Origin of the sequence: Streptomyces sp. NPDC005266, from assembly GCF_040607655.1 — a bacterium.
Taxonomy (GTDB): Bacteria; Actinomycetota; Actinomycetes; order Streptomycetales; family Streptomycetaceae; genus Streptomyces.
Window position 1 is genome coordinate 394,402 of sequence record NZ_JBEXHC010000005.1, and the last position, 47,225, is coordinate 441,626.

Sequence of the window (47,225 nt, forward strand, 5' to 3'; positions counted from 1 at the left end):
GCCGAGAAGGGCCCGCACAAGGTCAACCCGGGCGGGGCCAGCCGGGCGCCGAGAAGGGCCCGCACAAGGTCAACCCGGGCGGGGCCAGCCGGGCGCCGAGAAGGGCCCGCACAAGGTCAACCCGGGCGGGGCCAGCCGGGCGGCCAGAAGGGCCCGCACAAGGTCAGCCGGGCTGGGGTCAGCCGGTCCGCCGGGCGGTTTCGGTCGCGCGGGCGCGGGAGGCGGATATCTCGGCGTACGCCCGGTCGCGGCCCTCCCAGTGGGAGCCCTCGACGGACTTGCCCGGTTCGAGATCCTTGTATACCTCGAAGAAGTGCGTGATCTCCATGCGGTCGAATTCGGGGACGTCCTGGATGTCCTGGACGCCGGCGTAGCGCGGGTCATGGGCCGGGACGCAGAGGATCTTCTCGTCCGGGCCCTTCTCGTCCCTCATCACGAACATGCCGATCGCCCGGCAGAGGATGACACAACCGGGGAAGGTGGGTTCGCCGACGGTGACGAGGGCATCGAGCGGATCGCCGTCGCCACCGAGGGTGTGGTCGATGTATCCGTAGTCGGCCGGGTACTTCGTGGCGGTGAACAGCATCCGGTCCAGCCGGATCCGCCCGGACTCTTGATCCATCTCGTACTTGTTGCGGGACCCCTCCGGGATCTCCACGACGACGTCGAACTCGGCCTGCTCCATCGTGACCTCCGGTCACCCGTGCCCTCCGGTGTGCTTCCAGTGTGCGCCGTGCACGCCGGGCGGGCAGCTCGGGTCGCGGGTGCGAAGCCCATGCTCAGGCGCCCCGCATCAGGGCCTCGACCTCGGCCTCGAAGAGCACCGACGGATCGAAGCCCATCCCCGTGAACTGGCCTTGCACATCGAGGCTGATCACGCCGTGGAGCCGGGTCCAGGTACGCAGGGCGCGGCCCTTCAGCTCTCCGTCTGACGCGGGGCCCTGGGCCCAGGGGCCGGCGCCCTCCAGATGGCGCGAAAGCTGCGCCTCCAGCTCCGTGACGGGCTCCCCCGGCTCCCCCGGCTCGCCGGGCCCCTTGAGCTGCTCGGGCTGCTCGGCCCGCGCGGCACGGGCGCCGTTCAGGGTGGCGCAGGCGTCGAGGATGGTTCGCATCAGCCGGGCGGCGATCTCGGTGGTCTCGGGCGGGGCCTGGTAACCGGGCACCGGGGTGCCGTAGATGAGCAGATAGCGGTCGGGCTGCTCCTTCGCCCAGTCGCGGATGGCGTGGGCCAGCGCACGGAAGCGGTCGGCGGGGGCGGCGTCGGCGACGGCCTGGGCGGTGACCTCGGCCAGATCACGGTAGGCGTCGGTGATCAGCTCGGTGAGCAACTCGTCCCGGCCCGCGAAATAACGGTAGAGCGCGGGGCCGGTCATGCCCATCGCCTTCGCGATCGCATTCACCGAGATGCCCGCGGTGCCCGCCTCGGCCAGCTGGGTCAGGGCTACGGCCTTCGCCTCCTCCCGGGTCTGTTTGCGGTAGCGCTCGCGCCGTGCTGTCGCCATGGACACGCCTCTCATACGGGCCTTGGAAGGTGGGCCTTGACACCGCCAGGGTAACAGGTTCATTGTTTTGTTAGAAGTTCTCACCGCCGAGAGAAGACCTTACGAGAAGCGGGGTTCGCCATGCTCACCGAAGTCGTCCTGCCTGGTCCGGTGGAGCCGGAGGGGCTCCGGTTGCGCACCCGTCCGCTGCCCGAGCCCGGCCCCGGGCAGGCGCTGGTGGCCGTCGAGGCGTCGGGGGTGTCCTTCGCCGAGCAGCAGATGCGGCGCGGCAAGTACTACGACCAGCCGCCGTTCCCCTTTGTGCCGGGATACGACCTGGTGGGGATGGTCGCCGCGACCGGGGCCGGAGTCGACCCGGCGCTGCGGGGCCGCCGGTTCGCGGTGCTGACGAAGACGGGCGGCTGGGCCAGCCATGCCCTGGTCGACGCCGGCGATCTGGTGGAGGTGCCGGATGGGGTCGACGCGGGCGAGGCCGAGACGGTGGTGGTCAACGGGATCACGGCATGGCAGATGCTGCACCGGGTGGCCAGGGCCCGGCCCGGTATGACCGTGCTGGTCCACGGCGCCAACGGCGGGGTGGGATCCACCCTCGTCCAGCTCGCCCGGCACACGGGCATCAAGGTCATCGGCACCGCCTCCCCACGCCATCACGAGGCGGTGCGCGCGCTGGGCGCCACCCCTGTCGACTATCGCGATCCGGATCTGCCCGCGCGGGTGCGCACGCTCGCCCCGGGCGGGGTGGACGCGGTCTTCGACCACGTCGGCGGCGAGGGCATCGTCGACTCCTTCCGGCTGCTCGCCCGGGGCGGCACGCTCGTCTCGTACGGCACGGCGGCCACCCGGGACGTGCCCGGATCGTCGCGGGCGCCGGTGCTGAAGCTGCTGGCCCGGCTGATGCTGTGGAATGGGCTGCCCAACGGGCGGCGGGCGCATTTCTTCAATCTATGGGCCGGACGACGGCGGCTGACCGCCTATCAGGCGCGCGTCCGCGAGGACCTGGGGCAGGTTCTGGCGCTGCTCGCGAGCGGTGATCTCACGGCCCACGTGGCGGCGCGGCTGCCGCTGGCCGAGGCCGCGGAGGGGATGCGGCTGGCGGAGTCCAGCACCGTCACCGGCAAGGTTGTCCTGGTGACGGGGCACGGCACCGGTCCGGCCGGCAACCGCGCCACCGAAGGGGCCGCCCGATGACCAGCCCCGGACGGCGCACCGGCCCTGACGACGGACCAGGCCGGGCGGCGAACCAGGCCCGGGCGGCGAACCGGCCCGGCGGCGGTCGGCCACCGTCTGGAGGCCCCACGATGCGGGCCCGGCGCGTCAGCCCCTTGTCACGTCACACTCCGGGCCTGCCGGCGGCACCGGCCCTGACGACGCACCAGCCCCGGGCGGCGCGGCGCACCGGCCCTGACGACGGACCAGCCCCGAGCGGCGCACCGGGCCCGGGCGGCGAACCAGCCCCGGGCGGCGAACCGGCCCTGACGACGGTCCGGGCCTGCCGGCGGCACCGGCCCTGACGACGGACCAGCCCCGGGCGGCGAACCGGCCCGGCGGCGGTCGGCCACCGTCTGGAGACCCCACGCGGCGGGCCCGGCGCGTCAGCCCCTTGTCACGTCACACTCCGGGCCTGCCGGATGCGGCATTCTCATACGCGCGTGCCCAGCCTGCGGTTGGCCAGGACGGACACCTTGCGGCGTACGGCGGTGACCTCGTCGGTGTCGACGTCTCCCACCAGCAGCCCGGGGCCCGCGTCCAGCCGCTCGCGCACGGTCCCGTCTGGCCCGATGAGGGCGCTGTGGCCGATGCCGGTGGGGGCGGAGGTCGCGGGGGTGCCCCCGGCCGCCGCCGGGTCGGCCTGGCCCACGGCCGCCAGCCATACGGTGGCGTCCAGCGCCCGCGCCCGGGTCAGCAGCTCCCACTGCTCGCGCTTGCCCGGTCCGGCGCCCCAGGAGGCGGGCAGCAGGGAGAGCACGGCGCCCTCATCGGCATGGGCCCGGAAGAGCTCTGGAAACCGTACGTCGTAGCAGGTGGCGAGGCCGATACGGACGCCGTCGAGGTCGAAGGTCACCACCCGTGAGCCGGGGGCCACGGTGTCGGACTCGGCGAAGCCGAAGGCGTCGTAGAGGTGGATCTTGTCGTAGGCGGCCTCGACGCCGGGGCCGGTGGCCAGCAGCGTGTTGGTCACCCGGCCGTCGGGCGCCGGGGTGAACATGCCCGCCACGACCACGAGTCCGGCGTCCTTGGCGATCTGCCGGAGCCCGGTGGCCCAGGGGCCGTCCAGGGGTTCGGCCAGGGGGGCGAGGGAGGTGCCGAAGCAGGCCATCGCGGCCTCGGGGAACACGACGAGGCGAGCGCCGGCCTCCGCCGCGCGGTCCGCCTGCTCGCGCAGGAGGGCGAGGTTCTGCTCGGGGTCCGGGCCGGTGGTGATCTGGCTCAGGGCGATGCGCATGGGGCGGACGGCCTCACTCTCTGGTCGGTGGGTCACGCGGTGTCCGGGCGGTGTTCTCCCCCACCTTGCCCCCTCCCATGGCATCGGCGTGCGACGGGGCGGCAGGGCACCGGACCTCAGGGCACGGGGCCGCAGGGCACAGGGTCGCAGGGCACGGGGTGCGGAGGGGCGCCGGGAGGAGGGGACAGGCCGCGACCGCACCCGTGGGGGTGCGGCCGACGGCCTTTCTCGTCACCAGGGGTCAGGCTTCCCGACCCTTACGCATCACCATCCCCGCGGCCACCAGCCCGAACAGGCAGGTGAAAGCGCCGACAATGACGTTGTTCCAGATCACTCCGGCATCGGCGCCTCTGCCGACCACCCAGGGGGAGATGATCATCCATACACCGATCGCGGACATGGCCCAGCACAGGCTGTACATCCTCCTCGGCGCCGTGGTGAGGCCGATGCCCAGCAGTGCCACGGCGATCCCGAGGATGAGGTTGTTGGCCATGAGGTCCGGGTGGGCGCCCGAGAAGTGCACCACCCAAGGGGAGATGGCGAAGTACAGACCGGCGAGAAGCACCGGTCCGTCGAGGAAGACAACATCCCGCGCGTCCATCATGCGGGCGTAACGCTCCCGCATCTCGGTCACATCGGGGTGACCAGTAAGATCGCCTCTGGTACGTGAGACGTCGGCCATACGACTCGCCTCCTTCGATCCATGCAAGTCCGACCGCGCAGTGCGGTAAAACACCGCACCACCATTGTGCGCCTCGCCTTGGTTTAAAGGTAGATGTCGGATTGGCACCGTTAGTTCACTGTTCGCTACCAGTTGGCGCGGCCGACCCCTTTTCCGCGCCGGTTTTCCGCGCCGGCTACGCGGGATGGGTCTCCTCGTTCTTCTGGTAGCAGTCCCGGTCCAGATCGCGGATATCGACGGTCGTCTGCACGGTCAGCCCCGGGACGGGCGCCACATGGGCGCGGGCGACGTCCAGGACGGCGCGGGACAGCTCACGCTTGGTCGCGGCGTCCCGGCCGGAGAGGATCGACACCTCGACGTGGAGCATGGCGAGACCCGGGGCGCCGTCGCCGATGTACGCCTCCTCGACGCGCCGGAAGCGGGTCTTGCAGGCCCCCACCCCACCGTCGATGGTCTTGGCGATCACCGGGTGCAGCGCGGTGCCGAAGGCCCGGCGGTCGAAGGCGTCGGTCAGGGTGTCGGAGTAGTCGACGACGATGTGCGGCATGGTGCAGGCGCTCGTCGCGGGGCTCGGCGGGGCTCACATGGGCCGGTTACGTCGGCATCCTCGCACCTCGTCCTCGTACGGGAGCGAGCGCCCCCGCCCGGTTGTCTGCTTCAATAGGGGCATGGCCAGCCTTCACGACACCGCGACGGGTCGACTCGACCTTGAGCCGTTCTGGCCGTCCCGGCAGGCGCACCACTTCGACCGCGAGTGTTGCCGCGCATCCGATGCGCGGGCCCGCTCGCTCGGCCACTGACACCACCAGCAGGTCGCCCAGCCCGCGCGCACGACGTCCACCGACGCCCTTCTGCGCGAAAGAGCTGACTCCCATGACGCACGTCCGTAGCCTGTCGTCCGCCGTCACCACCCCTGTTGCCGCTCCCGGCTCCGCCAACCGCCAGCGGCTGCGAGCCGTCGCACCCGACGAGGTGCCACCGGTCGCCGAGTTGCTGCACCCCGGCGCCACCTGGCTGCCCGCTCCCCCGCACACCCTCCCCACGCTCCCCGGCCATCCGCCGATGGTCGGCTATCTGGTGCTGGTCCCGGCCGACCAGCCCGAGGCCGCCGCGGCGCCCCTCGGCGGCACGGCACCCGTCGGCGGAGCCGCACCGCTCGCCGGGGCGGTGCCCACCGGCCGGGCGGGCAGGGGAGACGAGCTCGTACGCATCGACCCCGACCAGCGGACCGCGCATGTCGCGGGGCGCCCGCTGGATCTCACGTATCTGGAATTCGAGCTGCTGGCCCATCTCGTCGCGCATCCGCACCGGGTGCACACCCGCGATCAGCTGGTGACGACGGTGTGGGGGTACGGCCATGTCGGCGACGGCCGGACCGTCGATGTGCATGTCGCCCGGCTGCGCCGCAAGATGGGCGCCGAGCACCGGGGGACGATCATGACGGTGCGGCGGGTGGGCTACAAGTACGTGCCGACCGCGTAGCGCGGTACGCCAGGGAGCCGGGCGGGCCGGAAGGCCGGCCCGCCCGGCTCCGCCGTTCGCGCACCTAAGCGGATGCGGTGAAGTCAAGTGCCGATCCTTCTCGGCGTCCAAGCCCTCGGCCAGGCCGAACGGCGAGGGATCAGCGGCGAACTTCACCTCCTCCGCTTAGCGCCCCGCCCCCACCAGCGGGCGGCGCGGCCCCTCCGCCGGCCCCTCGCCATGGCCGAGGGTCGGCAGCCACCGCAGTGCGCGCGGCAGATACCAGTTGCGCTCGCCGAGCAGCGCCATCACCGAGGGCAGCAGCACCATGCGTACCAGCGTGGCGTCCACCAGCACCGCGACCGCGAGCCCGACCCCCATCTGCTGCATGTCCTGCATCCGCAGCAGGGCGAAGACCGCGAACACGGCGATCATGATGGCGGCCGCCCCGGTGACCGAACCCGCCGTGGTGCGGATGCCCTCCCGAATCGCCTCCCGTGTCGGCAGGCCCCGGTCGTGCGCCTCACGGATCCGCGACACCACGAAGACGTGATAGTCCATCGACAGCCCGAAGAGGATGACGAGGACGAACAGCGGCATCCACGCCTCGATCGCCCCGGCGGGTTCCATGCCCAGCGTCTCCGCTCCCCAGCCGTGCTGGAAGACGGCGGTCATCGTGCCGTACGCGGCGCCCACGGACAGCAGATTGAGCAGGATGGAGGCGATCGCGATGGGCAGCGAGCGGAAGCAGACCAGCATCAGCACGAAGGTCACGGCGGCGATGAAGAGGAAGACGGGCGCGATATCGGTCTTCAGCCGGTCGATGAAGTCGAGGTTCCCGGCGAGCTCGCCGCCCACGTACGCCTTCCGGGAGACCGGGCCGAGGATCCGCGGGACAAGGTCGTCCTGGAGCGTGTGCAGGGCGCGCCGGGACGCGGCGTTCTGTCCGTTCCCGGCGAGCGGCACCTCGATGCGGGCGACGCCCTCCTTCCGATGCAGCTCCACTTCGACCGTCCTGCCGAACCGGCCCGAGGCGGCGAGCTCCTTCCTGAAGTCGGCGACGGCCGCGCCGAAGCGGGGCGAGGCGATGTCGTCGGCCCGCACCACCACCTCGGCCGGGGCGGGCCCGCCGGGGAAGGCGCCGGTGATCTCCTTGTAGGCGACGGTCAGCGCGGCGTCGGAACCGAACTGCTTCTCCATACCGAGCTGTTCGGTCTTCATGCCCAGCGCGGGCGCGCACAGGAGCAGCAGCAGCGCTCCCGAGACTGCGGCGAACAGCTTCGGCCGGGCCAGCACCGGCCGCATCAGCCGGTCCGAGACGCCGCCGGCGGCGTGCACACCCTTCCTCCGGCGGCGGTTCAGCAGCGGCACCCGCCCGGCGTCGATCCGGTCGCCGAGCCAGGACAGCATCGCGGGCAGCACCGTCACCGAGCCCAGCATCGCCATCAGGACGACCAGGATGGTGGCGGCCGCGAAGCCCTTGAAGAGCAGCAGCCCGGACAGGAACATCCCGGACATCGCCAGCATGACCGTGATCCCGGAGACCAGCACGGCCCGGCCGCTGGTGGCCGCCGCGATCCGCAGCGCGGTCGCCGCGTCCCGGCCCGCGGCCCGCTCATCGCGTTCGCGCCGCAGACAGAACAGGCAGTAGTCGACGCCCACGGCCAGCCCCACCAGGAACATCACCGAGTTGGTGGACTCGAACAGGGGCAGCTTGTGGCTGACGAACGCCAGCAGCCCGAAGGTGCCGACGCAGGCCGTCACCCCGAGCAGCACCGGCAGCAGCGCGGCGACCAGCGCCCCGAAGACCACCAGCAGAATGCCCAGCGCCAGGGGCACGGCCGTGAGCTCGGCCTTCTTGAGGTCGTCGGTCAGCATCCCGCTCAGCATGTGCTGCGCGGTGGCGTCCCCGAACTCATGGACCGTGACGCCCTGATGCGCCGACTCCGTCTTCTCCACCGCGTCGAGGACCGGCTGGACCCGGTCCCCCGCGGTGTCCGGGTCGCCCCTCAGCTCAAAGCTGATCAGTGCCTCCCGTCCGTTCTTCGAGCGCACCGGTGGCTGGATCCGTACCGCCTCGCCGGTCTTCTCCAGGCGCGCCGCGAGGTCACGGGCCGCGTCCCGCCAGCCGTCCGTCCGGCCGGCCCGAACCATCACCATCTCCCCGGCCGGCGTCTGGAGGCCCGCGTCCTCCAGGATCTTCTCGGCGCGTGCGGAGTCGCCGGTGCCGTTCTCGGAGTTCGTCATCTGCCGGGACCCGGACATGCCGCCGGCCACGGCGACCACGACGACGAACAGCAGCCATCCGATGATGGCGGTCTTGCGGTGGCGGGTGCTCCACCCGCCCAGCCGCACGGCCAGGCCCTTCCTCGCTGCGTTCATGGCGTCTCCCCCGGGGGATATGGAGCGGAATCGGTCACGTCCTCGACGCTAGAAACCGGCGCGCTCCCGCCCCAGCCGGGCAGCCACCCGATCGCCGGGACGTAAGGAGAGGCCCGAGGGTGGTGCCGGGTACACCTCCGGACGGGGACAGGCCCCCCTGACCGGGCACCAACGCGCCCCCACACTGAAGGTGACGGACAATGAGGCCGAGGGGACCGACCGCCGAGGGGGACGCCGGATGAAGGCACGCAGGGCGCCACTGGCCTGCGCCCGGGGGCTGGGCCTCTCCTTTCTCGCGCTGGTGTCGATCCCCTTGTCCGTGCTGGCCATCGTGTCGATCTGTCTCGTCCCGGTGGGCGTGGGGGTCTTCACCACCCCTCCGCTCATCAAGGCGGTGCGCGCCCAGGCCGATCTGCGCCGACTGCTGGCCGCCACGTGGTCCGGGGTCCGGATCCGGGCGCCGTACCGGCCGCTGCCCGCCGATCGCCGCACCGGTGTCACCGGACAGGTGGAGCTGTGCGCCTTCCTGCTGAAGGACCGGGCGACCTGGCGCGATCTGCTGTGGCTGCAGGTCGACATGGTGGCCGGATACCTCACCGCCCTGCTGGCCTTCGCCTTCGTGCCGTACGGAATCGAGGGTTCGGTGCTGGCCGCGGGGGTCTGGAGGCCCATCGTCGGCGCGGCCGGCACCTACTGGTACGGGTTCATCCCCATCGACTCGCAGACCAGGGCCTTCCTCGCCGCCCTGCTCGGGTTCGGCTTCATCGCCCTCGGGCTGTTCCTCTCCCCCGTCCTGCTGCGCACCCACTTCCTGCTGGCCCGCGCCTTCCTCGACCCGACCCCGACCATGGCGCTCGCCGAACGGGTCCAGCGGCTCACCGAGACCCGGCACGACGCCGTCGACACCTCCGCCGCCGAGCTCCGCCGTATCGAGCGCGATCTGCACGACGGCGCCCAGGCGCGCCTGGTCGCCATGGGCATGAGCCTGGGCACGGTCGAGGCGCTGATCGAGAAGGATCCCGCCCAGGCCAAGAAGCTGCTCGCCGCGGCCCGCGCGAACTCGGCCGAGGCCCTGTCCGAACTGCGCGACCTGGTCCGCGGCATCCACCCGCCCGTCCTGGCCGAGCGCGGTCTGGGCGACGCGGTACGCGCCCTGGCGCTGCGGATGCCGATGCCGGTCGAGGTGACGGTGGAGCTGGCGGGCAGGGCCGCCGAACCGGTCGAGTCGGCCGCCTACTTCGCCGTCAGCGAGGTGCTCACCAATGCGGCCAAGCACGCGGGCGCGGCGCGGATGTGGCTCGACCTGCACCACGAGGACGGGATGCTGCGCATCGCGGTGACCGACGACGGCCGGGGCGGCGCGCGGACCTCACCGGACGGTGGGCTGGGCGGGGTCGAGCGGCGTCTGGGCACCTTCGACGGGATCCTCGCGGTCAGCAGCCCGGTGGGCGGGCCGACCATGGTGACGATGGAGATTCCCTGCACGCTGTCGGCGCCGAGGCCCACCGGGTAGCAGCCCATCGGGCCGGGCCGGGGAAATCCGGCGGCGGAGTGAACGGCGTTGGTGTTAGCGTGCTGAAGCCGGTCGCGGGACTCCGATGCGACTTCCGGAACCCGCCTGCTAAGCGACGATTCGCAGTTCGTGTCCTCATTCCCCGACCGGCCCCCGAACCCCCGAGCCGGAGGCCACGTTGGAGACTTGGGCCGACCTGGTGGCGGCGGAGGATGTGCTGCTCTTCGTGAACGCGGCCATCACTTCCACGGGACAGCGCGAATTCCACTCAGAGGCGGGCGAGCAGCGCATGTCGCTGGACTTTCTCCACGCCTACATGCTGGAGAACTACCGCGACCTGTACGCCGCGACGCTCGCGCTGAACATCAATGACCACAATGCGGCGCTCATCGTCCGGCGGCTGCTGGAAAGCGCCTCGGAGGCCACCTTCGAGCAGCGCCGCGCCGAGGGCCGGCTCATCGCCCGGCGGCTCGCCGATCTCCCGCCGCCCAGGGTCTACCGGCTCTTCCGGGCACTGCGCCGGGCCGGGGTCAACAACCGCCGCACCCGTGCCATCATGCGGGACTGGCTGGCGGCCCGCCCGGATCCGGCGTTCGACGCCGTGAAGTACCGGGGCGGGGTCAAGTCGGCCGCCCGCCACGCCCATCTGCCGCTCGCCGCCGATCTCGGCCCGTTTCTCTTCGAACCCGTCGGCCGCCGCGGGGAGGGGTTCCGCACCCCGCTGCTCGACGCGTGGCGCCGTGCGCACTACGAGCAGTCGGCGGTGTACGAGCTCCCCTACACCGTCGCCGAGGGTTTCGCGGCCAAGCACGGCATCGACCGTGCCGTCTTCCTGGAACGCATCGCCCCGCGGCTGACCCGGCTGGAGCGGCTGCGGCTGCAGGAAGCGGCCCGGGCGAGGGGCCCGGAGGCGTTCCAAGCCGTCCGGGCCGACCTGGCGGCGATGCCGCTGACCCGGCTGGCCACGTATGTCCTCTCGCTGCCGCTCGATGAGCGCACCGCCCGCCGCGCCGAGCTGACCGCCGCGCTGCGGGCCGCCGCGCTGCGCACCGCGGGCGCCCGCGCCGGGACCTGGGGCCGGGTCGCGGCGGTCCTCGACGACAGCTTCTCCTCCTTCGGCTCGGTGCGGAAGCGCCGCCGTCCCCTCGCGGTCGCGCTCGGCTGTCACTTCCTGCTGGAGGCGCTGGCGGGCGACTTCACGCCGCTGTGGCTCTCGGGCCGCGGCGACGCGCTGCTGCTGTCTCCGTACGGCCCCACGCCGCTCGGCGAACGGATCCTGGACGCCCTGGAGCACCGGCCGGACCGGCTGGTGATCGTCTCCGACGGATGGGAGAACGCACCGCCCGGCCTGGCCGGAGAGGTGCTGCGCGTCTGGCGCACCCGCCTCGACTCCGACCGCCGCACCGGTGTGGTGCATCTCAACCCCGTGTACGAGGCGGCCGACTTCGACGTGCGGCGGCTGTCCCCGGCCGTGCCCACGGCCGGTGTGCGGGATGCGGAGGACCTGCCGACGCTGGTGGAGTTCGCGCGGTTCGCGGAGGGGCGTACCGGCCTGACCGAGCTGCGGGCCCATCTGGACGCGCGGGTCCGGCACTTCCTCAAGGAGGCACCACCGGCATGACCGCGACGACGGCCTTCGACCTGGCCGGGCTCACCGCCCTGCCCGCCCAGACCTGGGGCGCCATCCGGCTCGTCCCCCTCGTACGCGAGGAGCCGATCACCGATCTGCGCCTGGAGGGGCGGCTCTACGGTGACGACATCGCCGCCGTCGCGCTCGACCGGCGCACGGCCTACTTCTCCTACATCCCGCACGGTTCGTCGCGACATGGACGAAGGACGGGGGCCCGGCCGCGGCATACGGCACCCGGCTGCGGCGGGAAGGCGAAAGGCAGCCGGTGCCCCCGTGCGCCCCGCTCCGCTTCCACCGCCGGATGGCCCGCCGCACCGACAAGAACCGGCTGCGCTTTCTGCCCATGCACCTCGCGCTGGAGGGCTATCTGGCTCTCCACTTCGGCGGTCCGGCGCTGGTGTGGGAGGAGTGGTCGCACCAGGCGGTCGGCCGGGGCCTGTCGCCGCGCGCCGAGCAGGCGTACGCGGGAGCCGAGGTGGCGGGCCTGGGCGACGCGCTGCGGGCCTTCGAGATCCACCCCGGCCAGTGCGGCGTGCTGGTGTACGCGGCCGATGCCCTGGCCGCCGCCTTCGTCGTGCCGCATCCGGACGACTACCGCGCGCTGCATCCGTCGCTGCTGCACGATCTGTACGGGGAGCTGGTGTACCACTACGCGATGCTGTACGGCCCCGTCCCGGACTTCCGTGCCCGCATCCGCGACAGCGCGGTGTCCTCCCTGGCCGGTCTGCGGGCCGAGGCGGCCCGGCAGCGGACGGAGTGGGCGGACTTCCACCGCTCCACGATGGCGGACGGGCTGCTCGACGCCTCGTACGACGTCCAGCGGGTCCACCGCATGGGGCCGTTCGCCCTGTCCCGCTTTCTGCCGCCCTTCCACCGCCGCACCGAGCAGCACATCGGCGAGACCATCACCCACGAGGACGGACGACTCGCCTACCTCAAGACCTTCCGGCTCTCGGAGCACCAGGTCCGCCGCGGCCATCTCCTCACGCGCCTGGCGGCCGCCGACTGGAACCTCAAGGCGGCGGCCGACGGCCTCGGCATCACACCCGCCCAGTTGGCGCTGCGCATCGAGTCGGCGGGGTTCGGCCCGCTGCTGCGCCAGGACGTGCTGGACCACTACCGGGCAGCGGCCCGCCGCGGGGGCTGAGGGGGTGGCGGGGTCGGTGCGGAAGCGGAAGAAAACCGGTGCCGTCGCGTCCCGCGTTCGCTTGGGTGGTGGCGGGGTCGGTGCGGGAGAAATCCGGCGCCGTCGTCCCGCGTTTGCTTGGGTGGTGGCATGGACGAACAGGAGTTACTGGAGCGGTCCGGCGGGCCGATGACGCGGGGGCGGCTGGCCGTCGGGCTGCGGGCGCTCGGTCTGGCCGAGGGCGATGCCGTCATGTTCCACACCCGGCTGTCCGCCCTCGGCTATGTGGCGGGCGGACCGCCGACATTGATCGGCGCGCTGCTGGACGTCGTCGGGGAGCGCGGCACCCTGATGGCGTACTGCGGCTGGAACGACGCACCGCCCTACGACTTCACGCGGTGGCCGGCGGCATGGCAGGAGGCCGTCCGCGCGGAGCATCCCGCCTACGATCCGCGGCTGAGCGAGGCGGACCACACCGTCGGACGGCTGCCCGAGGCGCTGCGCCACTGGCCCGGTGCGGTGCGCAGCCGCCATCCGGATGTCAGTTTCGTCGCGGTCGGGGCAGCGGCCGGGGAGTTGATGGCCGATCACCCGTGGGGCGATCCGCACGGCCCCGGCAGCCCGCTGGCGCGGCTGGTCGCCGTGGGCGGGCGGGTGCTGCTGCTGGGCGCGCCGCTCGACACGTTCACCCTGCTGCACCACGCCGAGGCGCTCGCGGAGGCGCCCGGCAAGCGGTATGTCACCTACGAGCAGCCCGTCCTGGTCGACGGCCGGCGCGTCTGGCGGCGGTTCCATGACATCGACAGCGAGGACGAGGCGTTCGACTACTCCTCGGTGGTGCCCGAGGGCCAGTGGCCGTTCACGGTGATCGCCCAGGACATGCTGGCCGCGGGGATCGGCGTGCGGGGCAGGGTCGGCGCCGCGGAGAGCCATCTGTTCGAGGCGCCCGCGGCCACGCGCTTCGCCGTCGAGTGGATCGAGCGGAGCCCGAACTCATGAAGCTACCCGTGCGCGTTGTGATCGCCGAGGATCTGTTCCTGCTGAGGGACGGGCTGGTGCGCATGTTGGAGGCGTACGACTTCGAGATCGCCGCCGCCGTCGAGAGCGGGCCCGAGCTGGCTCGGGCGTTCGCCGAGCTGGAGCCCGATGTCGCCGTGGTGGATGTGCGGCTGCCGCCGTCGTTCACCGATGAGGGGCTGCAGTGTGCGCTGGCCGCGCGGCGGGAGCGGCAGGGGTTGCCGGTGCTGGTGCTGTCCCAGCATGTGGAGCAGTTGTACGCGCGGGAGCTGCTGGCGGACGGCAGTGGGGGCATCGGGTATCTGCTCAAGGACCGGGTGTTCGACGCGGACCGGTTCATCGACGCCATCCGGCGGGTCGCCGCGGGCGGTACGGCGATGGATCCGCAGGTGATCTCGCAGCTGCTGGACCGGCGGGGGCAGGACCGGCCGATGGGGCGTCTGACGCCGCGTGAGCGGGAGGTGATGGAGCTGATGGCGCAGGGCCGGTCGAACACGGCGATCGCGGCTCAGCTGTTCGTCACCGAGCGGGCGGTGGCCAAGCACACGTCCAATATCTTCGCCAAGCTGGGGCTGCCGCCGTCCGATGACGACAATCGCCGGGTGCTGGCGGTCCTGGCCTATCTGGACCAGGGGCACAGCCGGGACTGAGGCCGTCCCGTGCGCCCCATTGCTCCCGCTCCTCAACGCTGGTTAAGTGCCGTTGGCACACAACGCATTGGCCGTTGTCCGTTGGGGGGCGCATGAGCGACCTGAGCAGACGCACGCTGATCGGAACCGCCGGAGCTCTGGGGGCCGGAGCCGCGTTGGGGAGCTCTTCCCTCGCCGCGGCCGACGCGCCGGACGGCGCACGGGACATCGCACAGGACACCGCCGTGACCGCTTTTGACACCGCCCCCGCGCGGGCCGCGCTGCACCGGCTGCTCCCCGAGCACGCCGACCAGTTCCGGCTGGTGGCCCTGGGCAAGGGGGAGGGGAAGGAGCGGTTCGAGGTCACCGGGTCGCCGGGGCGTCTCACCGTGGCCGGGACCAGCCCGGCGGTGCTGCTCACCGGGGTGCACTGGTATCTGAAGTACACGTGCCACGCACAGATCACCTGGTCCGGCGATCAGCTGAACCTGCCGAAGAGGCTGCCCGCGCCCCACCGCCCCGTCCAGCGATCGACCGCGCTGCCGCACCGCTTCGCGTTCAACGACACCCATGACGGCTACACCGCGCCCTTCGCCGACTGGGACCGCTGGGAGCACCTGATCGACATCGCGGCCCTGCACGGCTGCAACGAGCTCCTGGTCACCGCGGGCCAGGAGGCCGTCTACCACCGGCTGCTGCAGGAGTTCGGCTATACGGAAGCGGAGGCGCGTGCCTGGCTGCCCGCCCCCTCCCACCAGCCCTGGTGGCTGCTGCAGAACATGAGCGGTTACGGCGGTCCGGTGTCCACCGAGCTGCTGGAGAGGCGGACGGCGCTGGGGCGGCGCATCGCCGACCGGCTGCGCGAGCTGGGCATGCGGCCTGTCCTCCCCGGCTACTTCGGCACCGTCCCGGACGGTTTCGCCGCCCGTAACGCGGGGGCCCGTACGGTCCCGCAGGGTGACTGGGCGGGGCTCAAGCGCCCCGACTGGCTCGATCCCCGGACCGAGGCGTTTAGGAAGGTGGCGGCCGCCTTCTACCGCCATCAGCACGAGCTGTTCGGCCCCGCCGAGCTGTTCAAGATGGACCTGCTGCACGAGGGCGGCGACCCCGGCGACGTCCCGGTCCCGGACGCGGCCCGCGCCGTGGAGAGCGCCCTGCGGAGGGCCCGCCCCGGCGCCACCTGGGTGATCCTGGGCTGGCAGGAGAATCCGCGCCGCGATCTGCTGGACGCCGTGGACCACGACCGCATGCTGGTCGTGGACGGCCTGTCGGACCTCGACACCGTCACCGACCGGGAGAAGGACTGGGGCTCGGTCCCGTACGCCTTCGGCACCATCCCCAACTTCGGCGGCCGCACCACGATCGGCGCCAAGACCCATATGTGGGCGCAGCGGTTCACCGTCTGGCGCGACAAGCCGGGCAGCAAGCTCGTCGGCACGGCCTATATGGCGGAGGCGGTCGAGCGCGACCCGGCGGCGTTCGAGCTGTTCAGCGAGTTGGCGTGGCGGGAGGAGGCGGTGGACCGCGCCGACTGGTTCCGTCGTTGGGCGGATGTGCGGTTCGGCGGACGCGATGAGCGGGCGCGGGAGGCGTTCGCCGCGCTGCGCGACACGGCGTACCGGATCAGCAGCAAGGACGGCCGGCCGCACGATTCCGTCTTCGCCGCCCGCCCCTCCCTCTCCGCCCGCTCGGGAACCCACTGGGCCACCCACACGCCCGCCTTCGACCCGGCCGGCTTCGACGTCGCCTTCGCGGCACTGCTGGCCGTGCGGCCCGCGCTGCGCGACAGCGACGCCTACCGCCACGATCTGACCGACACCGCCCGGCAGGCGCTCGCCAACCGCTCCTGGCAGCTGATCCCGCAGCTCCAGGACGCGTACCAGCGCAAGGACCTGGAGACCTTCCGGCGGCTGGCCCGGCTGTGGCTGAAGCTGATGCGGCTGAGCGACGCCATGACCGGCGCCCACCGCCGCTTTCTGCTCGGCCCCTGGCTGGAGGACGCCAAGCGGATGGCGACCGGGGCCGAGGAGTCCGCCCAGCTGGAGCACGCCGCCCGCGCCCTCATCACCACGTGGGCGGACCGGGTCACGGCGGACGGCGGCAAGCTCGCCAACTACGCCAACCGGGACTGGAACGGCCTGATCGGCGACTTCCACCTCCCCCAGTGGCAGTCCTATCTGGACGAGCTGGAGGACGCGCTGGCCCAGGGGCGGGCGCCGCGCGCCTTCGACTGGTTCGCGGTCGAGGAGCCGTGGACGCGTGAGCGCAAGAGCTATCCGGTGCGGCCGACGGCGGACGCCCACCACACCGCCCAGCGGGTGTACGAGGCGCTCGCCAAGGCCCCGTACCAGGGCACGGTGACCGTCACCACCGAGCCCGCCACGCTGCCGCCCGGCGGCTCGGCCGCCATCACCGCCGCCCTGCGGAACGTCAACGGACTGCGCCCCACCGGCCGGGTCGACTTCGAGCTGACCCTGACCGGTCCGGCCCCGGTACCGGACGGACCGAGCCGGCTGCCGAGCGTCCCGGCGGGCGGCACCGGGGAAGTCCGCTGGCGCGCGACCGCCCCCGACGGGCCGCTGGACCGTCCGCTGAAGCCGCTGCCGTACGAGCTGGCCGTGGCGTACGGGCCGCGCGGCGAGGACCGGGTGCGCACTGTGCGCGGCGGCACGCTGTGGCTCGGCGGGCCGCTGGCGGACGGCCTGAGGACGGTCACCAACAGCGGCGCGGTCTTCGGGCAGCTGGGCGAGCGGTTCGCGATCGACGGGGCGGGCCAGGACCTGTGGAAGGCCACTGCCGAGTTCGGGGCGGTCTACCGGGCGGGGGTGCTGGCCGTCGGCGGCGCGGTGACGGCGAAGGTGGAGCGCCAGGCGGCCACCGGGCCGTGGGCGCGGGCCGGGATCATCGTCCGCAACGCCCTCGCCACGGCGGGCTCCCCCGGCTTCGTCAACCTGTCCGTCACCCCGGCGAACGGCGTCGTACTGTCGTACGACGCGAACGGCGACGGCACGCTCGACACCTACCAGCGGATCACCGGCGTGAAGGCGCCCGCACTGCTGCGGCTGACCCGCACCGCCACCACCTCCTACACCGGCGAGCTGTCCACCGATGACGGCGCGACCTGGCGGAAGGTCGCCACGGTGACGGCGCCGGACTCGGCGGCGGGCGCCCAGGACGCCGGGCTCTTCATGAGCGCGGCGAACGGCGGCAGTGGTGTCCGGGGGACGGTCGAGTTCAGCGGCTGGCACACCAACACGCCGTAAATCGAACGGGGTCACCTCACCCGCCGCCGTCGGCGGCGGGTGAGGTGACCAACCCGCGCCGCCACTCGTTCTACGCAACGTGGACCAGCAGCAGGCGACAGCCCCCGACGACGAAGACACCACCGGCCCGATCGACGTCGAGCAGGCCGAGGCCGCCATCGTCGAGCACTACCCGCGGCTGGTGCGGCTCGGATACCTCATCCTGCCGCCCGGTATGGGGCGCACCCGCCGGGTGCTGGCCGCCCACGCGCTGGCGCAGCGCGCGCTGCCGCGCAACCGGGCGGGCGGCGCGGGCGCCGAGCCGCACTCGGACCTCGAACTGCCCTGGCAGCGCGGGACGAAGGGGTCGGCGGCCGACGCGGGCTACGCCTACGTACGGCTGCGGGTGCTGCGCCACGCGCTGCGCGCCGCCCGGCCGCGGCGCTGGTGGCGGGTGCCGCAGCCGCTGCCGCAGGTGTTCGGGCTGCGGCTGTTCCCGCGCTCCGGCGGGGCGGATGAACTGGCGCTGGACAAGGCGCTGTCCGAGCTGTCCGGGCCCGGCCGCGCCGCGTACGTCCTGCGCGAGCTGGAGCGGCTGAGCGACCGCGAGGCGCGCAAGCTGCTGCAGGCCGCCGGGGTCGCGGATCCGCGGACTGCGCTCGCCGAGGCGGACTCGGTGCCGGAGCCGGCGGGCAGCCGGGACGGGTCGCTGCTGGAGTCCGCGGAGTTCGACCCCTGTTCGCTCCAGGCGCGGCCGACGGATCTGATGCGCCGCCGGCAGCATCTGCGGGCGGCGCTGGTGGCCGTGGTGGCGCTGGTGGTGTGCGGGACGCTGCTGGGGATGCCGGGCAAGGGCTGGGGGCCGAGCGGTGCGGCGGCGCCCTCGTACGCCCGCAATCCGTCCTCCGAACGGGCCCTGGATCCGGCGAAGCTGACGCGGGCCGCGCCCGACGCGTGGCGCACGGCCACCCGCGCCGACTTCTCCTCCTGGCCCGCGCGCGGTGACCGCGTCCGCGACACCGCGCTGTTGCGCCGCGCCCTGGCCGTATGGGCGCGGCCGGGCCGCTCGGTGCGGCTGTCGGCCACCCTGGGCACGCAGTCGGGGCCGCCCGCCGGGCCGCCGCAACTGCTGTACGCGGGCGAGGTGGACCAGGCGGCGGTGGTGCTGCTGTACGACGGGCTGCGGGTCGCCCGCTACGCGGAGGCGAAGAGCGGCGACGGCGAGGCGGTGGCTCTGGACCTCGCCCGGCTGGATGCCGCGAACGCCGCCACCTCGACCGCGCTGGTGCTCAGCCGCACCGACGGCAACGTCCGCTATCTGACGGCCCCCTGGGTGCGTCACGCGTGGGTGCGGGACCTGGTACGGACCGGGACCGCGCCGCGCCCGCTGCACCGCACCGCCGACGGGGTGACCGAGCCGGTGCGCACCCTGCCCCAGCTGCGCCCCTGCCGCGGCTGGCCGGCCCTGCAGCTCGGCTCGCGGCTCGTCGCCGACCTGGGCGAACTGGCCCCGGCCCGGCTGACGTACGGCAGCCCGGCGCGGGGCGCCCGTGATGTCGAGGGACGCGCGGCCCGCGCGAGCTGGGCCCGGACCGCCTGCCGGCTGCCGCTGATGCAGGCGCGGGGCGTGCGCACCGTGAACTCCTGGCGCTTCGCCGCCCAGCCCCTTCCCGAGGCGGGCGGCCACGCGGCCTGGCTGTGCACCCGCGCGGACACCTGGCGCGGCACGGGCAGCAGGGTGCTGGCCCAGTTCCAGCCCTGGGACACGCGCCGCGGGGCGGCGGGGGCGATCGCGGCCAGCGCCGACTCCTCCCCGGCCTGCGGCCCCCGTGAGCCGCGGGTGCTGGCGGGCGTGCTGTGGAAGGCGCGGTCCGGCCACTGGTACCTGCTGGCCGCGGGCAGCCGCCAGGTCACCAGGATCACGGCGACGGGCGCCGTCCGGGGCCGCGCCTACGGCCGCGCCCTCACCCTCCCCGCCAAGGCCGGCGCCCGCGCCGACCTCAAGGCCCGGCTGCGCAACGGGGACCGCCTGGGCGCCCTGCGCTGACGCCGCGCCGACTCGGTGGCGCTGGCATCTTATTCGGGGAAGAGATATCGACGGCAGCTACTGGCGGACAGGGCCTGGCACCGGAGCGCCGGCCCGATCGACCTGCTCGTCGCCGTCACAGCCGCGCATCACACGCTCACTGTGCTCCACACGGACGCGGACGTCGAAGCCATCGCCCAGTTCACCGGCCAGCCGGTACGCCGGATCGGCTGAGCAGCCGATCCGGCGCCGGTTGCCGTGGCTAGTTGCCGCGTCAGCCAAGGTTTGCCCGGTAGCGAGGCGTCCTGGTGCGGTCAGCTGCAAGGCGCCGGATCGGCCTCGTAGTGGGCCTACTCGGTCGATTCGGCAACGCCGCAGATGGCCGTGGCAGGGCGGCGAGCGGGGTGAACCTTGGCTGACGCGGCACTAGCGTCCGGTGGCGTAGACGGCGACCGTCCGCGCCGGGACGGTGAACGTGCCCGTGGACCGGTCGTACGTGGACGTCCTGACCGTGGCGTCCGCGCCCCGCGCCTGGATCGGGTGCAGGGCGTACGGCGTCCCGGCCAGGGCCGCGACGTGCTGGGACTGCCGGTCCCGGGTGGCGTTGAAGACCACGACGAGACGTCCGAGCCGCATGGTGATCACCCCCGGTGTCTCCTCGGTCCCCGACAGCGGGAAGGACAGCGCGGACTGCACTCCGGCCGCGGTGGACTGGCTGAAGTCCTTCTCCGTCGTGCGGATCCGCACCAGATCGCGGTAGGCCGCGGAGGCGTTGGTGATCTCGCCGCAGCCGGGGCGTGCCGCCGGGTTCGTCAGCAACGGCTTGGCGTACTGCCACTTGGACTGGTTGTCGGCCGCCGGGGGCAGCCCGCGGCCGAGGCCGTTGCCGTCCTCGCACCGCCAGTGGATCGCGTTGAACCAGTCGCCGCTCTCGAAGGAGTTGCGGTCCAGCGACTTGGAGCGCAGCAGGTCCGTGCCCGCCTGGCTGAGCGCCGGGCCCTGGGAGAGGGTGGTGGTGGCCAGGGCCAGGACCTGCATCCTGGCCCGGTCCGCCGCCGGGGTGCGCTCCGGCAGCTTGAAGGCGAGGGCGTCGTAGAGGGTCTCGTTGTCATGGGCGTCGGCGTAGGCGACCGCCTCGCCGGGGGCGGCGGCGTAACCGGCCGGGGAGCCGTTGTAGTCGACTTCGGAGCCCTTGACGTGCCGCCCGCGGGTGTCGGTGAAGGCGTAGTCGGCGAGGTTGCCGGAGAGCCCGACCTTGATGAGGTCCTGGTCGTGCAGGAGTCGGGCCCGCTGGTCGGCGGAGGAACCGTTGGCGGGTGAGGAGTTGGGGTCGGTGAAGAGGCCGGTGGCGAAGCCCTGCGCCCGCGGGTCCTCGTCGAACGGCCCCCCGCCGCGTATCGCGTCCCGCGCGCGGTCGCTGAAGGTGGCGATGCCGGTGCCGGCCATGTTGCGCTGCGTGGCCTGGACGAAGCGGGCGTCGTTGGCCACCTCGCCGAAGTTCCAGCCCTCGCCGTAGAGGATGATCGACTTGCCGTCCACCCCGTCCTTGGCGGGGGTGAGGGCGTCCAGGGCCTTGCGTACGGCCAGGATGTTGGCCTTCGGGTGGTGGCCCATCAGGTCGAAGCGGAAGCCGTCGACCTTGTACTGCTTGGCCCAGGTGACGACCGAGTCGACGATCAGCTTCCCCATCATGGCGTGCTCGGGCGCGGTGTTCGCGCAGCAGGTGGAGGTGGCCACGGTGCCGTCGTCCAGCAACCGGTGGTAGTAGCCGGGCACGATCCGGTCGAGGACGGACATGGCGTCCTGCCCGGAGGCCACGGTGTGGTTGTACACGACGTCCATGACGGCGCGCAGGCCGGTGCGGTTCAGGCCCTGCACCATCTGCCGGAACTCCCGGGTGCGGGCCGGGCCGTCCGGGTCGCTCGCGTAGCTGCCCTCGGGAACGGTGTAGTGCAGCGGGTCGTAGCCCCAGTTGTAGCCGTCCTTCGCCGCCGCCTCGCCCACGCACTTCTGCTGCTGGTCGGAGTCGGCGGGCAGCGCGGCCAGATCGCAGCGGGGCCGGGCCTGGCCGGACTTCCGCTCCGGGACGGTGGAGAAGTCGAAGGCGGGGAGGAGATGGACGTAGGAGGTGCCGGACCGGGCGAGCTGCCCCAGGTGCCGCATGCCGTCCGAGCCGCGGTCGGTGAAGGCGAGGTACTGGCCGGGGTGGGCGCTGCTGCGGTCCTCGATGGAGAAGTCGCGGATGTGCAGCTCCTGGATCCGGGCGTCGCGCAGCGGGACGGCCCGGGGCTTCTTCAGCGCGGACCAGCCCTTGGGCGCGAGCGTGGGGTCGGCCGGATCGGTGACCAGGCTGCGCGCGGAGTCGGCGGTCAGGGCGGTGGAGTACGGGTCGGTGACCTCGTTGGTGACCGTCTTCCGGACGCTGGGCGCCCAGACCGTGACCCGGTAGCGGTACGGCTTGTTCCGCCAGTCCTTGGTGCCGGTCACGCTCCACACCCCGCTGGCTGCGTCCCGCCGCATGGGGACGGTGCGGCCGTCGAGGTCGAGCGCCACGGACTGGGCGGTCGGCGCCCAGACGGAGAGAGTGGGGCGGCGGCTGTGGAAGACCGGCCCGAGGGCCGTCCGGCGGGCGGCGGCCGCGTAGAGGTCGTCCAGGACGCCGGGGATCTGCACCCCGGTGCGGCGCAGCTCGTGGTGGTCGTCGGCGGCGCGCTGGACGGCGGTGACCGGCCCCCGGAGGGCGGTGGGCGCCTTGTCGCGGTCGCGGGGGTCGACGGCGAAGGCGGGGCGGCCGGCGAGGTGGGGGTAGGCGGCCTTCTGGGCGTTGGTCAGGGTCGTCGGGGCCAGCCGCAGGGTGCCGCCGCCGGAATAGCTCAGCTCCTCGTCGGTGCCGGCGGTGTGCTCGACCTTCCAGACGACGGTGGCGCGGTCGATCCACTGCGCCTCGGCGGTGGCGGGTTCGGCGGCGTGCGCGGGCTGCTGGACCGCGGGAGCCGCCGCCGCGCACAGCGCCAGGGTGGCGAGGGCGGCGGCGGTGCGGCGGAGGGTGACTTTCACGGGTGGTGGCTCCTTGGGGGGTGGAAGGGGGAGCAGGGCTCAGCCGCAGCTGCGGGCGCCCACGTGCAGCGCCAGCGCCGTGTTCGCGCCGAGGGTGGCCGTGAACTGGCCCGAGGAGTCGACCGTGACGGGCTTGCGGCTTTGGACATCGCAGTAGGTCCCGGCGGGCAGCGAGGTCTGGAAGGTCCGGGTGAGAGCGCCGCCTTCGTGGTTGATGGCGACGTACGCCTTGTCACCGCGCCCGAAGGCGATCGCGTTGTTGCCGTTGTCCCACCAGTTCGTGACGGCGGCGCCCCGCGCCGTGTTGCGGAAGGCGACCATGCTGATGATCTCGGGCCACTTGTGCTGGCACTTCCAGCCGTCCTGCCAGCACGCGTTGACGGTGCCGCCGTTGGGTGGTCCGGCGTCGTTGTCGCTGAACTCGTAGCCGGAGTGGACGTCCGGGGAGCCGTAGGGCCAGGCCAGCATGAACACGTTGGCCAGGGTGTAGTCGGCGCCGTCCTTGTAGCTGAGGGTGGAGCCGTTGCGCTCGGTGTCCCAGTTGTCGACGAAGACGCCGGACTGGCCGCCGGCCATATAGCCCCAGTCCTCGCCGAAGTTCTTCAGGTAGGCCAGCTTCTCGTGTCGGAACACCCGTTTGAGGTCACGGCCGTAGCGGAACTCCTGCACATCGCCGTTGCCCAGGTACTCCGTCGGGGAGACGGCCTCGCCCGCCCCGTAGATGACCTCCTGCTTCCAGTAGACGCCCGGATCGCTCAACCGGCTCTTGATCGCGGCCAGGTCCTCGGCGGGCATGTGCTTGACGCCGTCGACACGGAAGCCGTCCACACCGAGCGAGAGCAGATCGTTCAGATACTGGGCGATCCGGCCGCGGACGTACGGCTCTCCGGTGTCCAGGTCGGCCAGGTGCACGAGTTCGCAGTGCTGCACATGCCAGCGGTCGGAATAGTTGGTGACCTCGGCGGTGCAGTCGTCCATGTCCTGCGACTGGTAGATGCCGGGGTAGTTGTACTTGGTGTACGTCGAGCCGCCGGTGCCGGTGCCGGACGGGGATGAGGTCATGTGGTTGATGACGGCGTCCGCGACCACCTTCACGCCGGCGGCGTGGCAGGTGTCGATCATGTTCTTGAAGGCGGTGCGGTCGCCGAGCCGCCCGGCGATCTTGTAGCTGACGGGCTGGTACGAGGTCCACCACGCGCCGCCCTGGACGTGCTCGGTGGCCGGGGACACCTCGACATGGCCATAGCCGGCGGGCCCCAGTGTGCTGGTGCACTCCTTGGCGACGGAGTCGTACTTCCACTCGAAGAGCTCCGCGGTGACGTCCTTGGTGCCGGGCGGTGTCGCCTGCGCCGCCGGTTGGGGCGCAGCGGCGAACGCCGTCACGCCCGCCGCGAGGGCGAGCGCGGCGGAGATGGGTCTTCTGGCCATCGTTCCTCCTGCGTGGGGGGATCCGTGGGGGGATGGGGGTGACGTCCGAGCCTCGTACGGCAACGCGCCATTCCCGTAAGGCCAGTTGAAGGTTCTTGCTGTAAGGAGTCATTCACCTGTCGGCAACCGGACCGTACCCGCGCCGATTTGTTGTTGCAAGACCTTTCGCAAGGGATTGCGACGGTGTTAACTTCAACCACGTTCTCCGGTCCGGCCGGTCGGGGGCCCCTCGCACGGGGCCCCACGCGCCCGCCCGGTCGGGCCGGATTCTTTGGGGCTCGAGCCTCCCCCCGGCTACCGCTGGGAGGTCCCCCCGCCGGGGCGCTCAAGCCTCCCCCCGGCTACCGCTGGGAGGTCCCCCCGCCGGGGCGCTCAAGCCTCCCCCCGGCTACCGCTGGGAGGTGCCCCCAGCGGGCCGCGGCGGCACCTGGGCCGTGGAGCCGCGGACCACCAGGTCCGGCTGGAAGATGAACTCCGTGCGCTGCACCGGGCTCCCGGCCATCTCCTCCAGCAGCGCCCCCACCGCCGCCGTCGCCATCGCCTGCACCGGCTGGCGGACGGTGGTCAGCGGGGGGTCGGTGAAGGCGATCAGCGGCGAGTCGTCGAAGCCGACCACCGAGACGTCCCAGGGCACCCGCAGCCCCCGCCGGGCCGCCTCGCGGACCACTCCCAGCGCCATCAGATCGCTGCCGCACACGATGCCGGTGCAGCCCTGGTCGAGCAGCGCGGCGGCCGCCACCTGCCCGCCCTCGACGTTGAACAGGGTGTGCCGGACGAGTTCCCCGGCCTCGCCCGGCGGCCGGCCCAGCACCTCGGCCGTCGCCGCCGTGAACCCCTCGACCTTGCGCAGCGCGGGGACGTACCGGGCGGGGCCGACCGCGAGCCCGATCCGCTCGTGGCCGAGCGCGGCCAGATGGCGGACGGCCATCCGTGCCGCCGCCCGGTCGTCGGGCGAGACGAACGGGGCCTGGATGTGCTCGTTGTAGCCGTTGATCAGGACGAACGGCACCTTGCGGTCGGCCAGCCGGGCATAGCGCGCCGGGTCGGCCGTGGTGTCGGCGTGCAGCCCGGACATGAAGACGATGCCCGCCACATCGCGTTCCTCCAACTGCTCGACCAGCTCGTCCTCGGTGGCGCCGCCGGGCATCTGGGTGCACAGGATGGGGGTGTAGCCGTGGCCGGCCAGCACCTGCTCGATGACCTGGGCGAAGGCGGGGAAGACGGGGTTGGTCAGCTCGGGGATCACCAGCCCCACCAGCCCGGCGCTGCGCCGCCGCAGTCGTACGGGACGCTCGTAGCCCAGAACGTCGAGCGCGGCGAGCACCCGCTGCCGGGTGGTGCCCGCGACCCCGGCCTTGCCGTTGAGCACTCGGCTGACGGTGGCCTCGCTGACCTTGGCCTGGGCGGCGATATCGGCGAGCCGCGGGGGCACGGGTGCGCTCACGCGGTCCACCACACGGCCGTGTCGGCGGGCACGGCGAACTCTGCTCCCGTGTCCGGGAGTTGGCCGGTGTCCGGAAGTTGGCCGGTGTCCGCGAGTTGGGCCGGGGCGGCGCCGTCGGGGTCGCTGTGCGGGCCGGGACGGTGCGGCGCGGCCTCCCGCCAGGGAAGCGCGTCGCTCGCCAGCAGCGGACGGCCCGGGGCCGGGATGCCGACGGGGGCACCGGTGGTGTTGATCGTGCAGATGAGGTCCGGCCCGTCGCCCGGGGACCGGCGGCGGAAGGCCAGGACGCCCTCGGGGGCCGGCAGCCACTCCACCGTCTCCCCCGCCCCGAGGGCAGGATGGTCACGGCGGACGGCGAGCGCCTCGCGGTACAGCTCCAGCGTCGAGCCCGGGTCGCCGGTCTGGGCCTCGACGCTCAGCGCGGCCCAGTCGTCCGGCTGGGGCAGCCAGCTGGGGCCGCCGGGCCGGGGGCCGAAGCCGTACGGGGGCTCGGTGCCCGACCAGGGGATCGGCACCCGGCAGCCGTCACGCAGCCCGTCCTGGCCGGTCCCGCCCGCCCGGCGGAAGAAGGCGGGGTCCTGGCGCGCCTCGTCCGGCAGATCGGTCACCTCCGGCAATCCCAGCTCCTCACCCTGGTAGACGTAGGCCGAGCCGGGCAGCGCCAGCATCAGCAGAGCCGCGGCCCGGGCCCGCCGCAGCCCCTGCGCGGGGCTGTCGGTGGCGTAGCGGGTGGCGTGCCGGACGACATCGTGATTGGAGAGCACCCAGGTGGTGGGCGCGCCGACCGGCCGCATCGCCGCGAGCGACTCGTCGATGACCTCGCGCAGCCGTTTGGCCTCCCAGCCCGTCCCCAGGAAGTGGAAGTTGAACGCCTGGTGGAGCTCGTCGGGGCGCACGTACAGCGCGGTGCGCTCGGTGGTCGGGGTCCACGCCTCGGCGACGCCGATGCGCTCGCCGGGGTATTCGTCGAGGACGGTGCGCCAGCTGCGGTAGATCTCGTGCACCCCGTCCTGGTCGAAGAACGGCAGGACGTCGTTGCCCAGCAGCCTCAGCTGTTCGCTGCGGCCGAGGTCGGGCAGCCCCTCGGCCTTGACCAGGCCGTGGGCCACATCGATGCGGAATCCGTCGACGCCGAGGTCGAGCCAGAAGCGCAGCACCGAGCGGAACTCGTCCCGGACGGCGGGGTGGTCCCAGTTGAAGTCGGGCTGTTCGGGCGCGAAGAGATGCAGATACCACTCGCCCGGGGTGGAGTCGGGGTTGTCCGTACGGGTCCAGGCGGGCCCGCCGAAGAGGGACTCCCAGTCGTTGGGCGGCAGCTCCCCGTCCGCTCCCCGCCCGGGACGGAAGTGGAACCGCTCGCGCGCCGGTGACCCGGGGCCCTCGCGCAGCGCCTGCCGGAACCAGACATGCTGGTCGGAGCAGTGGTTGGGGACCAGGTCGACGATGATGCGCAGGCCCAGCGCATGGGCCTCGCGGATGACCGCGTCGGCGTCGTGCAGGGTGCCGAACAGGGGATCGACGGCCCGGTAGTCGGCGACGTCGTAGCCGGCGTCGGCCTGCGGGGAGGCGTAGAAGGGGCTGAGCCAGACGGCGTCCACGCCCAGCTCCTTCAGATACGGCAGCCGGGCGCGTACGCCGTCGAGGTCGCCCACGCCGTCGCCGTTGCCGTCGGCGAAGCTCCGCGGATAGATCTGGTAGATCACCGCGTCCCGCCACCAGCCCGGGGTGTCACCCGGGGGTGCCATGGCGGCGGAGCGGTCGGCGAGGTACTGCGTCATGACGTCCTTGGATTCCTTGTGGGGGTGTGTGACCCGGGGTCAGGACTTGGTGGCACCGGCCGTGAGTCCCGCGACCAGGTGGCGCTGGGCCCACGAGAAGACGAGCGCCGCCGGGATGGCGATCATGACGGCGGCCGCCGTCATCGAGCCCCAGTCCGAGGTGTACTGGTTGACGAAGGTCTGCAGCCCCGCGGCGAGCGTCAGGTTCTCCTCGCCCGTCATGAAGGCGGAGGCGTAGGCGACCTCGGCCCACGCGGTGATGAAGGTGTAGAACGCGGTCACCGCGATGCCGGGCTTGGCCAGCGGCACGACCAGCCGCCAGAAGGTGCCGAACGGGTTCAGCCCGTCGACCCGGCCCGATTCGTCGATCTCGACGGGGATGGTGTCGAAGAAGCCCTTCATCATCCAGGCGCAGAACGGCACGGCGATGGTGAGGTAGGTGACGATGAGCCCGATCGGCTGATTGAGCCAGCCCAGGGTCGCCATGATGTTGTAGAGCGGCACGATGAGGATGGCCACCGGGAACATCTGGGTGATCAGCAGCAGCCACATCAGCGGGCGCATGCCGGGGAAGCGGAAGCGGCTGACGGCGTACCCGGTGGTGGCCGCGACGAAGACGCCGAGCGCCGTGGTGACGAGGACGATGAAGAGCGAGTTGCCGAACCAGCTCAGGAACTCGGTGTCGTTCAGGACATGCTCGTAGTTCCGCAGCGTCGGGTCCTTCACCACATCGGTGCTGAACGACTCGCTCTTCGGTTTGAACGAGGTCACCAGCAGCCACAGCGGCGGGAAGACCGCGACGACGGAGGCGATGAGGAGCGTCGTGTGGAGCCCGATCGAGGCGAGCGGGCCACGTCGTTGGTCGCGCATGGCTACCACACCTCTCCCTGCTTGCGGAGCGAGCGGCGGTAGACCACCGCGAAGAGCATGAGGATGAGCAGGATGAGCACACCCCAGGAGGAGGCCCCCGAGAAGTTCCGCGGGCTGTCGACGAAGGACAGCCGATAGGCGTACGTCACCAGGATCTCCGTCGCGTCGCCCGGTCCGCCGCGGGTGAGCAGGAAGATCACCGGGAACATGTTGAAGGTCCAGATGGTGGACAGCAGCACCACGGTGGAGCTGACCGAGCGCAGCCCGGGCAGGGTGATGTGGCGGAACCGCCGGAAGGGGCTCGCGCCGTCCATCTCGGCGGCCTCGTACAGCTCACCGGGGATCGACTGGAGCCCGCCGAGCAGGGCGACCAGCATGAACGGCACCCCGAGCCAGACGTTCACGGCGATGACCGAGACCTTGGCCATGGTGGGGTCGTTCAGCCACGGCACCGCGTCGATCCCGCCGCCGTGCAGCACCTTGTTGAGGATGCCGTTCTTCTCGTTGAAGAGCAGCCGCCAGGCGAACACGGAGACGAAGGCCGGGACGGCCCAGGGCAGGATCAGCAGCGACCGGTAGAGGGTGCGCCCCGCGAACCGGCGGTTGAGCAGGACGGCGAGGCCGAGGCCGAGCGCGAAGGTCAGGGCCACACAGCTGACGGTCCAGGTCACGGTCCAGCCGAGCCGGTCCCAGAAGACCTGGTTCTTCAGGATGTCCGTGAAGTTGTCGAGGCCCACGACCTTGTACGTGGCGGGGATGTGATTGACCCCGATGGTGCGCTCGACGTTGGCCTCGTTGGCATCGGTCAGCGACAGATACAGGCCGCGGCCCAGCGGATAGCCGATGATCAGCCCGATGACGATCACGACGGGCGCGATCATCGCCCAGGCGTACCAGTGGCGGGCCAGCGCGTTGCGGATCCGGCCGGGGGGTTGCTCGCCGGTCTTGCGGACCCGGCCGCGGGCGCTCTTCACGCCCGCGGCCGGGTCCGCCGACCGGCTGGTGTCGACAGCCATCGTCGCCGGCCCTACTTCCAGTCGCCCTTGAGGAGCTTGCGGTACGCGTCACCGACCGACTTCGCGGCGCTCTCCGGGGAGGTCTTGCCGGTCAGGACGTTCGGGAACTGGACCAGGATCGCCTGGAAGAGACTGTTGCCCTCCGGGATCCAGGGGCGCTCGACGGCCTTGCCGACGGCGTCCTTGAAGAACTTCACATTGGCGTTCGCCGCGACCGTCTTGTTCTCGTAGACGGAGGTGCGGGTGGGCAGCAGGCTGAGCTTCTCGGTGGTCTTCGCCTGGACCTCGGCCGAGCTCATGTACTTGGCGAAGGCGTAGGAGGCGTCCAGGTTCTTCGACCCGGCGTAGACGGTGAGGTTCTGGCCGCCCTGCGGGGCGCCCTGTGCCGTGGATCCGGCCGGGACCGGGACCACGCCGAGGTTGGACTTGTCCTTGAACGCCTTGCCCGCGAGGGTGTCCTCGATCGCCCACGGGCCGTTGATCGTCATCGCGACGTCGCCGTTCTTGATGGCCTGCTGCATGTTCTCCCAGCCATCGGTGGCATCGGTCTGCGCCGCGCCCGACTTGACCAGGTCACGGGCGGCCGCGAAGGCCTTGACGCCGGGAGCGTCGTCGACGGTGACCTTCTTGGCGCCGGTGTCGAGCAGATCGCCGCCCTCGCCGTAGATGAAGGGGAGGTACCAGTAGGCGTCGTCGCCGCGCAGATACAGGCCGGTCTTGCCGGTCTTCTGCTTGATCTTCTTCGCGGCGGCCTTGAGCTCGGTCCAGCTGGTGGGCGGCTTCACCCCGGCGTCCTTCAGCATCTTCTTGTTGTAGAAGAGGCCGAGGGTGTCGATGACCTGCGGTACGGCGTAGGTCTTGCCCTTGAACTTCGTGCCGGCGGCGGCCTTGGGCAGATAGTCGGACTCGTCCGCGAGGGCGGCGGTCCCGTCCAGCGGGGCGAGGTAGCCGATGTTGGCGAGGTCCTGGGTCCAGGCCACCTCGGCGCGCAGCACATCCGGGGCGCCGGAGCCGCCGGAGCCCGCGGCGTTCTTGAACTTGGCCAGGGCCTCGCCGAACGGCACGTTGACGTACTTGACCTTGACGTCGGGGTACTTCTTCCGGAAGCCCAGGGCGAGCTCCTTGTAGGTACCCTTCTCGGCCTCGTTCGACGTGTCCCAGTAGGTCACGGTGCCGGAGAGATGACCGCCGGACTTCTTGTCGCCGCCGTTGTCACTGTCGCCACCGCATGCGGTCGCCGCGAGCGCCATGGCCGCGACGAGCGCAGTGGCCGCTATGCCACGTCGCATCTGAACTCCTCCAAAGACGGCCGCTCCATCGCGGCGCCGGGTTGCCGAGGAACGTAACAGGGGCGCAAGAAAGCCGAAAGACCTTGCGGTAAATTTCTGCAAGGCACCCGGATTCGTTACATCCGCGTGTCCCACCGGTAGCCGCTCCGCGCCCGAACGAGCGCTTGACATACGCCCGAAGCGCCCCCTGAGGACACCGCCACCCCCTGCAAGCTCTTCCACAAGCCATTGCAGAGCTGTTACGTTCCCGCCATGACCCAGGAGCTCACGACCTCCCGCCAGGCCGACCCGGTACGACCGTCCGAGGCGCTCGGCTGGTGGCGCGACGCCGTCATCTACCAGGTATACGTGCGGTCCTTCGCCGACAGCGACGGCGACGGGATCGGCGATCTGCGCGGAGCCAGGGAGCGGCTCCCCCATCTCGCCCGGCTGGGCGTGGACGCCATCTGGCTGACCCCCTTCTACGCCTCCCCGCAGGCCGACGGCGGCTACGACGTGGCGGACTACCGCGCCGTGGATCCGCTCTTCGGCACCCTCAGCGACGCCGACGATCTGGTGCGCACCGCCCATGAGCTGGGGCTCAAGGTGATCGTGGACGTCGTCCCGAACCACACCTCGGACCAGCACCCGTGGTTTCGCGGCGCGCTCGCGGACCGGCCTCGGGGGGCGGCCCGCGAGCGGTACCACTTCCTCCCCGGGCGGGGCGCGGACGGCGAACTGCCGCCCAACGACTGGGAGTCGGTCTTCGGCGGCCCCGCCTGGACCCGCACCACGAACCCGGACGGCACCCCCGGCGAGTGGTATCTGCACCTCTTCGCACCCGAGCAGCCCGACCTCAACTGGGACTGCCCCGAGGTCCGCGAGGAGTTCGATTCGGTGCTGCGCTTCTGGCTGGATCTGGGCGTGGACGGATTCCGTATCGATGTCGCCCACGGCATGGTCAAGGCCGCCGGGCTGCCCAATATCGGCCACACCGAGCAGGCCAAGCTCATCGGCTCCCAGGTGCTGCCGTTCTTCGACCAGGACGGGGTGCACGAGATCCACCGCTCCTGGCGCCGGCTGCTCGACTCCTACCCCGGCGACCGGATCGGCGTCGCCGAGGCATGGGCACCCAGCGCCGAGCGGCTCGCCCTCTACGTCCGCCCCGACGAGCTGCACCAGGCGTTCAACTTCCAGTTCCTGAAGTGCCCCTGGGACGCGGCCGCGATGCACGCGGTGATCGACGAGTCGCTGGCCGCCACCGCCTCCGTCGGCGCCCCCACCACCTGGGTGCTCTCCAACCACGACGTCGTCCGGCACGTCACCCGCTACGCCACCGACACCCCGGGGCAGGGCCTGCGCCGGGCCCGCGCCGTCGCCCTGCTCACCCTCGCGCTGCCCGGCTCGTCCTATCTCTACCAGGGCGAGGAGCTGGGCCTTCCCGAGGTGACCGACCTCCCGGACGAGCTGCGCCAGGACCCGGCCTTCTTCCGTACCTCCGCCGACGGACAGGACGGGCAGGACGGACAGGACGGCTTCCGCGACGGCTGCCGGGTGCCGATCCCCTGGACCCGCTCGGGCGAGTCCTGCGGCTTCGGCCCCGGCGGCAGCTGGCTGCCGCAGCCCGGCGACTGGGCAGAGCTCTCGGTCGAGGCGCAGACCGGCGACCCGGCCTCTACGCTGGAGCTGTACCGGGCCGCGCTCGCGCTGCGCCGGGAGCTGCCCGGCCTTGGCGACGGGCCGATGACCTGGCTCCAGGCCCCGGAAGGGGTGCTCGCGCTGTCCCGTCCGGGCTTTGTGTGCACGCTGAACACCCTCGGGGAGGAGGTCGAACTGCCGGTTCCGGGGCGCGCGCTGCTGTCCTCGGCGCCGCTGGCGTACGGCGCCGGCCCGGCGCCCGCTACCGTGCGCATTCCCGCTGATTGCTGCGCGTGGTGGGCAATTCGACAGGCGACCGGTACAGTCCAACCCCATGACCGCACGGCTTGCTGACATCGCAGCCCAGGCGGGGGTCAGCGAAGCCACCGTCAGCCGCGTCCTCAATGGCAGGCCGGGGGTGGCCGCCGCCACCCGCGAATCCGTTCTTGCCGCCCTGGACGTCCTCGGCTACGAGCGCCCGGTCCGGCTGCGGCAGCGCAGCGCCGGGCTGGTCGGACTGATCACCCCCGAACTGGAGAACCCGATATTCCCCGCGCTCGCCCAGGTGATCGGGCAAGCACTGACCCGTCAGGGCTACACCCCGGTGCTGGCCACCCAGACGCCCGGCGGCTCGACCGAGGACGAGCTGACCGAGATGCTGGTGGACCGGGGCGTGGCCGGGATCATCTTCGTCTCCGGGCTGCACGCGGACACCTCCGCCGATATGCAGCGCTATGACCAGCTGCGCGGCCAGGGGGTGCCGTTCGTCCTGGTGGACGGCTACTCGCCGAAGGTGCGGGCGCCCTTCATCTCGCCCGACGACCGGGCGGCGATGCTGCTGGCCGTCACCCATCTGGTCTCGCTCGGGCACACCCGGATCGGGCTCGCGCTCGGCCCCAAGCGGTTCGTCCCGGTCCTGCGCAAGATCGAGGGATTCCAGAGCGCCATGCGCGACCGGCTGGGGCTCGCGCCCGAGGAGTCCGCGGAGCTGATCGAGCATTCTCTCTACACCCTGGAGGGCGGCCAGGCGGCGGCGTCCGCGCTGATCGACCGGGGCTGTACGGCGGTGGTGTGCGCGAGCGACATGATGGCGCTGGGCGCCATACGGGCGGCGCGGCAGCGAGGTCTGGGGGTTCCTCAGGACATCTCCGTGGTCGGCTTCGACGACTCCCCGCTGATCGCCTTCACCGATCCGCCGCTGACCACCATCCGCAAGCCGGTCCAGTCGATGGGCCAGGCGGCGGTGCGGGCGCTGCTGGAGGAGATCGGCGGCACCCCGGCGCCGCCCAGCGAATTCGTCTTCCTCCCCGAACTGGTGGTCCGCGGCTCCACGGCCTCCGCGCACGGCAGCCCCTCACGGGCCGGGACATAAGAGGCGAAGAACCGACCTGAGGCCGATCCGCCGGGGACCGCGTCTGGCAGACTGTTGCCCTATGGGTGAAGCGACGATCAGGACTCCGGCAGGCCGGACGGCCACCCCGTCACCCATCGAGACGGCCGAGGCGCATTCGGCGCGACACCGTATCTGGGCCGCCCAGATGGCCCGGGCGCGCACCCCGCGAAGGCCCCGGCTCTGGTTCGAAATCGTCCTGATCGCCGTCAGCTACTGGACGTACTCCCTGATCCGCAACGCCGTCCCGGAGCAGCGGTCCGAGGCGCTGCGCAACGCGGGCTGGATCTGGGAGTGGGAGCACCGGCTCGGCATGGCCTTCGAGCGTGGCGTCAACCATGCGATCGACTCGGTCAGCTGGCTGATCGTGGGCATGAACTACTACTACGCCACGCTGCACTTCATGGTGACCATCGGCGTGCTGGTGTGGCTCTACCACTGGCATCCGGGCCGCTATGCCGCCACCCGGCTGGTGCTCTTCGCGACCACCGGGGTGGCCCTGCTCGGCTACTACTTCTTCCCGCTCGCCCCGCCCCGGCTGATGAGCGGCGGGCACTTCATCGACACCGTGGTGGTCCACCGCACCTGGGGCTCGATGGCCTCGGGGAACCTCGCGAACATGTCGAACCAGTACGCGGCGATGCCCTCGATGCACATCGGCTGGTCGCTGTGGTGCGGCCTGGCCATCGCCATGCTCGCCCGCCCGGTATGGGTGCGGATGCTGGGGCTGCTCTATCCGACGGTGACTCTGCTGGTGATCGTCGCCACCGCGAACCACTTCTGGATGGACGCGGTGGGCGGTGTCCTCTGCCTCTCCTTCGGCTTCGCGCTGTCGTACGCCTGGTACGGCTCGCTGCCGTACCGGCTGCCCAAGCAGGTGACCGGGCGGCGGCCGGCAGTCGAGCGGGAGAGGGAGCGCGAGGGCGAGCTCAGGACGGCCTGACCGGCCGTTCCCCCGTGCCACCGGTCATGATCTGCACGGTTTGATCGTCCTTGCCCGGGCCGCCATTCTGTTCCGGGTGTACACAGCCGACGCTTCCGTCTCAGCCACCGTGTCCGACACCACCGGCACCACTGGCACCACCGCGCCCACGGGCGCCTTACTCCCCCACCCCCGCACCGCGGAACCCCGCTTTCCGCTGGTGGCCACCGATCTCGACGGCACGCTGCTGCGCAGCGATCTGACGGTCGCCCCGCGCACCCGCGCGGCGCTCGCCGCCGTCCACCGCGCCGGGTCACGCCATCTCGTCGTCACCGGGCGCCCGGCCGCGTCCTGCCGGGAGTTCCTGGTCGCGATCGGCTACCGGGGGCTCGCGGTGTGCGGACAGGGCGCACAGCTGTACGACGCCGGTGCGGACCGGCTGCTGGTCTCCGCCGCGCTGGACCGGGAGCTGGCCCGGTCGGTGGTGGAGCGTACGGAGGAGGCGCTGGGCGCGGGACCGCTGGAGCTGGCCGTGGTCACCGCCGCACCGGAGAACCGCTTCGTGGTCACCCCGCGCTTCTCCGACCGGCCGCGGACCGGATCCGAGGTCACCGAGCGGGAGAAGCTGTGGTCGGAGCCGATCGAGAAGGTGCTGATGCGCCATCGGGAGGTGCCGGACGGCCGGGTCGCGGCGACCGCGGAGCGGGTGGGCGCGGGCGAGGTGGCGGTGACGCACTCCGAGAAGGGCATGATCGAGGTGCTGCCGGCCGGGACCGACAAGGGTGTGGGGATGCAACTGGCTGCGGACCGGATGGGGTTCACGCCCGCTCAGACCATCGCCTTCGGCGACATGCCGAACGACATTCCGCTGCTGTCCTGGGCCGGGTACGGGGTCGCCATGGGCAACGCCCACCCCGATCTGCTGGCGATAGCCGACGAGGTGGCGCCCGGTCATGACGAGGACGGGGTCGCGGCGGTCCTCGAGCGGCTCTTCCCCCGTACTTGAGCGCCGCTGGAGCGCCCCACCTCACCCTTGACGAAAGCTACACAACTAAACAGAATGTCCAAGGTGCGAGCTGAACCTCATTACGTGGATGAGCGCTCCGGCGCCTCCTACCCGCTCGACGAGGACCGCTGGCGGGGTGACGACGGCGCTCCCCTCACCGTCTCGCCCCTGCCCGGCATCACCCGCGAGGAGGTGGACACCGGGGCCCGGTCGTTGTGGCGCTACCGAGCGGCCCTCCCGGTGGCCATCGACGCCCCGGTGTCACTGGGTGAAGGGTGCACCCCGCTGGTCGAGAAGGACTGGGGGGAGGGTCGGGTTCACTTCAAGCTGGAGTGGTTCAGCCCCACCGGCAGCTTCAAGGACCGCGGCACCAGCGTGATGATCTCGCTCCTCGCGCGGCGCGGCGTGCGGGAGGTCATCGAGGACAGCTCCGGCAACGGCGGCGCCTCCGTCTCCGCGTACTGCGCCGCGGCCGGCATCCGGGCCAGAATCCTCGCCCCCGCCTCGACCTCCCCGGCCAAGGTCCTCCAGAGCCGGGCGTACGGCGCCGAGGTCCGACTGGTGCCGGGCGACCGGGACGCCACCGCGGCCGAGGCACTGCGCCAGTCGGCGGGTACGTACTACGCCGGCCACAACTGGCACCCCTTCTTCCTCCAGGGCACCAAGACCCTCGCCTACGAGCTGTGGGAGGACCTCGGCTTCACCGCCCCCGACGCGGTGGTGACGGTGGCCGGCGCCGGCTCCACCGTCCTCGGCTGCGACCTCGGCTTCTCCGAGCTGCTGGCGGCCGGCCAGATCGCCCGCCGCCCCCGGCTGCTGGTCGCCCAGCCCGCCAACTGCGCGCCCCTGTACGCCGCCTTCCGCGCGGGCACCGAGCATCCCGTCCCGTTCGACCATGCCCCGACCATCGCCGAGGGCACGGCCATCCGGCAGCCCGTCCGCTTCCCGGAGGTGCTGCGCGCCATCCGCCGCTCGGACGGCGACATGGCCGGCCTCCCGGAGGAGGCCATCGCCGCCGCGGTCCGCCGGCTGGGCGCGATGGGCCTGTACGCCGAGCCGACCAGCGCGACCGCGGCCGCCGCGATCGACGTCTTCCGGGCCCGGGGCGCGATCCGCCCCGGGGAGACGACGGTGGTGCTGCTGACGGGCTCGGGGCTGAAGGCGGCCCCGGCGATGAGCGCGCTCTTCGGCGGCGGCTCCGGCGGCGGCGAGCGCGAGGAGCCGCGATGACCCCGGAGCGGGACGACGGGGGCCGGGTCCCCCTGAGCGAGGACGACCTGCTGCTGCGCGAGGCCGAGAAGATCGTCCTCGCCATCGGCCGGATGTTCCCCGGGCTGTGCGAGGTGGTCCTGCACGACCTCCGCCATCCCGACCAGGCCATCCGCGCCATCGAGTCCAATCTGTCCGGCCGCGCGGTCGGCGACCCGGCCACCGAGCTCGGCCTCGCCCGCATCCAGGACCCCGGCTTCCCCGGCATCGTCCAGAACTACGCCAACAGCTTCCCCGACGGCCGCCCGGCCAAGAGCACCTCGATCGGCATCAAGAACAGCGCGGGCACCTACATCGCCGCGATCTGCCTGAACCTCGATGTGTCCCTGTTCGCCAGCGTCGCCCGGAGCCTCACCAACCTCGTCCGCACCGACGAGCAGGAGCAGCCCCTCACCGAGACGCTCCGCGCCCGCACCGTCACCGAACTGCGCACCGTCGTCGAGGAGTTCGCCGCCGCCCGCGGCCACACCCCCCGCAGCCTCGGCACCCCCGCCAAGAAGGAACTCGTCCGCTCCCTCAGGACCAGTGGCTTCCTCCAGGTGAAGCACTCCGTCCAGGTCGTCACCGAACTGCTCGGAGTCTCCCGGGCCACCGTCTACAACTATCTGCGCGGGTAGCGACGAAGTCGCCTCAGTTCGTGGCCGTGCACTGCTCCGTGGGTGGGGTGCCGTCCGGCCAGGCGAGCTTCTCGAACCGGATATGGCGCTTCGGGTCGGGGGACAGCTTCACGATGGCCACGGCCTTGTCGTACGGGGTTCCGTAGCCGTCGAGGCAGATCCAGCCGCCGGCTCCCCGCACCATCTGGTCTCCGTGCAGCCGCGGCCACGCCGCCGCGATGGACCTCAGGTCCGGCACCTGGTCCTTCCTGGTCGTGCGGTTGCGGATGCCGGCGACAGCGGTCATCGCGGAGTCGTGCATGGTGATCGTCCTGCCGTCGGGGATCCGGGCCGGGCCGATGTCGCCCGCCGGGGAGGACTTCCCGCCGCGGACCAACTCGCTCAGTGCCCTGAAGTCATCGGCCGAGCCTCCCGTCCGCGGAGGATTGCCGGTGGTCCAGGCGTGCTCATGGGAGATGGTCGCGTACTCCACTGTCAGCCCGGCACCGTAAGTGAACGCGTCCCAGTCCATCGTGGGGTCGTACGCCAGCGTCGAGGCGCCCGACACCGTGACCACGCGGTAGTGCTTGTCCGCGCATCCCCGTTTGCCGAGTGCGCTGATCAGCTGGGCGAGGGCGGGGGGACGTCCGGAGAAGTAGACCGTGGTGGCCGGGGAGTCACAGAGGTTGTTGACCATCTGGACGAAGTCGCTGGGGATGACCTCCGAGGAGTCGTACTGCTCGGAGTACGGGGTCCCCTTGGTCTCCTCGTGGAAGGCCTTGCGCAGCGACTTGGCGTAGAGGTCCTCCGCATGGGTGTCCTCCACCAGGAAGGTCTCCTGCGGTGTGACCTTCAGATGGTGGGTGAGCGCCCGGGCCTGGTCGCGGTTGGAGGGGACGATCTTCGCCAGCCCCGGATACCTGCGGGGGTGCTCGCGGTCGTTGCCCAGGTCATCGGCGGTGATGGGGCCGCCGACCACCGCGATGCCCTTGTCGTTGGTCAGATAGTCGATGGTCCGCTCGGTGCGTGTGACGCTGAGGTTGAAGCCGAAGACCGCGCGCAGCCGGTCCTTTCCGGACCGCGACGCCGTGGCGAGCTGGTCCGACACCTCCTTCCAGCGGGTCATCCGGTGGCCGGGATTGGCGAGCACGAGGCGGATCGGCGGAACGTCGGCACTCTCGTGGTTCGCCCGGTACTGCGCGAGATAGGCGCCCTGGACCTCCCGTACCACCTGGGCGCGCTCCGCCGCCTCCTCCTCGGGGAAGGTCATCGGGATCATCAGGGCGATGGTGGCGTAGGGGCGGTCGCCGCCGGTGACCTTCTTGTTCTCCGCCTTGATCCGGTCCGATACCTGGCGCAGTTCGGGCATGAAGGCGTAGCCGCCGTCGGTGACGCCCGTGCACTCGCTGTCGCCCTCGCGCTTCTCGACCCCGGCCGCGCAGGAGCGGTCGGGCCGCAGCAGGACGATGCCCACGGCGACGAGGCCCAGGACGAGCACCACCACGAGTGCCTGGTTCAGGCGGCGGCGGATCGGGGGAAGGGCGGCATGCCAGTTTCGGATCGCGATGAAGGGATTGGCCATCAGCTGCTACCTTCCGTCGACCGGCAGATCAGGGGCCTGCACCCCGTTCACCAGGGCATCGATCCAGCCACCGTCGGCGATGGCGTCGACATACGCGTTGTACCCCCGCTGGGGCCGAGGGCTGTTGCCGTAGTCGGCGCAGAGCACCTCGAGGGTGGTGCGGACATGCACCATGTCGGTGTCCCGGTGGCCGGGCGGCACCGCGGACAGCGGCGCGGAGAGGCGCCATACGATGGCCAGCAGTCGCCGGATCGCGGCGTGCACACGCTTGTCCGCGTCGGTCCCGCAGGAGGAACACGCCGGCAGGCCCGCCGGGTCGGGAGGATCCTCCGGGGCGAATCCGGCCCATGCCGGGGGTGCGGCGGCGGCAAGGTTGAGATCGCTCAGCCATTCGGCGGGGGTGCGCCGGAGATACCGGTGGTGCATCGCCCGCACCACCAGGGTGTCGATCCGGCCCTGGGCGAGCGCGTGATGCAGATACCGCGGCTCGTGCTGTTCCGAGTCGTAGAGGCGCACATCACCGGCGTTGTAGTGGGCGGCCAACGCGGCGTGTATGCCTGACCAGCGCCCCTCGTCGGCCCCGGCTCTCAGCTCGTGCAGCAACAGCGCGCGCAGCGCCCGGTCGGTGACCAGCGGGGTGTCTTCGTACCGCTCCGGCGGCCAGGGCCGGTGGTTCCAATGAGGCCGCTTGAGGGTGGAGTCGAGCAGCCCTCTGACGCGCAGGTCGGGGGTCTCGCCGGGCAGCACGGAGGGAGCCAGGCGCAGCAGCCGTTCCGCGGCCTTGGAGTCGAGTGCGGGCGCGACGCGGATCACCTCCTCCCGTACGGCGTCATCCGGCAGCGATCGCTCCAGCAGCCGCGCGCCGACACGCGACGGCGAGTCGGGGGACGGAAGCGACAGCAACCGGTCGAGGACGAAGGGCTCCGGCTCACCCAGCCGCCTCCTCGCGGCGCGGGCGAGCAGCAGGGCATCGCCCGTACGGCCGCCGCTGAGCCTGCCGATGACGGTCGGAAGGGCGGGAGGGCAGGCGGTGTCGCCGAGCATGGCGCGGATCTCGCCGTCGGTGACCCGCGGGACACCGAGTCGCAGCAGCCAGGACCGCGGCGGGCAGCGCTCCGGAACCGTCCAGTGCGCCGCGTCGGTGGTGGGCGCGAGCCCGGGGCCCGAGCCATTCCCGAGGGAGGTGGCGAAGACGATGGGGAGCATGACCCGTCCGCGGCCGCTCCACTCCCCGGTGGCCTGCGCGTACTGGGCGACGAGCGGGTCGAGAAAGCGCTCCCGCAGCGCCTGGTCCACATTGTCGAGCAGGATGAGCGACGGATGCTGGGTCTTGCGGGCCCAGTAGCCGTACGCGCCGTTGATGTCCGCCAGCAGCGCGGCGATCAGATGCGCCTCCACCTCGGCACGGTCCAGTCCGCGTCTTCGGAACTTGCGGACCAGCGCGAAGAGCCGCTGCACGGCGTCGCCGTCCAGATGGTCCAGCCGCGAACGCCACCACGTCCAGCGGCCCCCGTCGCCCTCCCGCGCGAGCAGGCTCTCCGTGGCGGCGCTCAGGACCTCCTGGAGGCCGGGCACCCCGGGCAGCAAGCCCGCCGCGACCCCGCCCAACGCTTTCAGCCAGCGCCCGATCACGTCTTGTCGCGCCTGAGGAGCGGGATTCGGCTGGGCGAGGAGGGAACGGAGCTCCTCCTCCGCGGTCACCAGCTGGGCGGGCCACACCTCCTCGCCGTCCGGCGCCTCGGGCCGCCAGGCGGTGAGGACCAGCAGCGCGGGCGAGAGCCGCGGGAACGCCACCGTGCGACTGCTCCCGTCGCGCTCGTAGCCGAGCTGGTGGGAGACGGTGAAGAGCAGGTTGGTCACGGGGGATGCGTTCGCGGTGTCCAACCGGTCGCGGTCCCCGTGGTCGACGGCCGAATACGGGGCCTCCGCGAGGTCCACACAGGCGGTCGGCACAAAGGCGTGGTATCCCTCGTAAAGCGCCCTGATCAGGGCCGTCTTGCCGGTGGCCCGGCCGCCGACGACCTCCACGACGGGGTCACCGGCTGGAAATTTCCGCTCCACCCATGGGCCTCCACCCGGCGGCATGCCGATCAAGGCCGGAGCCAGCGTCTCCACGACACGGCTCAGGTTGTACAGGCTGCTCCTCATCCACGCCCCCCGTAGCTCGCCCACCCAGCCGCTATACCCCCGTGGAATGTGCGCTATGTACGGGCGGCCCGGCCGGGACAAAAGCTGCCACCACGGCTGGTTGCGGGCACCTCCTCGCCCCCCCTGACCGGCTGAGGTACCCGCTGGGTAGGATCGGCGGCCCACACGGGGGACAGGGGTGAAGGATGCGGGCGAAGGGACTTCTCCGCGGGCGCCGCAAGGCCGCGCTCGCGGGCGCCACCGCGCTGCTGCTCGCCGCTGCCGGGCTCGGCACCTGGGCCGCGGACAGCTGGCCGTTCGACGGCAAGGACCGCTACTGCTGGGGCGCTTGGGAAGAGGACAGCGGTCCCGACTTCCTGGGCGAGGCGGCGTTCTACGACGGCAACGGCAGCCGTACGTCCGAGGAGACCGCGCCGACCCGGCAGCGGCCGGCCGGCCGGTGCACCGTCGCCATCCGCTCCTCCTACGAAAGCGGCAGCAGCGGCAAGAACGTCACGGACACCGAGGTCACGGTCACGTACGGCCCGGCGCCCAAGGACGCCGCACGGCGCATGGAGTGGCTCGACGACTACCTCGGCGACCGTGCCATGCCACTGCCCGACGGGCTGCCCGGGGCCACCGACGGCAGCCATGCGCTGCTGGTGCTGCCCAAGCGGTGCGACACCCGCGACGGCCGGCCCACCGCCGTCACGCTCGACTCGGACGCGCAGACGAGCTGGAGCGACGGGTCCATGCCGGGCAACGCGGGGCTCGGTGGCTCCCGCTCGGTGGCCGAGCTGCTGGTCTCCGCCGCCAACCGCGGGATGCGGGCGGCGGATTGCGCCCCGGCCACGCCGCTGCGGGTCACCTCACCGGTGCTCACCCTGCCCGAGAAGGACGAGTTCGTCTTCTCGCGTGCGTGCCGGATCAAGGGGATGGACTTCGAGCGGGAGACGGCGGCGGACCTCGAGTACCAGGTCGGCGCGGTCACCCGGGATCTCCAGTCCTGTTCGGTGCGGACCGACCGGGGCGCGGGCCGGTTCTTCGACGCCCTGATGATCGCCCAGCCGAGGCTCGCCGCGCTCCTCGACGGGGCGACGGGCAGCAAGCCGCCCGCAGGCGGCTGGCGGGGCACCGGGGTCTTCGCCGACACCTACCAGGTCGTGCGGGCCGACTGCGCCGACCGGCCCGTCACCCTGCTGATGCTCGCTCCGTCCGTGCACCAGATGAGGCCGTACTTCACCGCCTTCACCAACGCCGTGACGCGACGCCTCGGTTGCGCGCCCGTCGCCCCTGGGGGTACCGACCGATGACCGGCACCGAGAACACCGGCAGCGAACACGACGACGCCGCCGGCCGCGAGGACCACGAGCCCGCCCGGCCCCGCCCCTGGTGGCACTGGCGACAGCTGACCCGCGGCCGGGTGCGCCCCGCGCTGGCCGCCGCCGTCGCCGGGGCGCTGCTCGGCGGCGCAGGCGTGGCCTGGCAGGCGCAGGCGGGCCCGTTCGCCGCGGACGACCGGGCCTGCTGGGGCGCGCTCGGCAGCGGCGATGTGGCGACGCTGTTCCACGGCAAGACGGACATCGAGACGTCCGAGGTGCCCATCAGCGAGGACCGCATCGGCAGCGACGGCCCTTCGGGCTGGTGCCGTCTGAAGTCGCCGCGCGGCCACCGGGTCACCATCCAGGCACACCAGCTCGACGCCCGGTTCGGCGGCGCGGGCGACCAGTGGGCCGATGAGTATCTCTCCGCCCGGCTCACCCCGCTGGGCGGCGGGCTGCTGGGCATGGCCTCGGACACCCGGGCCTGGCTCGCGGTGCCGGACGGCTGCCTCGGCAGGGCGGACGAGGACGAGGGCCCCGTCGTCATCGACATGGAGGCGGGCTGGACGGTCTACGACGACGAGGTGGACACCGCGGAGCGCGCCCTGCTCGCCCGCGCCGTCGTCAAGCTCGTCAACGGCTTCATGGCGGAGAAGGAGTGCGAGGGCACCATCGCCGACCCGGTCGACCGGATGCCGAAGCCGGCCCGGTTCCTGGACGAGAAGCCGGACGCGCTGTGCGGCATCAAGGGCCTGCGCCTGCCGAAGGCGCGCGAGGGCGACCTGTCCCTCCATCGCCCCCTGATCACCCGGGGCGCGGGCCCGGTGCGCACCTGTGACCGCGATGTGCTCTTCGACCATCCCTCGCTGCGGCTGATGACGTCCGAGGACCCCCGGCTGGCCGCGCTCTACCAGCGGCTCTCCCGGGCGGGCGGCAAGCGGTTCAAGACCGCCGGCGGCGAGGGCGGATCCGGCTTCGTCCGTGACGACATGGGGCTGTTCCAGGCCGAGTGCCAGACCGGGGAGGTCACCTTTCTGGTCCGGGCGCGCGACGCGGAGCACCCCCGCGACATCCGCGCGCTCCTCCCCCGCTACGTGGCCGCGGAGGCCGACCGCATCGGCTGCGGCCCGCTGCGCATCACCCTGCCCGCGCCCGGCTGAGGACACCCGGCGCGGTGGGTCGGCGTCATCCCTCGTAACCGGCGTCATCCCTCGTAGTCGTAGAAGAGCCGCTCCATCACGGCCCGCGCCCGACGGGTCGTACGGCGGTAGTCCTCCAGCATCTCGCCCACATGGCCCGGCGGGTAACCCAGGTAACGGGCCACCGCGGCCAGCTCCCGGACGTCGCTGGGGAAGGTGTCACCCGGGCGGCCGCGTACCAGCATGACGCCGTTGCGCACCCGGGTCGCCAGCACCCATGCCTCGTCGAGGGTCTGGGCGTCGTCGGTGTCGATGAGACCGGCGGCGTGGGCTGCGGCCAGCGCCTGGCGGGTGCGGGTGGTGCGCAGCCCGGGCTCGGCCCAGCCGTGGCGCATCTGGATCAGCTGGACGGTCCACTCGACATCGCTGAGCCCGCCGCGACCGAGCTTGGTGTGGGTCGTGGGGTCGGCGCCGCGGGGCAGCCGCTCGGACTCCATCCGGGCCTTCAGCCGCCGGATCTCGCGGATCGCGTCCTCGCCCAGCCCCCCGGCCGGGTAGCGCAGCGGGTCGATCAGCTCGACGAAGCGCTCGCCGAGCCCGGGGTCGCCCGCGACCGGCTCGGCACGCAGCAGCGCCTGACTCTCCCAGACCAGCGACCAGCGGCGGTAGTAGGCGGCGTACGAGCCCAGGGTGCGCACCAGCGGTCCGGACTTGCCCTCGGGGCGCAGATCGGCGTCGATGATCAGCGGCGGGTCCGCGGTGGGCAGCTGGAGCAGCCGCCGCATCTCGTTGGCCACGGCGAAGGCGGCGCGCGAGGCCTCCTGTTCGTCGGCGCCCTCGCGCGGCTCGTGCACGAACAGCACATCCGCGTCCGAGCCGTAGCTCATTTCATGGCCGCCGAAGCGGCCCATGCCGATCACGGCGAAGCGGGTGGGCAGCTCATCGCCCCAGGTGTCGCGGACGGCGGCGCGCAGGGCGCCCGCGATGGTGGCGGCGTTGATGTCGGAGACGACGCCGCCGACCAGGTCGACCAGCGCCCCCGCGTCCGGGGGCGGCTCGGCGGCGGCGAGAGAGTCGGTGGGCCGGGCGGGCACATGAGGTTCGGAGTCCCGCAGGGCGCTGGGAACCTCTGGGGTCTTCGCCTGCGCCGGGGCGGGCGCGGTGGGGGCTGCGACGGTGGTCGCGGACGCGGGCTCGCCGCCCGGCGGCGGCCAGCTCACGGTCGGGTGGAGCGCGCCGTTCGCCAGCCGTGCGCTTTCGATGATGTCCGCCGCGACCGTACGGAACAGCTCCCGCCGCCGCACCCCGCGCGCCACGGCGACCGCCTGCTCCGCCCCGTCGGCGCGCCCCACCGCGGCCAGCACCTCCTGCTCCAGATGGGCCCGGCCGCGCGGGCGCAGCCCCTCCGGGTCGCCTAGCAGGGCGACCGCCTCGGGGGCGCGCAGCAGAAGATCGGGGGCGAGCCGGCCGGCGGACAGCACCCGCGCCAGGTTCTCCGCCGCGGCGCCCTCGTCGCGCAGCAGCCGCAGATACCAGGGGGTCTTGCCCAGGGCGTCCGAGACCTTGCGGAACCCCAGCAGCCCGGCGTCGGGGTCCGCCGAATCGGCGAACCAGCCCAGCAGCACGGGCAGCAGCGTCCGCTGGATCGCCGCCTTACGGGACACCCCCGACGCCAGGGCCTCCAGATGGCGCAGGGCGGCGGCCGGGTCGGCGTATCCGAGCGCCTCCAGCCGCTGCCCCGCCGCCTCCGGGCTCAGCCGGGTCTCACCGGGCTCCAGCTGGGCCACCGCGTCGAGCAGCGGCCGGTAGAAGAGCTTCTCGTGCAGCCGCCGCACCTCGCGCGTGTACCGTCGCCACGCGGTGCTCAGCTCGGTCACCGGCTCCGTACGGAACCCCAGCGACCGGCCCAGCCGCCGCAGATCCGCCTCGTCCTCGGGCACCAGATGGGTCCGGCGCAGCCGGTAGAGCTGGATGCGGTGCTCCATGGAGCGCAGAAAGCGGTACGCGGCGTCCAGCGCGGCGGCGTCGGAGCGCCCCACATAGCCGCCGGCGGCCAGCGCCGCGAGCGCGTCCAGCGTGGTGCCGCTGCGCAGGCTCTCATCCGACCGGCCGTGCACCAACTGCAGCAACTGCACGGCGAATTCGACATCGCGCAGCCCGCCGGGGCCGAGCTTGAGCTCCCGGTCGATCTGGGCCACCGGGATGTTCTCGACGACGCGGCGGCGCATCTGCTGGACGTCCGGGACGAAGTTCTCCCGCTCGACGGCCTGCCAGACGAGGGGGTCCACCGCGTCCATGTACGCCTGGCCCAGGGCGGCGTCGCCCGCGACCGGCCGGGCCTTCAGCAGCGCCTGGAACTCCCAGGTCTTGGCCCACCGCTGGTAGTACGCCAGGTGGCTGGACAAGGTCCGCACCAGCGGGCCGTTGCGCCCCTCGGGACGGAGGTTCGCGTCGACCGGCCAGATGGTGCCCTCGACGGTGACGTCCGAGCAGACCCGCATCAGCCGGGAGGCGAGCCGGGTGGCGGCCTGCATGGCCTTGGCCTCCTCCACCCCTTCCACGGCCTCCGCCACGAAGATGACATCCACGTCCGAGACGTAGTTGAGCTCCCGCCCGCCGCACTTGCCCATCCCGATGACGGCGAGCCGGCAGGCGGCGGCGTCCTCCGGCTGCTCCTCGGCCGCGATCTCCAGCGCGGCCCGCACGGTGGCGGTCGCCAGGTCCGCCAGCTCGGCCGCCGCCTGGGTGACATCGGTGGTGCCGCACACATCGCGCGCCGCGATGGCCAGCAGGGCGCGGCGATAGGCGATGCGCAGCGCGTCGGGGCGCGGCAGGTCCGCCCCCGCCGGACCCCAGACTCCCTCGGCCAGGGCCTGCTCGAAATCCGGCGTGGTCGGATGCAGATCCGCCGGCTCGTAGGTGACCAGGGCATGCCAGTCCTGCGGATGCCGGGCGAGATGGTCACCCAGCGCCTCGGAGGCACCGAGCACCCCGAGCAGCCGGTCACGCAGCGGCTTGGCGGTGACCAGGGTGTCCAGCAGCGCCTGCCGCGAACCGGCCCGCTGCCCGCCGTTCTCCCCCTCGGCCCCCTCCTCGGGCAGCGCCTCGACGAGCCGCACCAGCCCGCGCAGCGCCAGATCGGGATCGGCGGTCGCCCCGAGCGCCTCCAGCAGCACCGAGTCGGTCCGCACCCCGGACAACTCCGGCGCGTCCAGCAGCCGCTGGGCGGCGGAGGCATCGGTGAAACCGTGCCGCAGCAGCCGAGTGACGTTGCTGCTCCTGCGTCCCTGCGGTACGGCCATGCCGCCGCCTCCCGTCCCTGCCGTGATCAAGGCTCGCTGAGAGCCTAAGCGACCCCGCCGTCGAAAGGGCAGGTCCGGCGGGGCAGGGCCGGAAAACCTGTTGCCGCCGCGCGGCGGCTCGCCTTCATCGGGCTTCCCCTGGACCCCGGCGCACGAGGAGGAACGCGCCGGGGCCCGCCATGCACGGCCGGCCGGCGCACTTCAGGGGGAACGGGGAGGGATGCGCCCACGACGCCTTCGCCGTGCGTACGCCCGGGGCTTTTTGCCGGGCTGCGGCTGCCCCGAAGCCAGTAGTCGCCCGACCGGCGGCCCAGGGTGAAGCCCGCGAAGCCCCACGCAAGGAGCCCGCGCACGTCAGCCCCCACGCAAAGAGCCCGTGCACGTCAGCCCCAGGGCCAAGGAGCCCGTGCACGTCAGC

31 protein-coding genes and 2 pseudogenes are annotated in these 47,225 nt (G+C 72.3%); 17 read left to right on the top strand and 16 right to left on the bottom strand.

All coding sequences use genetic code 11. The features are described 5' to 3' along the window. Positions 1-178: 178 nt before the first annotated feature. Positions 179-685, bottom strand: a complete 507-nt coding sequence (locus ABZU99_RS13030; RefSeq protein ID WP_355939026.1) for an inorganic diphosphatase — start codon at positions 683-685, stop codon at positions 179-181. Positions 686-779: 94 nt separating this feature from the next. Beyond that, positions 780-1,502 (bottom strand): TetR/AcrR family transcriptional regulator, encoded by a 723-nt coding sequence (locus ABZU99_RS13035; RefSeq protein WP_355939024.1) that lies wholly within the window; start codon positions 1,500-1,502, stop codon positions 780-782. Positions 1,503-1,622: 120 nt separating this feature from the next. Here ABZU99_RS13035 and ABZU99_RS13040 point away from each other — a divergent pair, with 120 nt between their 5' ends. After that, the gene (locus ABZU99_RS13040) at positions 1,623-2,690 is read left to right on the top strand and encodes a medium chain dehydrogenase/reductase family protein (protein WP_356046936.1); all 1,068 of its coding nucleotides are present in this window, start codon (positions 1,623-1,625) and stop codon (positions 2,688-2,690) included. Positions 2,691-3,141: 451 nt separating this feature from the next. Here ABZU99_RS13040 and ABZU99_RS13045 read toward each other — a convergent pair whose 3' ends face one another. The 3 genes from ABZU99_RS13045 to ABZU99_RS13055 form a co-directional block, all read right to left on the bottom strand. Further along, positions 3,142-3,945 (bottom strand): carbon-nitrogen hydrolase family protein, encoded by an 804-nt coding sequence (locus ABZU99_RS13045; protein ID WP_356046934.1) that lies wholly within the window; start codon positions 3,943-3,945, stop codon positions 3,142-3,144. A gap of 241 nt (positions 3,946-4,186) precedes the next feature. After that, positions 4,187-4,627, bottom strand: a complete 441-nt coding sequence (locus tag ABZU99_RS13050) for an SPW repeat protein (RefSeq protein ID WP_355939015.1) — start codon at positions 4,625-4,627, stop codon at positions 4,187-4,189. A gap of 175 nt (positions 4,628-4,802) precedes the next feature. Continuing rightward, positions 4,803-5,174 (bottom strand): 5-carboxymethyl-2-hydroxymuconate Delta-isomerase, encoded by a 372-nt coding sequence (locus tag ABZU99_RS13055; protein ID WP_355939012.1) that lies wholly within the window; start codon positions 5,172-5,174, stop codon positions 4,803-4,805. 326 nt (positions 5,175-5,500) lie between these two features. Here ABZU99_RS13055 and ABZU99_RS13060 point away from each other — a divergent pair, with 326 nt between their 5' ends. After that, a complete protein-coding gene (locus tag ABZU99_RS13060) occupies positions 5,501-6,109 on the top strand; it encodes a winged helix-turn-helix domain-containing protein (protein WP_355939009.1) in 609 nt (202 codons plus the stop codon). A gap of 165 nt (positions 6,110-6,274) precedes the next feature. Here the strand turns inward: ABZU99_RS13060 and ABZU99_RS13065 are convergent, their stop codons facing one another. Continuing rightward, positions 6,275-8,470 (bottom strand): MMPL family transporter, encoded by a 2,196-nt coding sequence (locus tag ABZU99_RS13065; RefSeq protein ID WP_355939006.1) that lies wholly within the window; start codon positions 8,468-8,470, stop codon positions 6,275-6,277. A gap of 238 nt (positions 8,471-8,708) precedes the next feature. On the opposite strand from ABZU99_RS13065, the gene ABZU99_RS13070 reads away from it, so the two are divergent. The 7 genes and pseudogenes from ABZU99_RS13070 (at position 8,709) to ABZU99_RS13100 (ending at position 19,674) form a co-directional block, all read left to right on the top strand. Beyond that, the gene (locus ABZU99_RS13070; protein ID WP_356046931.1) at positions 8,709-9,983 is read left to right on the top strand and encodes a histidine kinase; all 1,275 of its coding nucleotides are present in this window, start codon (positions 8,709-8,711) and stop codon (positions 9,981-9,983) included. Between the two features lie 178 nt (positions 9,984-10,161). After that, positions 10,162-11,604 (top strand): hypothetical protein, encoded by a 1,443-nt coding sequence (locus ABZU99_RS13075; RefSeq protein ID WP_356046929.1) that lies wholly within the window; start codon positions 10,162-10,164, stop codon positions 11,602-11,604. Continuing rightward, positions 11,601-12,760, top strand: a pseudogene (locus ABZU99_RS13080) (hypothetical protein). The gene ABZU99_RS13075 and the pseudogene ABZU99_RS13080 overlap by 4 nt, the downstream one beginning before the upstream one ends. 129 nt (positions 12,761-12,889) lie before the next feature. Continuing rightward, positions 12,890-13,738, top strand: a complete 849-nt coding sequence (aac(3), locus tag ABZU99_RS13085; protein ID WP_356046925.1) for an aminoglycoside 3-N-acetyltransferase — start codon at positions 12,890-12,892, stop codon at positions 13,736-13,738. Positions 13,739-13,746: 8 nt separating this feature from the next. Next, on the top strand, positions 13,747-14,406 hold the full coding sequence (locus ABZU99_RS13090; protein ID WP_355939807.1) for a response regulator transcription factor: 660 nt from the start codon (positions 13,747-13,749) through the stop codon (positions 14,404-14,406). Positions 14,407-14,498: 92 nt separating this feature from the next. Then, positions 14,499-17,648 (top strand): alpha-N-acetylglucosaminidase, encoded by a 3,150-nt coding sequence (locus ABZU99_RS13095; protein WP_356046923.1) that lies wholly within the window; start codon positions 14,499-14,501, stop codon positions 17,646-17,648. Between the two features lie 79 nt (positions 17,649-17,727). Further along, complete coding sequence (locus tag ABZU99_RS13100; RefSeq protein WP_355938987.1) at positions 17,728-19,674, top strand: hypothetical protein; 1,947 nt, start codon at positions 17,728-17,730, stop codon at positions 19,672-19,674. Between the two features lie 405 nt (positions 19,675-20,079). On the opposite strand, the gene pulA is transcribed toward ABZU99_RS13100, so the two are convergent. The 7 genes and pseudogenes from pulA to ABZU99_RS13135 all read right to left on the bottom strand — a co-directional run bounded on the left by pulA (position 20,080) and on the right by ABZU99_RS13135 (position 30,535). Continuing rightward, positions 20,080-22,710, bottom strand: coding sequence for a pullulanase-type alpha-1,6-glucosidase (gene pulA / locus ABZU99_RS13105; protein ID WP_356046919.1), 2,631 nt, complete (start codon positions 22,708-22,710; stop codon positions 20,080-20,082). Positions 22,711-22,749: 39 nt separating this feature from the next. Beyond that, entirely contained in the window at positions 22,750-24,138 is a 1,389-nt protein-coding gene (locus ABZU99_RS13110) for an alpha-amylase family protein (protein ID WP_356046917.1), read from the bottom strand. Between the two features lie 388 nt (positions 24,139-24,526). Then, positions 24,527-25,591, bottom strand: a complete 1,065-nt coding sequence (locus ABZU99_RS13115) for a LacI family DNA-binding transcriptional regulator (RefSeq protein ID WP_356046915.1) — start codon at positions 25,589-25,591, stop codon at positions 24,527-24,529. 125 nt (positions 25,592-25,716) lie between these two features. Next, positions 25,717-27,360 (bottom strand): annotated as a pseudogene (locus tag ABZU99_RS13120) (glycoside hydrolase family 13 protein); the annotation flags it as partial. 39 nt (positions 27,361-27,399) lie between these two features. Continuing rightward, complete coding sequence (locus ABZU99_RS13125; protein WP_355938972.1) at positions 27,400-28,230, bottom strand: carbohydrate ABC transporter permease; 831 nt, start codon at positions 28,228-28,230, stop codon at positions 27,400-27,402. A 2-nt stretch (positions 28,231-28,232) separates the two neighbouring features. Continuing rightward, the gene (locus ABZU99_RS13130; protein ID WP_355938970.1) at positions 28,233-29,246 is read right to left on the bottom strand and encodes a sugar ABC transporter permease; all 1,014 of its coding nucleotides are present in this window, start codon (positions 29,244-29,246) and stop codon (positions 28,233-28,235) included. An 11-nt stretch (positions 29,247-29,257) separates the two neighbouring features. Beyond that, positions 29,258-30,535 (bottom strand): extracellular solute-binding protein, encoded by a 1,278-nt coding sequence (locus ABZU99_RS13135; protein WP_356046913.1) that lies wholly within the window; start codon positions 30,533-30,535, stop codon positions 29,258-29,260. Between the two features lie 252 nt (positions 30,536-30,787). Between ABZU99_RS13135 and ABZU99_RS13140 the strand changes: the two genes are divergently transcribed. The 6 genes from ABZU99_RS13140 to ABZU99_RS13165 all read left to right on the top strand — a co-directional run bounded on the left by ABZU99_RS13140 (position 30,788) and on the right by ABZU99_RS13165 (position 37,356). Beyond that, the gene (locus ABZU99_RS13140; protein ID WP_356046911.1) at positions 30,788-32,506 is read left to right on the top strand and encodes an alpha-amylase family glycosyl hydrolase; all 1,719 of its coding nucleotides are present in this window, start codon (positions 30,788-30,790) and stop codon (positions 32,504-32,506) included. After that, complete coding sequence (locus ABZU99_RS13145; protein ID WP_355938961.1) at positions 32,487-33,524, top strand: LacI family DNA-binding transcriptional regulator; 1,038 nt, start codon at positions 32,487-32,489, stop codon at positions 33,522-33,524. The genes ABZU99_RS13140 and ABZU99_RS13145 overlap by 20 nt, the downstream gene beginning before the upstream one ends. Positions 33,525-33,585: 61 nt before the next feature. Then, positions 33,586-34,485, top strand: a complete 900-nt coding sequence (locus ABZU99_RS13150) for a phosphatase PAP2 family protein (protein WP_356046909.1) — start codon at positions 33,586-33,588, stop codon at positions 34,483-34,485. Between the two features lie 196 nt (positions 34,486-34,681). Continuing rightward, positions 34,682-35,470, top strand: coding sequence for a Cof-type HAD-IIB family hydrolase (locus ABZU99_RS13155; protein ID WP_356046991.1), 789 nt, complete (start codon positions 34,682-34,684; stop codon positions 35,468-35,470). A gap of 84 nt (positions 35,471-35,554) precedes the next feature. Further along, positions 35,555-36,700: a threonine synthase gene (locus ABZU99_RS13160; RefSeq protein ID WP_356046907.1), complete on the top strand. Its 1,146-nt coding sequence runs from the start codon at positions 35,555-35,557 to the stop codon at positions 36,698-36,700. Further along, positions 36,697-37,356, top strand: a complete 660-nt coding sequence (locus ABZU99_RS13165) for a PAS domain-containing protein (protein WP_356046905.1) — start codon at positions 36,697-36,699, stop codon at positions 37,354-37,356. The genes ABZU99_RS13160 and ABZU99_RS13165 overlap by 4 nt, the downstream gene beginning before the upstream one ends. A gap of 13 nt (positions 37,357-37,369) precedes the next feature. Here ABZU99_RS13165 and ABZU99_RS13170 read toward each other — a convergent pair whose 3' ends face one another. After that, positions 37,370-38,917 carry a hypothetical protein gene (locus ABZU99_RS13170; protein ID WP_355938949.1) on the bottom strand — a complete coding sequence of 516 codons (1,548 nt, stop codon included), beginning with the start codon at positions 38,915-38,917 and terminating at the stop codon, positions 37,370-37,372. 6 nt (positions 38,918-38,923) lie between these two features. Next, positions 38,924-41,065: a hypothetical protein gene (locus ABZU99_RS13175; protein WP_356046903.1), complete on the bottom strand. Its 2,142-nt coding sequence runs from the start codon at positions 41,063-41,065 to the stop codon at positions 38,924-38,926. A 185-nt stretch (positions 41,066-41,250) separates the two neighbouring features. Between ABZU99_RS13175 and ABZU99_RS13180 the strand changes: the two genes are divergently transcribed. After that, entirely contained in the window at positions 41,251-42,357 is a 1,107-nt protein-coding gene (locus tag ABZU99_RS13180; protein ID WP_355938943.1) for a hypothetical protein, read from the top strand. Further along, entirely contained in the window at positions 42,354-43,526 is a 1,173-nt protein-coding gene (locus tag ABZU99_RS13185; RefSeq protein ID WP_356046900.1) for a hypothetical protein, read from the top strand. Before ABZU99_RS13180 ends, ABZU99_RS13185 begins: the two co-directional genes overlap by 4 nt. Positions 43,527-43,570: 44 nt before the next feature. Here the strand turns inward: ABZU99_RS13185 and ABZU99_RS13190 are convergent, their stop codons facing one another. After that, positions 43,571-46,807, bottom strand: coding sequence for a bifunctional [glutamine synthetase] adenylyltransferase/[glutamine synthetase]-adenylyl-L-tyrosine phosphorylase (locus tag ABZU99_RS13190; RefSeq protein ID WP_356046898.1), 3,237 nt, complete (start codon positions 46,805-46,807; stop codon positions 43,571-43,573). Positions 46,808-47,225 lie beyond the last annotated feature (418 nt).

Coding starts and splice junctions, on each gene's coding strand:
- ABZU99_RS13030 (WP_355939026.1), bottom strand. CDS start 685: ATGGAGCAGGCCGAGTTCGACGTCGTCGTGGAGATCCCGGAGGGGTCC.
- ABZU99_RS13035 (WP_355939024.1), bottom strand. CDS start 1,502: ATGGCGACAGCACGGCGCGAGCGCTACCGCAAACAGACCCGGGAGGAG.
- ABZU99_RS13040 (WP_356046936.1), top strand. CDS start 1,623: ATGCTCACCGAAGTCGTCCTGCCTGGTCCGGTGGAGCCGGAGGGGCTC.
- ABZU99_RS13045 (WP_356046934.1), bottom strand. CDS start 3,945: ATGCGCATCGCCCTGAGCCAGATCACCACCGGCCCGGACCCCGAGCAG.
- ABZU99_RS13050 (WP_355939015.1), bottom strand. CDS start 4,627: ATGGCCGACGTCTCACGTACCAGAGGCGATCTTACTGGTCACCCCGAT.
- ABZU99_RS13055 (WP_355939012.1), bottom strand. CDS start 5,174: ATGCCGCACATCGTCGTCGACTACTCCGACACCCTGACCGACGCCTTC.
- ABZU99_RS13060 (WP_355939009.1), top strand. CDS start 5,501: ATGACGCACGTCCGTAGCCTGTCGTCCGCCGTCACCACCCCTGTTGCC.
- ABZU99_RS13065 (WP_355939006.1), bottom strand. CDS start 8,470: ATGAACGCAGCGAGGAAGGGCCTGGCCGTGCGGCTGGGCGGGTGGAGC.
- ABZU99_RS13070 (WP_356046931.1), top strand. CDS start 8,709: ATGAAGGCACGCAGGGCGCCACTGGCCTGCGCCCGGGGGCTGGGCCTC.
- ABZU99_RS13095 (WP_356046923.1), top strand. CDS start 14,499: ATGAGCGACCTGAGCAGACGCACGCTGATCGGAACCGCCGGAGCTCTG.
- ABZU99_RS13110 (WP_356046917.1), bottom strand. CDS start 24,138: ATGGCCAGAAGACCCATCTCCGCCGCGCTCGCCCTCGCGGCGGGCGTG.
- ABZU99_RS13125 (WP_355938972.1), bottom strand. CDS start 28,230: ATGCGCGACCAACGACGTGGCCCGCTCGCCTCGATCGGGCTCCACACG.
- ABZU99_RS13130 (WP_355938970.1), bottom strand. CDS start 29,246: ATGGCTGTCGACACCAGCCGGTCGGCGGACCCGGCCGCGGGCGTGAAG.
- ABZU99_RS13135 (WP_356046913.1), bottom strand. CDS start 30,535: ATGCGACGTGGCATAGCGGCCACTGCGCTCGTCGCGGCCATGGCGCTC.
- ABZU99_RS13140 (WP_356046911.1), top strand. CDS start 30,788: ATGACCCAGGAGCTCACGACCTCCCGCCAGGCCGACCCGGTACGACCG.
- ABZU99_RS13145 (WP_355938961.1), top strand. CDS start 32,487: ATGACCGCACGGCTTGCTGACATCGCAGCCCAGGCGGGGGTCAGCGAA.
- ABZU99_RS13150 (WP_356046909.1), top strand. CDS start 33,586: ATGGGTGAAGCGACGATCAGGACTCCGGCAGGCCGGACGGCCACCCCG.
- ABZU99_RS13165 (WP_356046905.1), top strand. CDS start 36,697: ATGACCCCGGAGCGGGACGACGGGGGCCGGGTCCCCCTGAGCGAGGAC.
- ABZU99_RS13170 (WP_355938949.1), bottom strand. CDS start 38,917: ATGGCCAATCCCTTCATCGCGATCCGAAACTGGCATGCCGCCCTTCCC.
- ABZU99_RS13175 (WP_356046903.1), bottom strand. CDS start 41,065: ATGAGGAGCAGCCTGTACAACCTGAGCCGTGTCGTGGAGACGCTGGCT.
- ABZU99_RS13180 (WP_355938943.1), top strand. CDS start 41,251: ATGCGGGCGAAGGGACTTCTCCGCGGGCGCCGCAAGGCCGCGCTCGCG.
- ABZU99_RS13185 (WP_356046900.1), top strand. CDS start 42,354: ATGACCGGCACCGAGAACACCGGCAGCGAACACGACGACGCCGCCGGC.
- ABZU99_RS13190 (WP_356046898.1), bottom strand. CDS start 46,807: ATGGCCGTACCGCAGGGACGCAGGAGCAGCAACGTCACTCGGCTGCTG.